The sequence below is a fragment of the Glycomyces paridis genome, assembly GCF_004912155.1.
Lineage (GTDB): Bacteria > Actinomycetota > Actinomycetes > Mycobacteriales > Micromonosporaceae > Glycomyces > Glycomyces paridis.
Map to the genome: position 1 here is coordinate 1 of NZ_STGX01000018.1, position 57,671 is coordinate 57,671.

Genomic DNA, 57,671 nt, shown 5'->3' on the forward strand with positions numbered 1-57,671 from the left:
AAGCAAGTGTCCCAAGGAAAAGACAGTCAAAAACAGTACCAACCAAAACCCGCGACACCTAGGCCACAGATCCCAGTCAGCCCACACGCTGACCATCCAAACACCCTGTTGAGTTCTCAAACAACACGCCTCAGTCAGATTGAAACCTCTTTGAGATTCCGTCTCCGACCGGAGCGGCTCCAGTAACTTACCAGACCGGTTTTCGGGCCGTTTTGGCCCCCCGATCGATTCGTTCGGAGTTTTACCCTTTTGGTTCTGGGCCAGGGCCTTTCGGCTTTCCTGTCCGTTTCCCCCTCGGGCAAAGACAAATTTACGCGACTGAAAAGCGGGGTTCGCAAGGGGGGTACGTGCTCGGCGCCACACCCCTGCGAACCCCGCGTTTTTGCTGGTCAGTCCGCAAACAGGGCTAGCCCTTGCGGCTTTTGCCCCGTGCTTCCTTCTCTTTCGCGACCCGTTCGAGCAGTTCGGCGCGGCGCTCCTTGCGCTCCGCGAGCCGCTCGTCGGCGCCCTTGCGGTCGCTGACTTCGAATCGGGCGTCGGTCCCTCGGGGCCCGACCGTCGCGATGATGTTCGGGTCGGTCGGCTGCCACTCGAACTCGTAGTCGGCGATGCGCACGAACGAGCCGGGGACCGCCCCCTCCTTCACGAGTGCGTCCTCGATGCCGATGGCGGCGAGCCGGTCGGCGAGGTAGCCGACGGCCTCTTCGTTCTCGAAGTTGGTCTGGCTGATCCAGCGCTCGGGCTTGGCGCCGGTCACGACGAACTCGACGTCGCCTTCGAAGGCCGGCTTCACCCTCTTGATCTCGAAGCCGGAGTCGTCGACGGCCAGCGGGCGGATCACCGCGCGGGTCGCCTCGATCGGCGGCTGGGCGGCGCGGTACTCCTCCACCTCCTTGGCGAAGGCGAAGTTCAGCTCCTTCAGCCCCTCGCGGCTGACGGCGCTCACGGCGTAGACGGGCCAGCCGAACTTCTCCAGGTCGCCGCTCACGTAGTCGGCCAGTTCGCGGCCGTCGGGGAGGTCGACCTTGTTGAGGACGATGACGCGGGGCCGGTCGGCGAGGCCGCCGTACTCGGCGAGCTCGTGTTCGAGGGCCTCGATGTCGGAGACCGGGTCGCGGTCGGATTCGAGATTGGCGGTGTCGACCACGTGCGCGAGGACCGCGCAGCGTTCGATGTGTCGCAGGAATTCGAGGCCGAGGCCCTTGCCGGCCGCGGCACCCGGGATGAGGCCCGGCACGTCGGCGATGGTGTAGGTCGTGGCGCCCGCGGACACGACCCCGAGGTTCGGGGTCAGCGTGGTGAACGGGTAGTCGGCGATCTTGGGCCGCGCGGCCGACATCGACGCGATGAGGGAGGACTTCCCCGCGGAGGGGAAGCCGACGAGGCCGACGTCCGCGACGCTCTTGAGTTCGAGCGTGACGGCGAACTCGTCGCCCGCTTCGCCGAGTTCGGCGAAGCCGGGGACCTTCCGCTTGGAGCTGACGAGAGCGCGGTTGCCGCGCCCGCCGCGTCCGCCTTCGGCGACGGTCACCTCGGAGCCGTTGCCGGTCAGGTCGGCCAGGATCTCGCCGCCGGAGTAGACGACGGTCCCGTTGGGCACGGGCACCCGCACGGACTCGCCGTTGGCGCCGTCGCGGTTGGAGCCCTGGCCGTGTCGGCCGTTGCCGCCCTGGAGCCGGGTCTGGAAGTGGAAGTCCAGCAGCGTGTGGACGTTGGGGTCCACGACGAAGACCACATCACCCCCGTGGCCGCCGTTGCCGCCGTCGGGGCCGCCGAGCGGCTTGAACTTCTCTCGGTGGACCGACACGCAGCCGTTGCCACCCTTACCGGCAATGACCTGGAGATTCACTCGGTCTACAAAACTTGTCACCGGACAAGCGTAGCCACCTCGGGGGACCCCCGGAGACGGTGCCCGCTCTACATGCTAAAGTTTCTCCTCGTGCGAGAGACACCGCCGAAAATCGACGGTGAAACTCAATCATCAAGCGCCGCTAGCTCAACTGGCAGAGCAGCTGACTCTTAATCAGCGGGTTCGGGGTTCGAGTCCCTGGCGGCGCACCACACAGAGGTCCTGGTCACAGGGCCTCTTTTGGTTTCCCCCGAAAGTGGGGTCGGGAGTGCGGAACGGGCCCGGCGATGCCGGACCCGTGCTGCTACTTGGCTGCTACTTGTACTCCGCAAAGAGCTGGTCGCACTGCCTGACGTAGTCCTCCAGGACCGTCAGCGCGGCCTCGTCGTCGATGGCGCCGTCGTACCAGGAGGCGTAGACGGTGAGCTCGATGCTGCCGAGCGCGACGTGGAGGTTCACGGTGCGGTAGGTGTCGTCGCCCGTGGAGTAGAGGGAGCCGGCGTCGCCGAGCGCGGTGTACTCACTGAACTCGTACCCATTCTCCTCGTTGTAGTAGTCCGCGTCGGACTCGATGTAGTAGAGGACGTCGTCAAGCGACTCGTAGTCGTAGAGCCGCATGGTGACCGAGTCGAAGTCCTCGTTGTAGAAGGTGCAGCTCAGCGAGGCGAGGCCGCCGGAGTTGGAGGCGGAGGTGTAGGTCTGGTCGGGGTCGTTCGGGCCGAGGGCCGCTTCGAACGCGGTCATGTCGAAGGCGCTGCACGCGTCGGCGTTGATCTCGACCCCGCCGAGACCCTCGTAGTCGGTATCCCCGCCGTCATCGCCACCGTCATCGCCGCCGCCGTCGTCACCGCCGTCGCCCGCGGTGGTGCCGTCCCCGGAGCCGCCGTCGCCGGAGTTCGACTCGGTGGTCTTCTGCACGACCAGGAGGATCACCGTCATGATGATGACGAGGATGACCAGGATCGCGCCGCCGACCAGCCACAGGTTGTTCTGCTGCTGACCGGGCGGTCGGGGCTGGCCGTACTGCGGCGTGGGGTAGCCCGGTTGCGAAGGGTAGGTCATCTGGGTCCGCTCCCTGGGGATCGATCGTGCTTGGCTCTCACTGTAACGCCGAAGGTCCAACGGGGTTCGCCCGGAGTTTCCCCGCTCGACCGGGGTGAGCGGCGGGGCCGCCCCTAGACTGGTCTCGCCCGGCACGCCGCGGGTCCTCGACCCTCCGAACCCCATGATTGGTCCGCCATGGTCAACGTCTTCCACCAGCACCTCGACGAGCTCAACGACCTCCTGGTCGACATGGCGCGGCGGGTCGGCGACGCGGTCGCCAAGGCCGGGGCGGCGCTCCTGGAGGTCGACACCGCCGCGGCCGAGGCCGTGGTGGCCGCCGACGACGAGGTCAACGCCCTCCAGTTCAAGGTCGACGACCGGATCGTGGAGCTGATGACGCAGTACGACCCGGTGGCGACCGACCTGCGGTTCGTCCTCGGCGCGGTGCGGATCTCGGTGGACCTGGAGCGGATGGGCGACCTCGCCAAGCACGTGGCGAAGTCGGTGCTGCTGCGCGCGCCGGCGCCGGTGGTGCCCGAGTCGCTGCGGGCCGACTTCGCGGCGATGGCCGACGCGGCGGTGCGGATCTCCGAGAAGCTCGTGGGCATCCTCGCCGAGCGCGACTACCTCCAGGCGAGCCAGACCGAGCTCGACGACGACGAGCTCGACGCGATCCAGCAGCGCATCCACGAGCAGTTGCCGAGCCTGGGCTACGGGCCGCAGACGGCGGTCGACGCGGCGCTCCTGGCCAGGTTCTTCGAGCGGTTCGGCGACCACGCCGTGCGGATCTCCCACCAGGTCGTCTACCTCGTGACCGGGGACGTCCACCTCGACCGTTCATAACGGTCTGGTCACAGCAGGACCGAGGCCGGGTTAAACCGCCTGTTCACAGGCTTGCCCCCGGAGGTCTCCGCCTCACTGTCGTGAATCGCGCTCAGGCGTTCACCTTGAGTTCAACTCCAAGTCAGCGGGTGAACACCGTGCCCGGATTTGATGGCTGCGGACAGTGAAGAAGCAGCCCGGCCGACCGCCGGGAGACGGAGTAGAGACCAGCTGTGAACATGAAACTGAACCGCAGAGCCATCTTCGGCGGCATCACCGCCGGCACCCTCGCCCTCGGCCTGGCGGCCTGCGGCGGCGGCAACGACGACAACGAAGGCGGGTCCGGCGACCTCGCGTCCGGCGAGATCAACGCCTCCGGCGCGAGCTTCCCCGACGCCTTCTACGCGGCCGCCATCGGCGCCTACGCCGAGGTGAACCCCGACCTCATCGTGAGCTACAACCCCACCGGCTCGGGCACGGGCAAGTCGGAGTTCGGCGAGCGCCTGAACGACTTCGCCGGCACCGACTCGCTGGTCAAGGACGACGACGGCGTCGAGGCCGGGTCCTTCCAGTACATCCCGACCGTGGCCGCCCCGATCACCGTGTCGTACAACGTGCCCGGTCTCGAAGGCCTGCAGATCGACCAGGAGACCCTGGCCGGCATCTTCCAGGGCGACATCTCCAACTGGAACGACGACGCGATCGCCGCGACGAACGACGGCGCGACCCTGCCGGACCTGGACATCACCCTCGCGGTGCGCTCCGACGGCTCGGGCACCACCACCAACTTCTCGAAGTTCCTCGAAGAGGCCACCGACACCTGGACCCTCGGTTCGGGCGACACCATCGAATGGCCGGGCAACTCGGTCGCCGGTGAGAAGAACACCGGCGTCGCCCAGATCATCCAGGACACCGAGGGCTCGATCGGCTACGTCGACCTCGCCGACGCCTCCGAGGTCGGCCTCGTCACCGCGGCCGTCGAGAACGCCGACGGCGCCTTCGTGGCCCCGTCGCTCGAAGGCGCGACCGCCGCGCTCGACGGCGCCGAGCTCGCCGACGACCTCTCGTACAACCCGCTGAACGCGGCCGGCGCCGAGTCCTACCCGATCACGGCCCCGACCTACCTCCTCATCCGCACCGAGTACGAGGACGCCGCGGTCGCCGCCGGCGTCAAGGAGTTCGTCACCTACCTGCTGACCGACGGTCAGGCCCTGGCCGCCGAGAACAACTTCGCGGCGCTGCCCACGGGTCTCCAGGAGCAGGCCCTCGACGCGCTCAACTCGACGATTGCCGACTAGGAACCCGGATCCGATCACCCCACCGGCGCCGGCGCCGCTGGGGTTTTCGGCCGTTCCGCTGACGAAACCGGAGTGAGAACTTGACCGCTACGGCAACCCCCGAATCCCCCGCCGAGGTCGACCTCGGCGGCGAGGCCCGCGCCCGCCAGGCCGACCGGGGCTTCCGGGCCCTGGTGACCCTTGCCGGACTGACCGTCCTCCTCGTGCTCGGGCTGATCCTCGTCACGACCTCGGTGCGCGGCTGGCCCGCCTTCGTCCACGAGGGCCCGCTCGGCTTCGTGTTCGGCACCCGCTGGGCGCCCAACGACGACGTCTTCGGCACCTTCCCGCTGCTCTACGGCACGCTCGTGACCTCGCTCATCGCGATGGTCATCGCCGTGCCGGTGTCGATCGGCATCGCGCTGTTCATCACCGAGGTCGCCCACCGCAGCACCCGCAAGTACATCGTCACCGTCATCGACCTGCTCGCCACCGTGCCCTCGGTGGTCTTCGGCCTGGTCGGCGTCCTGGTCGTGGTCCCGGCGATCACCCCGGCGTACCAGTGGTTCGCCGACCTGGTCGCCCCGGTGCCCGGCCTGAACGCGGTCTTCGACGAGACCAACACCGGCCGCAACTACATCACCGCGAGCCTGGTCCTGGCGATCATGGCGATCCCGATCATCACCTCGATCGCCCGCGAGGTCTTCGCGACGGTCCCCGAGACCGACAAGCAGGCCGCCTACGCGCTCGGCGCGACCCGCTGGGAGATGGTCAAGGGCGCGATCCTCCCCCACTCCTTCGGGGGCCTGGTCGGCGCCTCGATGCTGGGCCTGGGCCGGGCGATGGGCGAGACCATCGCGGTCGCCCTCGTCATCGGCGGCTCGGTGTCGATGTCCGCCAACCTGTTCGAACCCGGCAACACCATGGCCGCGCTCATCGCCCAGCAGTGGGGCGAGTCCAGCGGCCTGCACACGGACGCGCTCATCGCGATCGGCGTGGAGCTGTTCGCGATCACCGTCATCATCAACTTCCTCGCCCGCCTGGTGGTCCGCCGCGCGGAGATCAAGATGAAGGGGGCCCACTCATGACGAGCCTCAGCACCGCCACGCCCCCGGACCTGTCGGGGCGCAACCTGTCCAAGCGCCGCGCGTTCGCGAACCGGACCGCGACGATCCTCATCGGCCTGTGCGTCCTCATCGCGGCGCTGCCGCTGGTCCTGGTCGTGTGGGAGGTCCTCTCGCGCGGCAGCTCGGCGATGGGCCTGGACTTCCTCGTCGAGGAGATCCCCCGCAACTACCGCGAGGCCGGCCCGGGCATGGGCCCGGCGATCCTCGGCACCCTGACCATCACCGGCATGGCCGCGCTCATCGCGATCCCGATCGGCGTGCTCGGCGCGGTCTACCTCAACGAGTACGGGAAGAACCGGCCGCTCGCGAAGTTCATCCGGACGATGGCCGACGTCATGACCGGCGTGCCCTCGATCGTCATGGGCCTGTTCATCTACGTCTCGTACGTCATCGTGATCGGCGAGAAGAACGGCTTCGGCGGCGCCCTGGCGCTCGCGTGCCTCATGCTCCCGATCGTGATCCGCTCGGCCGAGGAGATGCTGCGGCTGGTCCCCGACGAGCTGCGGCAGGCCTCCGCGGGCCTGGGCGCGCGCAAGTGGCGGACCACGATGACCGTGGTCCTGCCGACCGCGTCCTCGGGCATCACCTCGGGCGCGCTGCTCGCGGTCGCCCGCGCGGCCGGCGAGACCGCGCCGATCATCGTCACCGTGGGACTGACGTACATGTTCAAGCCCGACCTGTTCTACGGCGAGAACACGACGCTGGCGGCGCAGATCTACCGCAACGCCACGCAGCCGTTCGACGCCTCGCAGGAGCGCGCGTGGGGCGCGGCGCTCACCTTGATCGCGCTCGTCTTCCTGTTCACGATCGTGTCGCGGGTCATCTCCTCGCGATTCGCGATCGACAAGCGCTAGCGGTCCGCCGCACCTGGTCTCCGAAACGGGAAGGGCCCCGCCGGTCGGCGGGGCCCTTCCTCGTGTCGCGGCGTCAGCCGAAGCGGCCGGTGACGTAGTTCTCGGTGCGCTCGTCGGAGGGGGTCGTGAAGATCCGCTGCGTGTCGTCGAACTCGACGAGGACGCCGGTGCGGGTGTCGCTGACCTCGTTGACCTCGGTCGAGAAGAACGCGGTCTTGTCCGAGACGCGCGCCGCCTGCTGCATGTTGTGCGTGACGATCACGATCGTGAACTGCTTGGCGAGGTCGACCATGAGCTCCTCGATGCGGGCCGTGGCGATCGGGTCGAGCGCCGAGCACGGCTCGTCCATGAGGACCACCTCGGGTGAGAGCGCGATCGTCCGCGCGATGCACAGGCGCTGCTGCTGGCCGCCGGAGAGCGCCAGCGCGCTCTGCTTGAGCTTGTCCTTGACCTCGTCCCAGAGGGCGGCCTTCTTGAGCGAGTCCTCGACGATGCCGTCGCGCTCGGAGCGGGGCACGCCGTGGATCTTGGGGCCGTAGGCGACGTTGTCGTAGATGGACTTGGGGAAGGGGTTGGCCTTCTGGAAGACCATGCCGATGCGGCGGCGGACCTCGACGGGGTCGACGCCGGGCGCGTAGACGTCCTTGCCGCGGTAGGCGACCGTCCCTTCGACGCGGGCGCCGGGGACGAGGTCGTTCATGCGGTTGAGGGAGCGCAGGAGGGTGGACTTGCCGCACCCGGAGGGGCCGATGAGGGCGGTGATCTCGTTCTTGGCGACGGGGAAGGTCACGCCTTTGACGGCGCGGAAGGAGCCGTAGTGGACGCTGACGTCCCTGATGTCGAAGACGGTGGCGGCGCCGAGGTTCGCGTTGACGCGGTGGGGCGCGGGCTGGGGGGCCGCGCCGATGCGCCTGGCGTCGACGGTGCGGCCGTATGCGGGCGTTGCCGGATCGCTCATGTTCTCTCCTGACTGCTGGGGCGGGAGTGGAGTCGCGGCGGGGCTGGGCCGAATATAAGCGCCGCGGGTGGCTGCGGGCCCGATCGCCGGTGAACGCGGGATGAATCCGGGGGCCCGGGTCGGTCTCGCCCGGACGGCGCGGTCTTGGCGGAAAGTGGACGGGGCGTGTGTCGGGCGGCGATACTGGCGCCATGAAGTTTCTGGTGCGGCTCATCGTCACGGCCTTGGCGCTGTGGCTCGCGACGGCGCTCGTGGGCGGAATCTGGTTGTACGGCGACTCGACGCTGGAGAAGTTCTTCTCCCTGGTGCTGGTCGCGTTGATCTTCACGGCGGTGAACACGTTCGTGAAGCCGCTGATCATGCTCATCGGCTGCGCGCTGTACGTGTTGACGCTGGGCCTGTTCGGGCTGGTGGTGAACGCGCTGATGTTCTGGCTGACCGGCTGGGTGTCGGAGAAGCTCTCGCTGGGGTTCTATGTGGACGGTTTCTGGCCGGCGTTCTGGGGCGCGATCATCGTGTGGCTGTCGATGTGGGTCTTCGACCTGCTGTCGCCGAAGCCGCAGGCGGCCGAGTTACGGCGGGCGCGATGAAGGGGGCGGCTCGGTCGAGTCGCCCCCTTCGTTCGTTCCGGTAAGAAGGGCAGTCCGGTGGACGGCCCGGTGGCGGCGTCGCGGACGTTGTCGTCGCGCTTGGACGCCTTGCCCGGTGTCGCGGTGTTGAACGGGATCGGGCCTTGCGGTCCGGGCGCCTTGCCGAGGCGTCGGCGCATGATGTTGAGGTTGTGCAGTCCTGCCAGCGCGTAGGTTCGGATTCGCGTGTACTGCTTGGTCTTTTTGGCGGTCTTGAGTTTCTCGACCGCGCCGTGGTGGAGTTTGCGGGCGCGGTCGAGTGCCGCGGCCGCTTCGGTGTCGCCTACCGAGAAGGGTGCTATGTGGAGCTGGTTGCCGAGCAGTTCCGTCCAGGCTTCCGCGTCCTTCTTCGCCCTGGCTTTTCGTCGGCGCTTGGTCTCGACCGCGGACAGGAGACCCAGTACCGCGGCGAAGACGAGGACGATCGCGACGATTGCGGCGAAGGCGATGGTAGAGGTTTCAATGGCGTCTTTCATCGTCACCCCCCGTGACCAGTGTTGATGATGCTCGTACGAATATTATTCCATTCCGGCACGCCAATTGTGAAAGTCCCCCTGGTCTGGGCAATTCCGTGAAGTTTCGGGGAAAGGCCGCGGAACGGGCGGCGGCGTGCAGTGGTTCTCATGGCCGCGGGGTACCCGTTCGGGGCCGGTCGGACCGCCCGCGGACCGGGCGGGTTCCGATGCGATTCTCCTCCGGGGGCGGGCGTCGCGGGGGCCTTGGGAACACCCGTTGGAGTGAAACGGGTTCACGAGTTCGGTCGGTGGACTGTGGCTTCGAATTCGGGGGCGGCGGGTTCGCGTTCGGGGCCGGTCTCGGGCGGGTGCGCGGTCATGCGCTTGCCGACGCGCGGCGGATCCTGGCCGAACGTCGCGGCGCAAGGGAGGCGACCGTCCTATTCGAGCCGGGGAGTGGGGGTCGGGGCTGCGCGGGAGGGGGCGTTCGGCGCGTGCGGGGCGTGTGTCCGGAACCTGATAGTGACGGATAGTCGACGTTCGGCTTGCCTTGCGCTCGTTAAGGTAAACACCGTCCTGGGGACTCGAATGCTCCTTGGAAGGAGGAGATCCATGTTGACCCACACATGGAGGAAGAGCAGCAGATCAGGCCCGAACGGGGCCTGTGTTGAGGCCAGGCTCGCGGAAGCGGCCGTGGAGATCAGGGACACCAAGCTGACGGTGAGCCCTGTCCTGCGCGCCAGCCGAGCCGACTGGCTCTCGCTGCTGCGGACATCCGGCAGGTAGAGGACGGGTGAGGGGGCCGCCGCGGCGATGCCGCGGCGGCCCCCTCGCGTCCGGGACCGGGGTGCTCCCGCACCGCTTACAGCGATTTGAGGTGCTGGGCCTGCTGTTCGATGAACTCCAGGCTGCGGCCGGGGTCGAGCGCGGCCGAGCGGAGGTAGCCGAAGATCTCGTGGAAGGGCTGGACGTCCTCGCCCTCTTCGTAGACGTCGCCGTTGTGGCCCTCGATGTAGACGACGTCGGGGTGGCGGTAGCCGGCGTCGACCACGCCTTCGAGCGGGCCGAAGCCGAGGATGGTGAACGAGGAGAGCATCCCCGGGTAGGCGCCGCCCTCGAAGGGCAGGACCTGGAGGTGCACGTTGGGCAGCGAGCCGAGTTCGAGCAGGTTCTGGAGCTGGTCGATCATGACCTTGGGGCCGCCGAGGACGCGGCGCACGGCCGCCTCGTCGATGACGTTCCAGATCTTGAGGTCGCCGCGGAGCCGCTGCTGGCGCTCCATGCGCAGGTCGATCCGCTCCTCCATGAACCGCTGCGACTGCTCGGGGACCATGCTGAAGGTCGCCTTGGCGTACTCGCGGGTCTGGAGGAGGCCGTTGATGATGAGCCCGTCGTACAGGTTGAGGCTGGCGGCGTCCTGCTCCAGGCCGATGTAGGTCGCGTACGGGGGCGAGATGGTGTCGGAGTACCTGGCCCACCAGCCGCGCTTGCGGCCGTCGCGGGCGAGGCGCACGAGCTCTTCGACGAGGTCGGCGTCCTCGACTCCGTAGACCTCGACGAGGGCCTGGACGTCGCGGGGCTTGATGCCGACGCGTCCGAGTTCCATGCGGTAGATGGTGGAGCTGGTGACCTCCAGGGCCGCGGCCGCGTCCTCGGCGGTCCTCCCTGATTCGTCGCGCAGTTCGCGGAGGATCCTCCCCGCGCGCCGGCGTCGGACGGTGGGGCTGCCGCTCGAAGGCATCGCCTTGCCTCCCAACTTCTTCGGCAGATCGCTGTCAGTGTTGTCGTTCGATGTTCCCATTTGACACCCTGATCTCTCCAGACTCGGTGAGGACGCTCCGCCAGCGGCGGACTTCCGTACGCTCGCCCGGTGGGGTCGACGGTGCTCGCCTACGACTGGCGGCATCACCTGGGGCGGGAATCGCCACCCGATCCGGTTATACCTCTTGCATCCAAAATCTGCATGTGCAATTCTACTCTACGGAGGGGCTACCCGCCTCCTCCGACTGTACCGATTCGACACCGCGACTCGGCATCGACCAGGTCCGACCCGGGCCGAAAGGCCCGATCACGTTGGGCCGCAGACGGTCCGAACCGATGTGAAGATCCCGAAAGGCAGCCCGCGTGCGCAGTCCGTACACACTCGACAATCCTCCGCCCAACGAGCCGCCCAGCGAGGTGCTGGTGCCGAGCCTCTGGCGCGTCCAGGTGCGCTGGTGGAATCGGCACACCCCCTCGCTCGACCAGCGCGGCGTCAAGCACCCCGTGTGCGGGCACTGCGCCCAGACCTGGCCGTGCCACTCGTGGGCGTGCTGGGACGGGCAGCTCGGCCAGGCGGTCGGCCCCCGCGCCGAGCAGGCCGCGCCGAAGGCGGCGCCCGCCGCGAACCTGCCCGCGCCCTCGCGCGCGCTGGCCCTGGGCTCCGCGCTCGCCGCCCACGCCGCCAAGGCGTAGCGCCGCGGCGCCCTTTCCCGTCGGGCCCAAGTTCGCCCGATCCAGCGCGTAGCCTCAGCGGCCGCCGTTCGTTAGACCCTGGAGATGATCCGACTCTAGGCGAACTTACGGCTCACCAGCTACGCCGCGAAGGGGAAAGCCGCGCGATGCTGAGCACTCGCAACCTCAAGGCAGGCGACGTCCTGGACGGGCGGTACCGGCTCGATCGCCGCGTCGGCGGCGGCGGCATGGGCGACGTCTGGGAGGGCACCGACACGATCCTGTGGCGCACCGTCGCCGTGAAGGTCCTGCTCGCCGATCTCGTCGACGACCGCGGCTTCCGCGAGCGCTTCCGCCGCGAGGCCCGCGCCATCGCCGTCATGCAGGGCCCCGGCGTCGTCGAGGTGTACGACTACGGCGAGATCGAGGACGAGGACGCGCAGCTCGCGTACCTGATCATGGAGTTCGTCGACGGCAAGCCGCTGTCGCGGCTCCTGGGCCTGTGGGGCAAGCTCGGCGCCGCCGACGCGATGCGCGTGGTCGGCGGCGTCGCCGAGGCCCTCCAGGTGGCGCACAGCGCCGGGATCGTGCACCGCGACATCAAGCCGGGGAACATCCTCGTGCGCGACGACGGCTCGGTCGTCCTGGTGGACTTCGGGATCGCCCACGCCAGCCACAACCTCACGCTGACCACGACCGGGGTCGTGCTCGGCACCGTCACCTACATGTCCCCCGAGCAGGCCGCCGGGGAGAACCTCACCGCGGCCTCCGACCTGTACTCGCTGGGCGTCGTCGCCCACCAGTGCCTCGCGGGGTCGCCGCCGTTCCGCGCCGACACCCCGCTCGGGGTGCTCTCGGCGCACCTGCGCAACGCGCCGCCGCCGCTGCCGCCGGAGGTACCCTACGAGGTCGCCGAGATCGTGCGGCGCTCGCTCCAGAAGTCGCCTTCGGCGCGGTGGCCCGACGCCGCCTCGCTCGCGGCCGCCTGCCGCGAGACGCGCGAGGCGATGCTGGCGCAGCGCCCGGTCTCCTCGCCGGTCAGGACCCAGGTCGAGCCGGCCTCGGTGTCGGGCCCGCGCACCGGCGCCCACCGGCGCCCGTCGGCCCGCATCGAGTATTCGACCGGACAGCACACGCTGCCGCCGCTCACCGGCTCGCACTCGCCCGTGCCGCCACCGCCGCCGCCCGCGCCTCCCGAGGAGGACCGGCCGCGGCGCCGCGGCCTGTGGCTGTCGCTGGCGGGGACGCTCGCGGCCCTGACGGCGCTCGGCGGGATCGTCATGTCGCTGCCGTGGGGCGAGGAGGATCGGCACGGGACCCTGCCCGCCAACGAGACCGACGCCGACGGCGCCGAACTCCAGGGCCAGGAGGGCGACGGCGGCCAGTGGGTCGGCGACGACGAGGAGGCGGGCGAGTCCGCGACGCCGGACCCGACCGCGAGCGTCACGGCCGAGGAGGCCACCTCGCCCGCGTCCGATCCGAGCGAGACCGCCGGCCCGTCGCTGAACCCGACCGGTTCGGCCACGCCGACCGAGAGCAGCACGCCCTCCCAGCCCGCGACGGCGACCGTGCCGAACGTGGTCGCGCAGTCCGAGGCCGACGCGCGCACCCGCATCGAGGAGTCGGGCCTGAGCCCCGCCGTCGACTACGAGGGCGAGGGCGAGGCGCGCTGCTCGGTCGTGCGCCAGTCCCCCACCGCCGGCAGCGAGGTCGACTCCGGGACGACCGTCCAGGTCACCGTCCGCCGCGCCGCCGACGCCGAGGCGTGCAAGCCCGAGTCGGAGGAGACCCCCGGACCCGGCGGGCCCTGAGCGCAGAACGCGAGACGCCCGGCGACCTTTCGGTCGCCGGGCGTCTCGCTTTACCGACTTACTGTCCCGCGGCGTCTCTGGCCGCGGCGAGGTCGTCCAGTGCGGAGAAGAGCGCGTCGAGCGCGGCGCCCTGCTCCTCGTTCGTGCCCGAGGCGCGCGCCTCCTCGTAGTTCGCCCGCGCCGTCTCCACGGCGTCGAGCGCGGCCTCGACCTCGGGCGGCTCCGTCGTCGCCGGTGCCTCGGTCGTGGGCGCCTCGGAAGGCGTCTCGGACGGGGTCTCCGTCGGCGTCTCCGACGGCTCCTCGCCCTCGCCCTCCTCGGCCTGCTCGGCGTCGGTCGGGGCGCCCTCGACGTACTTCTCCACGACCATCGCCACGGCCGCGTCGAAGGAGCTCGCGAAGCCGACGTAGCCGCCGTAGCTGATCGCCACGTTCGTCAGGGTCGGCAGCTCCTCGCCCTGGCCGCCGGCCTGGCGGCGCAGGTACATCGGTTCGAGGTAGAGGATGCCGTTCTCGACCGGGAGCGCGAGCAGGTTGCCCCACTCGACGGTGGTCCCGGCCTGCTGGGCGTCGCGGAGCGTCGTCACCACCTCGGGCGTGGAGGTGATGATCTGGTGGATCTGGCGCACCGACTGGTCGTCGCCGCCCACCACGTCGTAGACCTTGAGCTGCGGATCGCCGTGCTCGTCGTAGTAAGCCGACATCATGCTCGCCAGGGCGTTCTCCCGGTTCCTCGGGGTGAAGGTCCCGGTGAGCTGGAAGTAGGCCTGCTCGCCCTGGTCGGGGTAGGAGGCGTACACGTAGTACGGCGGCTGGCTCACGCTCGTCGGCTGCGAGGGGTCCTCGGGGATCGCCCAGGCCTCGCCGCCTTCGATGAAGGTCCGCGACTCGTTGACGTGGTAGCGCTGGAGCAGGCTCCGCTGCACCTTGAACAGGTCCTGCGGGTAGCGGAAGTGCGAGACGAGCTCGTCGTACTTCGGGTCTTCGAGCTCGGACTTGGGGACGACCAGGTCGCCGCCGTAGATCTCGTTCCAGGCCTTGAGGATCGGGTCCTCGTCATCCCACTCGTACAGGGTCACCGAGCCGTCGTAGGCGTTGACCACGGCCTTGACCGAGGAGCGGATGTAGTTGATCTCCTCGGCCTCCTGGTTGGCGACGCCCTTGCCCGAGTAGGTGTCGTTCGTCGCGTCCGCGACGTTGACCCGGTCGGAGTAGGGGAAGTCGTTGGTCGTGGTGTAGCCGTCGACGATCCACACGATCTCGCCGCCGACGACCGCGGGGTACGGGTCGGCCTCGACGGTCAGGAACGGGGCCACGGCCTGGACGCGGTCGCGGACGTTCCGGTTGTAGAGCAGCTGCGATTCCTCGTTGATCTGGTCGGACAGGAGGAAGCGCGGCTCCTGGAGCTCCCACGCGTACAGCAGGCGCCGGCTCAGGGAGCCGATGTCGACCCCGCCGTCGCCCTCGTAGGTCGTGTAGCGGTCGTCGCCGATCTCCTCGGCGTCCTCCTCGGCGTTGTCGGCGTCGCTCACCGCGACGTCGGTCGGCCGGTCGTACTCGCGGGGCGTCTCGCCGTCGGGGACGCCCACGATCGCGTACTCGTTGTTGAGCAGGCCGTAGTAGACCTGCGGCTGCTCGACCGGGATGATGTCGTTGCCGATGTCGCAGGTGCCCGGGTCGTCGGAGAGCACGCCCGAGGTGAAGCACGGCGAGCCGTTGTCGCTCTCGGTGGTCGAGGCGGACACGAAGCCCCAGCCGTGCGTGTACACGGTGTGCGTGACGGTCCAGTCCTGCTGCTCGTCGGTCAGCTGCGAGGGGTTGAGCTCGCGCAGGCCGACCACGAAGTCCTCGGTGACCTCGTTGCCGTTCGCGTCGGTGTACGTGTACCGGTCGATGTCGAGCTTCTCGTTGAAGTCGTAGAAGCTGCGCGGCTGCTGCGCCTGGGTGAAGGCGTCGGAGACGACGAACGGGTCGATGAGGCGGACGTTCTCGATGGTCGGGTTCGACTCCCCGGCCGCGATCTCCTCGTCGGTGAGCTGGATCTGGCCCGCGTCGGGCCGGGAGTCGACCTCGTAGGTCGAGACCTCCAGGTCCTCCATCCCGTACGCGTACCTCGTGCCGTCGATGGTGTGCTGGGCGTACTCGCCCTCGCGCTGGGGCCGGTTGGGCTCGACCTGGAAGTTGCGCACGACCGCCGGGTAGATCCCGCCGGCCGCGATCGCGGTGACCACGACCAGGCCCAGGGCCGCCGCGGGCAGCGCGAGCGACCTCGTGAAGCCCCACGAGAACACCAGGATGACCACGGCGGCGATCACCGAGACCCAGATGAGCGCGTTCTTGGCGTTCATCAGCGCGGTCATCTCGGTGTAGCCGCCGCCGACGATGTCGGTGACCTGGTTCTCCTGGGTCGTGAAGTTGAAGCGGTCGAAGTAGTAAGCGACGGCCTTGAGCCCCAGGAAGAGCGCCACGAGGACCGACAGGTGGATGCGCGCGACGTTCGTCATCCGCTCGCCGGAGCCGGAGAAGCGCAGCGCCCCGTACAGGTAGTAGGCGCTCAGCGAGGCGAGGATGCCGACGACGACCGCGGCGAAGCCGAAGCCGATGAGGAACTGCCAGAACGGGAGCCGGAAGACGTAGAAGCCCGCGTCCTCCTTGAGGACCGGGTCGGCCCAGCCGAAGTCGCCCCCGGCGCGGAACAGCAGCCAGGTCTCCCAGCGGCTCTGCGCGGACATGCCCGCGAAGACGCCGACGACGGCGGCCACGCCGCCGATCCACCAGCCGGCCTTCGGGGAGATGAGCTCGCGGTAGCGTTCCAGGCCCTCCTGCTCGCTCGTGGCGGGCCAGGTGTCGGGGCGGAAGCGGTAGGCGAGGTAGAGGTTGATGCCGCACCAGGCGGCCATGGCCAGGGCGAAGACCCCGAACATCCCCAGCCGGGTCCACATCATCGTCGAGAACACCGCGGTGTACCCGACCGAGTCGTACCACAGGTAGTCGGTGCGCAGGCTGACGAGCCAGCCGAGGACCGACAGCAGGACTATGGCGCCCACGAGGAGGATCAGGACGTAGCGTCCTCGTCTGCTCATCCGTGGGGGGGTGGGCGTCCGGTTCGCCACTGAAGCAACTCCTTCGGGTCTGGCGGTGCGGGCGGCCGCGGCCGCCCGTCGCTGCGGCCCGCTGCCTGCGGGCCGCGGAACGGCGGGGTCAGCAAGTCGTGACGTCCCCGCCGGCCGCGAGGGTCTCGAGCGCCGAGACGGCGTCTGCGAGCGTCTCGACTTTGACAATAGTCATGTCGTCCGGCGCCACGGTGACGGCGTCCGCACAGTTCGCAGCCGGAGCGAGGAAGACCTCGGCGCCCGCCTCGGCCGAGCCGGCGATCTTCTGCTGGATCCCGCCGATGGGCCCGACGTTCCCTTCAGGATCGATCTCGCCGGTGCCGGCGATGATCCTGCCGTCGGTCAGATCGCCCTCGGTGACCCGGTCGACGATGCCGAGCGCGAAGATCATGCCCGCCGAGGGACCGCCGATGTCGAGCGCCTCGGTGTCGATCTCGATGCCGTACGGGTCCTCGTGCGTGGAGGAGAGGTCGGCCTCCCCCAGGACGACGCCGGGCACCTCCACGGCCTCGCCGCCGCGCGTGACGGTCACCGTGGTTTCGCTCTCGGCGTAATCGGCCAGGGCCGACAGCGAGGTCACCTCGGTCCCGTCGACGGCCGTGACGACGTCGCCGGCGACCAGGCCCCCGGAGTCGGCGACGACCTCGATCGTCGCGGGCTCGCCGAGGTAGGCCAGCGCAGCCTGCTCGGCGTTGGACTGGGACTCGGCCCAGTCGGCCTCCTGCTCCTGGGCGATCTCCTCCTCGGACTCGTCCGGGGGGTAGACCAGGTCGCGCGGGATGATCGCGTACTCGTCGGACATCCAGTACTGGAGGGCCTGCACGAGCGTCACCGACTGCTTGACGCGGACGGTGGTCAGGCGCAGCTCACCCGCCGAGTCGAACTCGGTGTCGGCGCTGATGATCTGGTGGTCGACGCCCTCGACCTGCTCGGAGCCGAGGACGTTCTCGGTCGGGCCGGGGCTGAAGACCACGTAGGCGACGTCCATCGACAGGGACTGCCAGGTGAACAGCGCCACCAGCGCCGCGCCCAGCAGGACGGTGATTCCTCGTCGTCGCACCATTCACTATCCTCGCGAACCGTAGACCGGCACCGGCGGCGATGCCTCATCGTGCATTGGCGGACCCGGCGGCGCGGGCCGCCGGGAGGGGCGCCGCGGCGGCGGCCCGGGGGCCGTCGGCGGGCGGCTTCGGCGAAGCCCGCATGCCGTGGGTCGGCATGGCCGGAAGCCTACCTGTCGTAGCCCACAGCGGATTTCGGCCCGCAGCGAACGGGGGCACTCCAGTTCGGCGGGCCGTGGCCCGGGACCCCCTCGCTGACGTACGGTTGGCCCATGGGCTCTGATACACCTTTCGGCTTCGGCAACCTGGGCGGCGACATGCCGGACCCGAACGATCCGCGGGTGCAGCAGATGATGCAGCAGCTGCAGCAGATGATGGCGCAGTCGATGTCGACCGGTCCGGTCAACTGGCAGCTCGCCAAGCAGCTGGCCGAGTCCGAGCTGGAGGCCGAGAACGTCGTCGGCCCGGCCGATCAGGCGCAGGTCGCCGAGGCGCTGCGCCTGGCCGACCTGTGGCTGGACTCGGCGGTGAACTGGCCCTCGGGCGTGACGGCCACCGACGCGTGGACGCGCAAGCAGTGGATCGACCGCACCGAGAACTCCTGGAAGCAGCTCGCGGAGCCGCTGGCCGCCCAGATGGGCGAGGCCATGCAGACGCTGGTGCCCGAGGAGATGGCCGGGATGCTCGGCCCGATGGCCGACCTCATGAAGGGCGTCGGTTCGGCGCTGTTCGGGGCGCAGATGGGCCAGGCCCTCGCGAAGCTCGCCGGGGAGGTCCTCTCTTCGGCCGATGTCGGTCTGCCCCTGGGCAAGACGGGTGTCGCGGCCCTGCTGCCGGCGAACATCGCCGCGTACGCCGAGGGCCTGGAGCTGCCGGTCGAGGAGGTGCGGCTGTTCGTGGCGCTGCGCGAGGCGGCGGCGCACCGGCTGTTCACGCACGCGCCGTGGCTGCACGCGCACCTGCTGGGGGCGCTGGAGGCGTACGCGCGGGAGATCCGGATCGACGAGTCCGCGATCGAGGAGGCCATGTCGGACATCGATCCGAGCAACCCCGAGGCCGCGGCCACGCTCGACTTGAGCGAGGTGTTCAAGCCCGAGGACACCGAGCAGCAGAAGGCGGCGCTGGCGCGGCTGGCGACGACGCTGGCGCTCATCGCCGGCTGGATCAACGTGGTGGTGGCCGAGGCCGTGGGCGATCGGCTGCCGACGATGGACCGGCTCATGGAGTCGGCGCGGCGCCGCCGTGCGACCGGGGGGCCGGCGGAGCGGACCTTCGAGGCCCTGGTGGGCCTCCAGTTGGACCAGGCGAAGGTGCGGGCGGCGACGCTGCTGTGGCACTCGCTCGCGGAGGCGCGGGGCATCGAGGGGCGCGAGGCGGTCTGGGCGCACCCGGACCTCATGCCGAGCGCGGTCGACCTGGAGCACCCCGAAAGCTTCGCGACGGTCTCCGAGGCGCTCGAAGACCTCGACCTGTCGATGTTCGACCAGCTCGCGGTCAACGACCCGAAGGACGAGCCCGAGGACCCCGACGAGCGTTAGGACGCGGTCCCGCGGCGCGGTTCATGAGCGCGCGGTCGAAGGTTCAGCCGGGCGTCGCCGCCCGGCCCGATCGCTCGGTGCGGCGTCTCAGCGCCGTTCGCCGGCCTCGGCGTCGGCGATGCCTTCGAGGTAGCCGCGGGCGCGCTCGGCCTTTGAGTAGCGGCCGACCATCTCCCAGAACGGCCGCGAGTGGTCGTAGTGGACCAGGTGCGCGAGTTCGTGGAGCAGGACGTAGTCGATCACCCACGAGGGCATCATCAGCAGGCGGCGCGAGATGCGGATCGTGCCGTCCGAGGGGGTGCACGAGCCCCAGCGGTGGTGCTGGTTGTCGACCCAGCGGACGCTCTTGGGGGTGGCGCACTCGGGGTGGTCGGGGTAGTGGCGGGTGGCGAGCCTGACGGCTCGGTCACGCAGGGCGGCGTCGGAGGCGCGGCCGTCTCTGGCCTCGCGCTGACGCAGCCTCGCGAGCATGTGGTCGATCCACTCGCGCTCCTCGGACTCCGAGAAGGCGTCGGGGATCATCACGACCACGCGGCCTCGTTCTTCGTAGGCCGCCACGGTAGCCCGGCGTCTGGGGGAGCGCCGCACTTCTACGGGGGGATGCACTTTGCGCGCCATGAAGGCACACTAAACCGAAGGTGTGACAATCGCATAACGCCGATGTCGCGAATGCGGCGTGAGTAGCCGTATGCCAAGAAAATCCCCCCGCCGATCTCCCGAATCGTGGGATCAAGCGAGGGGCGGGCTCAGCGGGCGTCGCCCGCGGGCCGGTGCCGACCGTGCGGCAGGGGTCACGAGGCCTTGCCGAGAATCCGGTTCATCTTGGTGCCGCAGGTCGGGCACGTCCCCTTCGCCATCCGCCGACCCGAGTCGGAGACCACCACGTGGCCTTCGAAGTCGCGCTTCTCGCGGCACTTGACGCAGTAGCCGTTGTATGTCTCCGTAGCTTGAGCCACTGGATTCCCCCCGTTGTGTCCGGCATTGCTGCGACGGTCACGCTGTGCGACCGCCTCGCCTCAGAATGCCACAGATCCCACGCGTGTAAGCCTCGCCGCGCCACATCACCCGATCGGTGGGAGGAGCCTCGCCTGGGCGGGTGACCGCCAGGCGTGCGCCAGGCGTGGACGGCACCCCGGAACGAGGGTCTCCGGAGCCGGTCCTTAGAAGTAGAGGCGGAAGCGGGGTCAAAGGTGGAGTCGGGTGCGCTCGGGCTCCGCATTCGGGCTCCGCCGTGAGAGCATTGGGAACGTGAGCGACAGGCATGGACCAGCCCATTCGGGCGACGACCTCCCGCGCCGGGCGATCGTACGGGGTATGAAACTCGCTTCGCTCCCCTTGGGGCTGGCGGGCCGGGCGACGGTGGGCCTCGGCAAGCGCGTGACCGGGATGGCGGACGAGATCCTCGGCGAGCAGGCGCAGCGGCGCACCGCCGAGCACGTCTTCAGCGTGCTAGGGCAGCTCAAGGGCGGTGCGATGAAGCTCGGCCAGGCGCTGTCGATCTTCGAGGCGGCCCTGCCCGAGCATCTGGCCGCGCCCTACCGGCAGGCCCTGACGAAGCTTCAGAACGCCGCTCCCCCGCTGCCGGTGGCGAGCGTCCACGGCGTCCTGGAGCGGCAGATGGGCGCCGACTGGCGCGAGCGGTTCGAGTCCTTCGACGACGCGCCCGCCGCCGCCGCGAGCATCGGCCAGGTGCACCGGGCCGTGTGGAAGGACGGGCGGCCGGTCGCCGTCAAGATCCAGTACCCCGGCGCCGGCGACGCCCTCCGCTCCGACCTGCGCCACCTCTCGCGCATCGCGCCCATGTTCAAGGTGCTGCAACCGAACTTCGACGTCAAGCGGATCACCGTGGAGCTGCGCGAGCGGCTGCTGGAGGAGCTCGACTACGAGCTGGAGGCCGCGACGCAGCGGCAGTTCGCCGATGCCTTCCGCGGCGACCCGCTCATCGTGGTCCCCGAGGTCGTCCACGCCTCCGGCGAAGTGCTCGTGACCGAGTGGATCGCCGGGCGCCCCCTGGCCGAGGTGATCACCGACGGCACCCAGGAGGAGCGCGACGCGGCCGGACTGCGTCTGGCGACCCTCCACTTCTCGGCGCCCCGGCGCGCCGGTCTGCTTCACGCCGACCCGCACCCGGGGAACTTCGCGATCGGCGAGGACGGGCGCCTCGTCGTCTACGACTTCGGCGCCGCCGCGCGGATGCCCGGCGGGATGCCGGTCCAGGTGGGGCGCCTGACGCGCCTGACGCTCGACGGGAAGGCCGACGAGGTCGTCGCGGGCCTGCGCAGCGAGGGCTTCGTGCCCCCGGGACTGAAGATCGACGCGAAGGCGATGCACGAACTGCTCGCGCCGATGCTGGAGCCGATCGCCGGCGAGGAGTTCCAGTTCTCGCGCGAATGGCTGCGCAAGGAGAGCACCCGCCTGACCGGGCAGGGCTCGGAGGCCGCGCGGCTGAACAAGCAGTTGAGCTTCCCGCCCGCGTACCTGCTCATCCACCGCGTGACGATGGGCTCGATCGGGGTGCTGTGCCAGCTCGGCGCGACCGCGCGCTGGCGGGAGATCCTGGAGGCCTGGCTGCCGGGCTTCGCCGACCCCGAGGGCACCGACCCGAACCGGGCCGCCTGACCGGCCCCGGACACAACAGAAGGGGCTCTTCCCCTCTCAGGGAAGAACCCCTTCAGCCAACGCGGTTAGCGCGTCGTCAAAGTCGGCCCCGTCGGCGGTGGCGGCCGAGGTGGCGGGTCGGCCGGGTGTAACCGGCGTCCTTCCACAGGCTCCACATGCGCAGACGTCCTATCGTGCCGAAGGCCGCGGGCCTGGTCGGCAGCGGTCGGGCCGCTTCGATCTCCTCGTCGAGGAGGAGTTCGAGTTCGTTCGCGCCGACATCGCGCTTGAGATGGCGGCTCAGGTGATCGACGGTCATGACACCGCCACCCCCGCGAGGGCCAGTTCCCGGGTCCGCTCGGCGAGCTCCGCCTGGGCGGCCTGCTCGATGAGCGCGGCGTCCTTGCGGGGCCGGCCGCGGGGCCGCTTGCGGGCCACGACGTTCCCCTTCTCGAAGATCTCGCCGCCCCACACGCCCCAGGGCTCGTGGCGGTCCAGGGCGCCGGTCAGGCACTCCAGCCGGACGGGGCAGTCGCCGCACAGGGACTTGGCGAACTCCAGTTCGGTGGGCTGCTCCGAGAACCACAGGTCGGCGTCGTACTCGCGGCAGGCCAGGTCGCCGCCGGTGGAGCGGGCCTGGTCGCGCAGCTCAGGTCCGATAAGGGTGTCGGTCATGCGCTCGGTCTCCTCTCTCTTCTCGATGTCGGTGTTGCAGTGCGGTCGCATCAGTGCTGTCTGAGGACTCAATTGCTTCGCAATCTGTCTCGTCTGTCGTCTACTGGTGGGCCGCGACCTGGTGTTCAACCAAACAAAAAGGCCGCGATCCCTGGTGCGGGATTCGCGGCCTCGAGAGTTCCGAGTCGGGCTTCGTCTGTAAGCCCAACCGGTGGTGATCTCGAGGCGGTCTCCCGCGGGTGACGCCGTGACGCTTCTTAGAGCCGGAAACCGGCTGCCAACCGAGGCCGGCGACTGCCGTGCCACGTCCACGAAGGGTCAGGGCGCCCATATCGGTGGTGTTGTCAATCGAATTGACGGTGCTCGGAGCCGTGGTGCTGAGGACGGCAACGGGCAGAGTGGTGCCACGGAACTGGGCGAAGACGGGCGCGATGTTCCGATAAACGGCAACGGCCGACTCATACGCGTTCGCGCCGAGTTCGGTCAGCTTGGGCTCATTGAGCAGCAACATCGTCTACCCCTCCTTTCCGGGTTCCATGGTTGACATCGGTCTTCATCTCCTACATGCCGGGGGCGAGGCGCACACCTCTCCCGGCTTGAGCAACGCTACGCCCGTCGTCCTCGGGAGCGCAACGTATTTTTCCGGGGTTTCGAAAGAAAGTTTTTGCGGTCCCTTCGAGAAGTCACGAGTCCTCCGTCGACAGGGCCACGGCGTCCTCCACCGCACCCCCGTTGACCAGGTGAAGCACCGCCGGACCGTACTTGTCGAGCTTCGACTTCCCGATGCCGTGGAGGGCCGCCAGTTCGCTGTCGGATGCCGGACAGCGCTCGGCGATGGCGATCAAGGTCACATCCGTGAAGACGGTGAAGGCGGGCTTCCCGTCGGCCTTGGCCACGGTGACCCGCCACTCGCGCAGCCGCTCGAACAGCGCTTCATCCATAGTGGCCGGACAGTCGGAGCAATGGCCCAGCTTGCGGTCCCGCGCGTCCGTCAGCGGCTTGCCGCAACCGGAGCAGTCGAGGACCTTCGCCTTCTTCGGCCCGCGCTGCTTCGACGCGGCGGCGCTCGGCTCGGGCGTCCGCGGGAAACCGCCCAGGCCCAGCGGCGCGAGGAAACGGCACAGGCGCCGCTCGCGACCGCCCGAATTGCGCGCGAGCCCGTAGGAGAGCTGAAGTCGCTCGCGGGCGCGCGTGATGCCCACGTACAAGAGGCGCCGCTCCTCTTCGAGCGCCGTCTCCGTGCGGGCGAACGTGGTCGGCAGCGTGCCGTCGGCCAGGCCGACCAGGAACACCGCGTCCCATTCGAGGCCCTTCGCCGCGTGCAGGCTCGCGAGCGTCACGCCCTCCACGGCCGGGGCGTGCTGCTCGGAGGCCCGCCGGGAGAGCTCGGCGCAGAACGCGTCGAGGTCCGGCTCCGGGCCCTCCTCGTCCGGGTTCGCGCGGTGGTGCTCCAGGAACTGCTCGGCGAGGTTCGCCAGCGCCGTGACGGCCTCGTAGGCCTCGCGCTGCGCTCCGCCCGCCGGCGCGGCGTCGGGGCGCCAGCCGACCGCTTCGAGCGCGGTCGGGACGGCCTCGGCGAGCGGCATGGCGCCGATCTCGGTCTTGGCGGCCGAGCGGAGGGCGACCACGGCCTGGCGGACCTCGGCGCGCTCGAAGAAGCGGGCGGCGCCGGTGACGACGGTGGGGACCCCGTAGGAGGCGAGCGCCTCCTCGTAGGCCTGGGACTGGGCGTTGGTGCGGTAGAGGACGGCGATCTCGGAGGCGCTGGCGCCGTCGGCGATGAGCTGGGAGCAGCGCCGGGCGATCATGTCGGCCTCTTCGGCCTCGTCGGCGAAGACCTCGGCGGTGACGGCCGGGCCGTCCGGGCGCTGGCCGACCAGTTCGAGGCGCATCTTGGCCTCTCGCCCTTTGGATTCGCCGATGATCTGGTTGGCGAGGCCCACGACCTGGGGGGTGGAGCGGTAGTCGCGGACGAGGCGCACGAGCGCGGCGCCCTGGTGGCGGCGGGTGAAGTCGAGGAGGTTCCTGGAGGTCGCGCCGGTGAAGGAGTAGATGGTCTGGCTGGCGTCGCCGACGACGGTGATGTCGTCCCTGTCGCCGAGCCAGGCGTCGAGGAGGCGCTGCTGGAGGGGGGTGACGTCCTGGTACTCGTCGACCACGAAGAAGCGGTACTGGCTGCGGATCTGGTCGGCGGCGGCCTCGACGTCGCCGATGAGATCGGCGGTGTAGGCGAGGACGTCGGCGAAGTCCATGACGCCGGCGCGGCGCTTGGCCTCGATGTAGGCGGCGTAGACCTTGGCGACGTCCTCGGGGGCGGCGGGGGCGTCGCGGCCTAGGGCGGCGATGGTGCCGACGTAGTCGTCGGGGCCGATGAGCGAGGAGGCGGCCCATTCGATCTCGGTGGTGAGGTCGTAGTTCTTGGCGCGGGAGGTCTGGAGTCCGGCTCGGGCCGCGGCGATGGCGGTGAACTTGAGCGTGGAGTCGACGAGTTCGGGCAGCTGGCCGCCGAAGCGGCGGGTGCCGAAGTAGCGGAGCTGGCGCAGCGCGGCGGAGTGGAAGGTGCGGGCGTTGACGCCGGCGACGCCGAGGCCGCGGAGGCGGTCGCGCATCTCGCCGGCGGCGCGGGCGGTGAAGGTGACGGCGGTGACATGCTGGCCGCGCATGTCGCCGCGCAGGACCCGCCAGGCGATGCGGTGGGTGACGGCGCGGGTCTTGCCGGTCCCGGCGCCGGCGAGCACGCAGACCGGTCCCGGTTCGGCGGTCACCGCCTCGCGCTGTTCAGGGTCGAGTCCGGAGAGGAGTCGTTCGATGGCCCGGTCGCGTGCGGTCATCCCGCCAGTCTCCCAGAGGGCCCCGACAGGAATCGGCGGGCCGTTCACCCGATCGTGTCGGACATGACGGTCGCCACCGAACCGCCGTGTCGCCACCGGCCGCGGCCCGTCGCGGAGCGGTGTGCAGGCCGACCGTCCCTATCCCCCACCCACCCAGAGGGGAAGTATGCGGCCAGCTTCGCGCGCGGGTCCGACAGAAACCGCCCCCGGCAGGGTGCCGTTCGCTCTCGGCGGAATGCCCCCGGGCGGTACCGCGTTAAGGTCGATGGAGAAGGAGGTCCGATGATCACCATGTACAGCACCACCTGGTGCGGCTACTGCAAGCGTCTCAAGATGGCGCTCGACCGCGAAGGTGTCCTCTACAAAGAGGTCAACATCGAGGACGACCCGGCTTCGGCCGAGTGGGTCATGGGGGTCAACGGGGGGAACCAGACCGTCCCGACGGTCCGGTTCGAGGACGGTTCCGCCCTCACGAATCCCTCTCTCGCGCAGGTGAAGGCGAAACTCTCCGCTTGACCTGTGCCATATACCGAGACTATGGTCACGTTTAGGACACAAAGCCGGTACGATGCCCTATAGTTGACTCGTCAAGCTTGCTTAGCGACTTCGAGGGGTGGTCGCTAAGCATTCAGGCCCGGGATGGATCCGTCCCGGGCCTTTTCTTCACCCTCGAAACGGGGTACGGTTCGCCCCGCCCCTCAATCGATCCCGCGCGTCGGTCTCGGCCCAGACCCCAGGTCACGGGCCGTTTCGCTGCTCGGCGCGCCCACCGACGATCGACTTGTGGAGCCCTCATGTCGTCACCCCGCGCCCTCCTCGGCGTCACGCTCGTCCTCGCCGCCTCCGTGTTCTTCGGCGTCTGCGGCCCCTTCGGCAAGGTCGTGATCCAGGCCGGGCTCTCCCCGATCCAGGTCACATGGCTGCGCATCTGCGGCGTCGGGGTCATCGCGGTCGTCGCGGCGGCCGTGCCGCTCGTCCGGGTCCTGCGCGAGGGCCGGCAGCTCCCCTGGGGCGCCCTGATCCTCTTCGGCCTCACCGCGGTCTCGGCGGTCCAGGCCTTCTACTTCATCGCGGTCGAGCGCCTGCCCGTCGGCATCGCGCTCCTGCTGGAGTTCATGGGCCCGATCGTCGTGGTCGCCTGGGTCAGGTTCGTGCGCCGCACCGTCCTGCCCCGCGCGGCCGTCGTCGGGGTGCTGCTCAGCCTCGCCGGGCTGTGCATCGTCGTCGAGGTCTGGCTGGGCCTGCGCCTGGACGCGATCGGCCTCGTCGCCGGCTCGGCCGCCGCGGCCTGCCAGGCCACTTACTTCCTCTCCGGCGAGAAGCTCACCGCGAAGGTGGACGTGCGGATCCTCCTCGCCGTGGGCTTCACCACCGGCGCGATCAGCCTGCTGCCGCTCGCGGCGCCCTGGGCGATGGACTGGGCCGTCCTGTCCGGCCGGGTGACCCTCGGCGGGGTCGAGACGACCGCGCTGGCGAGCATCGCGGCACTCGTCGCCTGCACCGCGGTCGCCTACGGGCTGGGTCTGAGCGGCCTGCGGTTCGTGTCGGCGCCCGTGGCCGGGGGCCTGGGCTACACCGAGGTCGTCGTGGCCTCGCTCGCCGCCTGGGCGCTGCTCGGCGAGGCGCTGACGGTGCCGCAGATCATCGGCGGGCTCGTCGTCATCGCGGGGGTCTTCACGGCCCAACGCGCCGTCTCCGCGAAGACCGGCGTCGAGACCGCGGCCGAGGAGGCCGCGGTCACCAAGGTCTGAGCGCTAGCGCTCCTCCTCGAGCCAGCGCTCGATGAGGAAGCGGGCCACCGAGATCCGGACGGCGCTCGGCGTGGCGTCGGCGGTCTCGACCCACATCTCGCGCACTTCCTCGCGGGTGAACCAGCGCGCGTCGGCGATCTCCTCGGCCTGGAGCACGAGCTCCTGCGAGGGGTCGGCGGTGGCGCGATAGGCGAGCATGAGCGAGCGCGGGTAGGGCCATGGCTGGCTGGAGACGTAGTCGAGGCGGTCGATCTTCATGCCGACCTCTTCGGCGACCTCGCGGTGGACGGCGGCCTCGGCGGACTCGCCGGGCTCGACGAACCCGGCGATGCACGCGTACCGGCCGGTGCGGGTGCTCTGCGGGGGCGCGATGGTGTTCTGCGCGATCGAGGGCCTCGGCTGGTCGCCGTAGCGGCGGTGCTTGGCGAGGAGGACGCGGTCGGCGCCGTCGTCGATGAGGACGATCACGGCCGGGTCGGTGCGCGGGAAGACCGCGCGGCCCTCCCCGGGCGCGAGCTCCCAGCCGGCCATGCGCGGCTGGAGCGGGCGGCCGGTGGTCGGGTGGAAGCGGTAGGTCGCGTGCCAGTGGCCGATGCCGATGGCCTCCACGGCGATCGCGAGGTCGCGGTGGTCCCAGGTGGGCCTGATGGAGCGCCCGGGGAGGCCGTCGGGCAGGTCGGTGAAGACGGCGAACACGGGCGGGTCCTCACCGCCGAGGTAGACGCGGCGGCCTTCGGGCGCGGTGTCGGCGTCGCGGTAGTGGAGGCCGTCCTCGTCGGCGTCGATGCGTTCGCGCATCGAGTCGCAGGCGACGATCTGGGCGCGGTTCCAGGCCGCTTCGAGCCATTCGGGGTCGTCGCGGTGATGCGCGCAGCGGTCGAGGACGTCGACTGCCAGCGGCGGGTGCATCATGGCGCGACGACCTCTCCGAAGGCGGCGAGCGGTTCGCGGATCTCGGCCCCGTCGCCGAGGACGACGGTGACGGCCCGGTCGGGGTCGAGCCGTTCGGCGGCGACCCTGCGGATGTCGGCGGGGGTGACCTCGCGCAGCCGCTCGGAGTGCTCGGTGAGCCACGACAGCGGGAGTCCGGACGCGGCGAGGACCGACATGTAGTTGGCGACGCCGGACTGGGTGGCGGTGGCGAGTTTGACCGAGCCGAGCGCGTAGCGGCGGGCGAGGTCGAGCTCTTCGGCGTCCGGCGGGTTGTCGGCCATGCCGCGCAGTTCGGCGCGGACTTCGGCGAGGGCCGGGCCGGTGACCTCGGTGGCGACGTCGACGGCCGCGAGCTGGAGCGAGCCGGCCGGGGCGTGGTCGACGCGCGAGCGCGGCGAGTAGCCGTAGCCCTTGGTCTCGCGCAGGTTCATGACCAGGCGCGAGGAGAAGTAGCCGCCGAAGATGAGGTTGGCCAGGTGCTGGGCGGCGTTGTCGGGGTGGGTGCGGGCGACGGCCGGGTAGGCGACGCGGATCGCGGACTGGACCGAGCCGGCCCGGTCGACCAGCACGAGCGGGCCGGGGGCCATGTCGGGCAGGGGTTCCATGCGGCGCGGCTCGCCTGTGCCGCTCTCACCCATGCCGTTCCAGTCGCCGAGGGCCTTCTCGACGGCGGCCGCGGTCGCGTCGGGGTCGATGTCGCCGACGATGATGAGCCGGGCGCCGGCCGGGTGGAGGCGGGCGGCGTGGAGGGCGAGGACGGCCGCGCGTTCGACCGCGGCGACCTCGTCGGCGGTGGGCTGCTGGTGGCCGTACGGGTGGTCGCCCCACAGGCGGGCGTCGAGGACGCGGCCGACCTGGAAGTCGGGCTGCTGCTCGGCGACGGAGAGGCCGTCGATGATGCGGGAGCGTTCGACCTCGAGCGGCCCGTCGGGGTATTCGGCGGCCTTGAGGAGGTCGCCGAGGACTTCGAGGAGTTCGGGCAGGCCGGTGGCGAGGCTGTTGCCGGACACGGCGATCCGGTCGGGGTCGGCCCCGGCGCCGAGCGCGCCGCCGACGCCCTGGAGGCGCCGGGCGATCTCGCTCATGGAGGCCGTCTCGGTCCCGGAGAAGATCGCGGCGGTGAGCAGGTCGGCGACGGCGAGGTCGGCGTGCGCGGCCGGGATCGACAGGCGCACCTCGGCGAGCGGGACGCCCGGCCGGCGGGTGAGCAGGACCCGGAGCCCGTTGGGCAGGGTCCGCTCGACGGGGACGGGGAGGGTCAGCGGGACTTCCGGTGCGAGACCTGGGACGACGTTGTTCACTGCACTCCTCCGGGAATCACTTCGAGAACGGCGCGGCGGTTCGGCGTCATGGCGGCGGCGGCCCGCGCGACGGCCTCGGGCGTCACCTCGCCGAGCAGGGACGCGAAGCGGGTGGTCATGGCAGCGTCGCCGTGGAAGATCTCGGCGGTCGCCAGGCGCCTGGAGCGCCCCATCACCGAGTCGTCGCCGCGCAGCAGCTGGGCGGCGACGCGGGCCTTGACGCGGTCGAGTTCGGCCTCTTCGACGCCTTCGGCGACGCGGGCGAGCTCTTCGTCGACGGTGCCGAGCACGGCGTCGACGGCGGTGCCGGGCGGCAGGAACGCCTGGACGAGCATCGCGGTCGGGCCGCGGGAGGCGAAGGGCTCGGACATGAACGTGGTGTGGGCGGCGACGGCGGTGGCGGTGCGGTCGGTGTGGATGAGCCGCTCGACCAGGCGCGAGGCGTCGCCGTCGGTGAGGAGTTCGCCGAGGACCACGTACGGCAGGAACGCGTCGAGGTCGGTGACCGGGTCGGGGACGCGCCAGGCGACGGCGACGGCCGGCAGCGTGGCCCGCTCGTCCACGTAGGACTCGCGGCGCTCGCCGTCCAGGTCGGGCTCGTCGAAGGAGGGGTGGACGGGCGCCGGGCGGGCCTCGACGTCGCCGAAGTGGCGCTCGACGAGTTCGCGGGCCTGCTCCAGGTCGAAGTCCCCCGCGACGGACAGGACGGCGTTGGAGGCCGGGTAGTAGGCGTCGAAGAACGACTGCGCGTCGGCGACGGTGGCCGCATCGAGGTCCACGAAGGAGCCGTAGCCGTCGTGCGCGTTCGGGAACGTGTCGAACATCACCGGCGGGAGCTTGATCCAGGGGAAGCCGCCGTACGGGCGGTTGAGGACGTTGACCCGGATCTCCTCCTTCACCACGCTGACCTGGTTGGCGAGGTTCTCATCGGTGATCGCCGGGCCCCGCATCCGGTCGGCCTCCAGGAACAGCGCGAGTTCGAGGCCGTTGGAGGGCAGCAGGTTGAAGTAGTCGGTGTAGTCGATGTGGGTCGAGCCGTTGAAGGTGCCGCCCGCGGACTGGACGTGGCGCATGTGCTCGGCCTTGCCGACGTTGTGGGAGCCCTGGAACATCATGTGCTCGAACAGGTGGGCGAAGCCGGTGCGCCCTTCGGGCTCCGATCGCATCCCCACGTCGTACACCACGGCGACCCCGACGACCGGCGCTCCGGGGTCCGGCGCGAGGACCACCCGCAACCCGTTGGCGAGCCGGAACCGCTCGATCGCGAACGCCGGGGCGGGAATCGTCGCAACAGTCATGGCCGAACCCTATCTCAGCTCAGTGACCGCGCAGGTGCGCGGCGTTCGTCACAACTCCTTGGAATCGGCATGAATTCCTGCTTGACTCCTAGGCTATGAACTCGCAGCACTTCGAACGCCTCACCGACGCCCGCCGCGTCGCGGCCTCGTGCTGCCGAATGTGCGCCAGCTGAGGGCTCCTGCACCGCCGCGCCCCGAAGCGGCGATCACCCACAGCGAAAGCGACGTTCCTTCCTCATGGGATCTGCACCCAGCATCAGCCTGTCCGGCGTCACCAAACGCTTCGGCGACCTGACCGCGCTCGACGCGGTCGACCTCGACGTCGCCCCCGGCGAGATCTTCGGCATCCTCGGCCGCTCCGGCGCCGGGAAGTCCACGCTGCTGCGCACCGCCAACCTCCTCACCAGGCCCGACTCGGGCACCGTGACCGTCGACGGTGCCGAACTGACGGCCCTGCACGGCCGCGAGCTGCGCCGCGCCCGCGCCAAGACCGCGATGATCTTCCAGCACTTCAACCTGCTGTCGAACCGCAACGCCGCCTCGAACGTGGCGCTGCCGCTGCGGTTCGGACGCGTCCCGCGCGCCGCACGCCGCGCACGCGCCCTCGAACTGCTCGACCTCGTCGGCCTCGCCGACAAGGCCAAGGCCTACCCCGGACAGCTCTCCGGCGGCCAGCGCCAGCGCCTGGCGATCTCCAGGGCGCTCGCGGCCGATCCGGCCGTGCTGCTCTCCGACGAGGCCACGAGCGCGCTCGACACCGACACCACCGACGAGATCCTCGACCTGCTCGCGCGGCTCAACCGCGAGTTGGGGCTGACGATCCTGCTCATCACGCATGAGCTCGAGGTGATCACCCGCATCTGCCACCGCGCCGCGGTGATGGACTCGGGCCGGTTCGTGGAGACCGGGCCGGTGCCCGAACTGCTCGCCGACCCCGGCTCGCGTCTGGGCTCGCAGGCCCGGCGCCTCGCCGCCCGCCTGCTCGGTGAGGGGGCGGCGCTGTGAACGACGACCGACTCGTCGAGCTGCTGACCGAGGCGTTCTGGGAGACCCTGCACATCGTCTCGGTGGCGGGGCTGTGGACGCTGCTGGGCGGGCTGCTGGTCGGCACCGTCCTCTACATCACCTCGAAGTCCGGGCCGCGGCCGATCGCGGTGGTGAACGCGCCGCTCGGTCTCCTGGTCAACGTCGGCCGCAGTGCGCCGTTCGTACTGCTCATGGTCGCTGTCGTGCCGCTGACGCGCCTCATCACGGGGACGAGCATCGGCACGGAGGCGGCGATCGTGCCGCTGACGGTGGCCTCGATCCCGTTCTTCGCTCGGCTCGTCGAAGGCGCGCTGCTCGAAGTCCAGCCGGGCCTGGTCGAAGCGGCCCGGTCGATGGGGGCCTCGACGCCGGCGCTGGTGTGGCGCGTGGTGCTGCCCGAGTCGACGCCGGGTCTCATCCGCGGGTTCACTGTGACGCTCGTGGCGATCGTCTCGTACTCGGCGATGGCCGGGATCGTCGGCGGCGGGGGCCTGGGCGACCTGGCGTACCGCTACGGCTACCAGCGCTTCGAGACCGAGTACATGATCTGGCCGCTGGTCATCCTCATCGTGCTCGTCCAGCTCTTCCAGATCCTCGGCGACCGGTGCGCCCGCACCCTCGACCGTCGCTAACGCAATTTCCCTACCTAGGAGAACACCATGTTCAATCGCCGTGCCCTGATCGGCGGCTCAGTCGCCGCCGCGACCGCTCTAGCCCTTGCCGCCTGCGGTTCCGACGAGCCGTCGGAGCCGACCGAGACGAACGGGACCGTCACGGTCGCCGCGACCTCGGTGCCGCACGCGCAGATCCTCCAGTTCGTCCAGGACGAGCTGGCCGAGGACGCGGGGCTGACCATCGAGATCGAGGAGTTCAGCGACTACCTCCAGATCAACCCGTCGACCGACGACGGCTCGACGGACGCGAACTTCTTCCAGCACCTGCCGTACCTGGAGACCTACAACGCCGACAACGGCACCGACCTGGTCGAGGTGGCCCCGGTCCACATCGAGCCGCTCGCGCTGTACACGAACGGCACCGCGTCGGTCGAGGACCTTCCCGAAGGCGCGCAGATCGCGATCCCGGCCGACCCCTCCAACGGCGGCCGCGCCCTCGCCCTGCTGGCCGACGCGGGCCTGATCACCCTCGCCGACGGGGTCGACCTGACCTCCGCCACCGAGGCCGACATCGCCGACAACCCGCTCGGCCTGGAGTTCGTGGCCGTCGAGGCCGCGCAGCTCCCCCGCACCCTCCAGGACGTCGACGCCGCCGTCATCAACGGCAACTACGCCCTCGAAGCCGACCTCAGCCCCGCCGAGGACGCCATCGCCAGCGAGTCCGCCGACGGCAACCCCTACGCGAACTACCTGGTCACGACCTCCGCCAATGCCGACAACGAGGACATCCAGAAGCTCGGCGAGCTCCTCCAGTCCAACGAGGTCAAGCAGTTCATCCTCGACACCTGGTCCGACGGCTCGGTCGTCCCGGCCTCCTAACCAGGCCTTACATCACCGCCAACCCGCTTGCACCGGCTGAACCGCGACACGTAAGATAGTTGCGGCCAGCCTGGCAACGGGCTGGCGAAGGAGTGTGGCGCAATTGGTAGCGCATCGGTCTCCAAAACCGAGGGTTGCAGGTTCGAGTCCTGTCACTCCTGCAAGTCCAGCATCACCCGAACACCGGGCCGTGATAAACGGCCCGGTGTTCGTGATTTCAGCTGCGTTGCTCAGGCAGCAGCGGCGTGAACGGCGACCGGATTTCATCGGCGCTGATCTTCGCCTCGCCGGTCACCATCGCCTCCAGGAGTCGCGGCACGCTGATTTCCCTGATTCTCGCTTCGCGGGTCGCGGAGGCGTGATAATGGGGTGATGGACGGGATGCAATCGAACTCCCGACCGGCAATGGACGCCCAACCACAGAGCAGACCACTCCCTGACGATCAGGCGCCCGTTCAATGGCCGAGGGCACCGCAACACCAGGCAGAACGCCAGGCTAAAAGTGGAATTTCAAGTGGACTACTGGCAGCACTTGCGACGGCATTCTCCGTTGTCTCACTGACACTTGGGGTGGTCTTCGGGTCGATACTGTTCATGCCGGTACCTGAGTCCACCACTGGGGGACCGCAGCAGGACACAGTGCCGGATGAAGGGGTCGAGGACGGCCCTTCTTCGCCTGGGGATCGGTTTGAATCCGTACCGGACTCCGCAGATCTGGAAGAAGTCGTCGAGATCTGTGCACCGAACTCCGAGCATGTGCGGGTCGCCGACGAAGGGAACACGATCATCATCTCTGGCGTGGCCGCAGAAGGCGGACCTGAGGAACCGGTGGAAGAACTCGCCTGTGTCCTTGTACTTCTGGACGCGCCGGACTCATTGTGGGATCACATCATCACGACCAGGGCAATCGATGGACAGCAGGAGGAGGAGCTCGGCGCCTACACAGTGCGCTGGTCGTATCATCCCGACGACGGGCTGAATCTCACAATTGTCACAAACTTACGGTTGATCGCGAAACGCCGTTCACGAAGAATAAGTCAAATCCGTGCACGTTTCGGCCGTGCCTGCGGGCGTATCATGAGGCCAGACCTGATAGCGAAAGGCCCGCTTGTGATCGACCCCTCGACGGACCAAGTTCTCATCCCCGCCCGCAATGACACCACCATTCGCGCAGTCGGCCGCTCTTACATAGATGTCGGCTTCGACAGAGGGGAGTCGTTGTTCGTTCCAGGCCGACCGGTATGGAACGACAAAACGGTCAGGGAGCTCTACTACCACTACAACCTTCAGACCGACGACAGCAATGACCGCTTTCATGAAAAGCTGGAGCGCCAGCTCGCAAGCGCTTCAGACGACGCCAAGCTCCTCATGGCCGAACTCATGGCACTGCAGGCGATGCCGCTGACCCGGAACAGCCTCAAGCCGAGTAGCAAGGCCGACCGGGTTGAACCGGTGCTCCGCTGGATGGACGAAAACGTCGCGCTTCCCGAGGAGATCAAGGAGGCGTTCCTCGAGGGAACCTGGAACGGTGGCACCGGCGCACACACCATGCTTTGGAAGTGGCTCTTTGACGCAGTTGAACTTTTGCGAGCCTGGTTCCGCCTTCTGCCGCCGGAGCGGTCGCACATCATCGCTGATCCTTGGGAATGGCGCGACTGGATCCGAGGGACCGGAGGCATGCCTTCGCTGACCGAGGCACTGCTCTATCTCGGTTTCCCCGAGCACTTCCTCCCGATCATTAACGTCGAGCACAAGCGCAAGATCCGAGGAGCCTTCAGTCACCTGCTCCCCGAGCAGATCGCAGGGGTCGACCTCGACCGGGACCTCTTCGAAATCACATTGCGACTGCAGCGACAGTACGGGGACCGGATCGATTTCTATAGGCCCCCTTTCAGGGACGAATGGCAGACTACGGTTCGCCCCTCCGGTGAGCGGCGCGCCTGGTACGTCCCTCCTCCCCATGACGACGCTGAGCTCGAATACTGGATCGATCAAGGCATCATCACGATCTCCGCCGGGCGTCTCGGCCCGCTCACCTCGGCCACTGACCGGACGACGATCAGAAGCATGGTCGAGAGCGCCTACGGCCATCTCGACTACGCGGACCGCGCTGCATTGACCATGGAGTTCCACTCGTTCTGGTCGCTGATGCAGCGGGACGACCTGGTGGCAACCGTCCAGGACGATCAGCTCTGGATCGGTGTACTCAAGCATGGTGCTGCATACGGGCCGGGAGGAGAGCTGTCTCGCAACGTCGACTGGTACAGCAAGCAGCCGATCGCCTTGACCGGTCTCTCCCAGTCCCTGCGGATAGAACTCCAGCGCTCCGTCGCAGTTGCCGACATCTCCGTCAAACTCACTGAACTGTCACAGATCCTGGGCGTCGAGACCGACACCTCCGAAGAGGACCAAGAGGAATCCCCACCTCCACTCGACCCCCTCAATCCCGCACTGTTGCAAGGACTCTCCGAACGCCTCCACCTGGACGAGGCATGGCTGCGGGAACTGGTATCGCTGGTCCAAGACCGCAAGCAAGTGGTGCTGTACGGACCACCAGGCACCGGTAAGACCTACCTCGCCCAGGAACTGGCCGAACACCTCACCGACCGCGACGCGGTGACGCTGGTCCAATTCCACCCCTCCTACGCCTACGAGGACTTCATCGAAGGGTTCCGCCCCGCTCCCGCCGGCGAGGGGTCGGTGGGGTTCGTCCTGACCGCTGGACCACTGCGCGACCTCGTCCGCAAGGCCCGCAACGACTCACGCCCGCATGTCCTCATCATCGACGAGATGAACCGAGCGCACCTGGCCAAGGTGTTCGGCGAGCTCTACTTCCTCCTTGAGTACCGGAACCGCTCGGTGCGGCTGCAGTACTCTCCCGAGGAGTCCTTCTCGCTTCCGGAGAACGTCTACATCATCGCCACAATGAACACCGCAGACCGGTCGATCGCCCTGCTCGATGCCGCGATCCGGCGACGGTTCGCGTTCGAGGAGATGCACCCCGAGGAGGCGCCCGTACGCGACCTGCTCTCCAATTGGCTCGGCCAGAACGCCTCGGGCGACCCCCGCCCCGCGCTCCTGCGGGCTCTGAACGAGGCCATCCCAGAGTCGGACCACGACTTCAAGATCGGGCCCTCATACCTCATGCGCGCCGACGCCGGAAGCGATGAGGGCATCGCGAGGATCTGGCGGCACGACCTCCTACCCCTCCTGGAAGAGCACTTCCACGGCAGAATGAGCCGCTCAGAGGTCCATGAGACTTTCGGACTGGGAGCCATCCGGCTGGCCGCTGGTACTTCCCTGCGGGCCGCGACCGAAGAGCAGACCTCAACGTGATCGAACCTGTCGTGCTCCAGGAGTTCCAGCATGGCTCCGAAGTGCGCGCCATCGACCAGAAGACGGCCGCGGCGCTCGCCAAGACGGAGCTCGTCAAGGTCACACCGGTCTCCGGCGGGAGGTGGCGGCTGCAGACCGCAGGCAAGGTCGGCTCCGTTCGCATCGGTGGCCTGGACGTCCACGTCAAACCAAAGATGGGCATCTCGCGGTTGCTGTTCCTGCTCGGGTACGCAAAGAACCCGAACTTCCTCCCAGAGGACTCTCCCGGCACCGCTGAGGACGATCTCTGGCCGGCGCTCGCCGAGTCTCTGGTGCGGTACTGCGAGCGCGCGCTGGCTCGCGGCCCAATCCGTGGGTACGCGTCAGTCGAGGCCACACTGCCGCTGATCCGGGGTCGCATCCTGGTGGCCGATCAGATCGCCGCCCGCCCCGGACAGTCGTTCCCTCTCGAAGTGCGGCACGACGATTACACCGCGGACATCCCCGAAAACCGGCTGCTCCGAACCGCGCTGCGGATCATGTCCGAAGTACCGCGGCTTCCCGACGGGATACCCGGGCGGATCGCTCGACTCGAGGCGCACCTCCGCGAGGCCCACTTTCTCACCGGAACCTCGTCGAACGCGGCTTGGCCGCTCACGCGCCTCAATTCGCATTACGGCGACGCGCTCCAAATCGCCGAGATTGTGCTGCGCCACCAGTCCGCGGAGACGGGTCCGGGCGGCTTGAAGGTCGCCTCGTTCGTCATCCCCGTTCACCGTGTCTTCGAGGACTTCGTGGCCAAGGCGCTTCGGGAGGCGTTCGCCCGCTTCAGAGTCCGCGTCGACGACCAAGTGAGTAGCTACCTCGACGAGCAGCGGACCGTCCGGATCAGACCAGATGTGGTCACCATGCTCGACGGCGTCCCGAACACGGTGGTCGACGCCAAGTACAAGTTCCAGGACAAAGCGGGAACGAACGGGGACGTATTCCAGGTCGTCTCGTACTGCACCGCGCTCGGTACGACGACGGGCTGCCTGGTGTACGCCCACGGGGTGAAGGAAGCCGAGTGGCAGAGCATCCGCAACTCCCCTATCCGCGTCCTCCAGTACCCGCTCGACCTCACCGCGCCACCCGCATCGATCCTTCGATCCATCGCCGAACTCGTCGAGCGGCTGCTCGCTCGCACCTGACTAGCTGTCTGGCTGTCGCTGAGGGCGTGCGAGTTCGGCGCGTCAGAACCTACTCCTCATACCGTCACGTGAACATCACTCAAGGTATCATCTTGAATGTTCCACGCGCCCAACGTCGCCTCTGGAGGAACCCCTTGGCAGATCGTTTCACCACCAAACTCTCCAACGCCCTCAAGAGCGAGTTCCTCGACAAGTTCCACCCCGATGACGTACCGCAAGGGGATCCGGACCAGCGCGAATTCCATACCGGGGCCTTGTCCGCGATGATGGTCCGCCTCCTGGTCGACTGTCCTTCCGAACGCGCCGTGGACTTTGTCACCAAAGGAACCGACGACCATGGCATTCACGCGGTCGCCTATGACGAGCGCCAGAACCGGCTTTGGCTCATCCACAGCATCTGGCCCGACAACGGGGATGCAAACGACGAAAAAGGGTTCCGAGACTTTGCCACCGGAGTCGAGCACATCCTCAATGCACGACACGAGAAGTTCAACAACCGCTATCGTCGCCACGAGGTAGCAATCGAGTCGCTCATGAACAAAGACCCCCATATCACGTTCGTGGTCGCGCTCGCTGGATCCACCTACAACCACCCTGTGCACTGGCAGGCGTTGGAGAAGTGCGCCGATGAGATTCGCCGCTGGTACTCGCACCGTCCCTTCATCGAAGTGTTCACGCTCGACAAGCTCGTCCAAATCGCCCGTGCCGGCATGAGCGAGCCGCCGATCAGCCTCAAGGTGAACTTCGCAGCGCTGGCGACGGACACCGAGGACCTGCCCCATGAGATCTACTTCGGCACAGTGACTGCCGCCGAGGTGGCCCGCTGGTACGACCTGCACCGGGAGCAGCTCTTCCGTCGCAACATCCGTGGTGCGCTCGGCCGGACCACGGTCAACCAGTCCATCCGCACCACCCTCATTGAACGTCCCGAGCACTTCTGGGACTTCAATAACGGCATCACGATGATCGCCCAGTCGGGATCGATCGACGCGGGCGGCAGTGGCGAACTGAACGGCGTGGCCATCGTCAACGGTGCGCAGACCGTCTCCTCCATCGCCGAAACCGTCAAGGAGCACACGCAGGCGGGCACGGCCAAGGTCCTCATGAAGGTCTCGATCATCGGAGCAACGAAGCAAGACAACGATGAGCGTGGGGTCGATCTGCCGCGCGAGATCACTCGTGCCGCGAACACCCAGAACCAGGTAGACATCCGCGACCTTGCCTCGTTGTACGAGCAGCAGGACGACCTCAAGCAGGAGTTCTACACCGTTCTGGGTTTGGAGTACACCACCCGGCACACCGAGGCCGCCCCCGCTGATGACGACGGCTGCACTAGCGAAGAGGCGCTCATCTCCCTCGCGTGCGGTCACGCCGACCACCGCTATGCCGTGCAGGCCAAGACGCTGTCGGACGTGCTGTGGGATCGCAACGGCGGAGGCGCGTATCGAAACCTGTTTCGCTCCGGCATCACCGCCGAGGAAGTCTGGCGCCAAGTCCGGCTGATGCGGATCGTCCAAAGCACGATCAGCACGGCGCGGAAGAAGTACACAGGCAGAGCCGCGCAGGTCGCCGACCACGGCGACCTGCTCACTGCGCATCTGGTGGCTCGGCAATTCGCGGACCGGATCCACGACGACGACTGGGAGGAGACCGTGCTCGACAGAGTAGCCTCGACTGCGGGAGAAACCCTCAAGCGAGTCATCACGCTGTTCCCGAACGGACATCCATCCTCGGTCGTCAAGGACGAGCAGAAGGCCAGAGATCTGGTCAACCAGGTCTTCAACGAGATCGCCTCGGGATCAGCGGTCCCCGAAGTTCCCAGCGAATTCGTGAAGGGACGGTCAAGCGGCAAGAGACGTACCCCGGATCTCGCGCCCCTGATCGCCAAGCACAGAGCGATCAAGGAGGGCACCATGCTCGAATTCCGGCCGATCACCAGAGAACACCGACAGCTCTTCCAGCGGTGGATCACCGCAGATCCCCGCCGGTCCCGAGCGACTTGGATCAACGACAACAAGGCCCAGCTTCGCTGGGAGGTTGACGGCAAGATCTACGCCGCAAGTCGCCTGGCGCTCGACTTGATCAACAGCCTGGGAGAGAAACGCTACAAGTCGATCCGTGGTCCTGAATGCTGGTACGTCCCGGGACTCGGCTCGCTGAAGGACATCGGGCTACGCCTCCATGACGAGATAAATGGCGTGGACGAGGTTGACGTCGAGGACAACGGCCTGTTCTGAATCCCATGGTCAACCGTCATATCCTTCAGTTCTCTCAGAATCTGGAAGTTCTTCAGAGCCAAGGGCTTCGGCGATGGCGGCGAATTCGGCGAGGGCGGCTTGGAGGTCCTCGACGATCTCTCGGGCGATCTGCGCCGGGGGCAGGAGGCTGTCGGCGTCTTCGAGCGACGGGTCCTTCATCCAGGTGATGTCGAGGTTGACCTTGTCGCGGGCGATCAGGTCCTCGTAGTCGAAGCATTTGAAGCGCTCGGTCTCGGTGCGGGCCGAGAGCGGCTTGCCGGCTCCATAGCATTCGACGAAGTCCTGAAGGTTCGAACGCCGCAGCGGTCGCGTCTTGAGGGTGAAGCGCTGACCGGTGCGGAAGTCGTAGATCCAGACCTTGCTCGTGTTCGGCTTGCCGTCGAGCTGGTACGGGTGCTTCTCGAAGAAGAGCACGTTCGCCTTGACCCCGCCGGCGTAGAAGATGCCGGTGGGCAGGCGCAGGATCGTGTGGAGTTTGAACTCCTTGAGCAGTCGAGTGCGGATCTTCTCCCCCGCGCCGCCCTCGAAGAGCACGTTATCGGGGAGGACAACGGCGGCACGGCCGCCCATGTCGAGCGAGGCCATGATGTGCTGCAGGAAGTTGAGCTGCTTGTTTGTGGTGGTGACCCGGAAGTCCTCCCGGTCGTAGCTCATGTCCTGGGCCTCGGTCTTGCCGTCGGTGCCGATGACGGTGATCGAGGACTTCTTGCCGAACGGCGGGTTCGCAAGGATGAGCGAGGCGTGCTGGCTCGGCTTCGCGGCGAGTGCATCGGCGACGTCGATGAGACTCGGGCCGTCAGGGTCGCCCATGCCGTGCAGGAGCATGTTCATCGCGGCGAGACGGGCGGTGCCGGGGACAAGCTCGGTACCCCAGATGCGGCGCTTGCTGGTGTTGAGGCGGAGGTGCGGCGGCAGGTTCCGGTGGCGCTCGCGGATGTAGGAGCGTGCTGCGATGAGAAATCCGCCGGTCCCGCAGGCCGGGTCCATGATCGTGTCCTCAGGGCGGGGCTGCATGACCTCGACCATGGCGTCAATGAGGGGGCGGGGCGTGAAGTACTGGCCCGCACCGGTCTTGGTGTCCTCGGCCCCTTTGGCGAGCAGGCCTTCATACGCGTCGCCCTTGAGGTCCGTGCCGTGGATGGTCCAGTCCTCCTTGCCAATCAGGTCGACGACGAGCTTTTCGAGCAGAGCCGGTTCGGTGATCTTGTTCTGCGCCTTGGCGAAGATGACCCCGAGGGTGGTGCCGGACTCCTTGCCGAGCTCGGTGAGCACGGCCCGGTAGTGCTCCTCGAGCGCGGCGCCCTTCTTGGTGGAGAGGGATTTCCAGTTGTACTCGTCCGGGACGACAGGCCGGGACTCTTCTTGAGTGAGGCCGTCTTCGGCCTGCTCATGGACCATCTTGAGGAAGAGAAGAAACGAGAGCTGCTCGACGTAGTCGATGGTCGAGAGGCCGTTGTCGCGCAGGACATCGCGATAGTTGACAAGCTTGCGGACCAGGGCATCGGTCTGCGCGGCCTCTTGCGGGTGCTCGATGTTCACAGTCCCAACTCCTCTTGAACGAACGTACCGGCGGCCTCCGACGAAACGGAGGGAGCGGTGCGGGTACTGACGGCCACGGTCTTCTTCGGCGCTCGCCCGCGCCTGAGTTTCGGCTGGGCCGCCCGCTCGGCCCTGATGCGGTCCAAAACGGCGGAGGCTGGCTCATCGGCTGGGTCTTGCGGCACCAGATCCCCAGCGAACGCCGACTCCAGCAAACCCTTCCGCAAGCGATCGGCCTGCCTCATCGCTTGTTCCGCAGTATTAAACGCATGGGCAACTGTTGTCTCCCACTCCGAGACGGCATCCAAGATCCGCAGTTGTTCCTCATGAGCAGGCACAGGTACAGGGAAGTTCGCCAGCTTCGTGCCGTTGACGTTTGCTTGACCAACCTGTTGGGATACGACCGAGTCGATGTACCGGCGGCCAGCCGGACTATTGATGAAGAGGTTCACCCACTCAGGTTCGATACCATCAACGAGTCTGCATCGAATGAGGTACGAGGCGAAGGTCATCGGCCCAAGGTCCGAGCGATATACCGCCGATTTTCCAACAAGCTCAGCGCTGTTGGTTCTGTTGAACAAGAGGTCTCCGTCTTCAAGGAGGAGCTTCCCTACGTCCGGATGATTGCCCGGGAGGTACTTGAGCACGGAGGCATCGATTCGGCCACTTTGAATGTTTCCCATGCGCAAAACCGGTGTGCTACCCGATTCACCGTCACCGGTCTTCGCAGAGGTGCCGTACTCGATCAGGGTACACAGCGAACCAAGAGATCTCACTGCCCAATGTTTTGGGCAAAGGGAATCTCCGATCGATGATTCACCCTCCCTTACCTTTCGACGTTTGAAGCTAGTACCGGCCAGTACACGGTCGACCTCGTCCAACAGCTCCTGAACTGGCTGATCCGTGTCCATACGACCAGAAAGCTGACCTGAGATTCCCTGATGTTCCATTGACTTGCGCAGCCGAATCGCGCGACACCTGGCCGATTGTAGGTCGCCAATGGCGGAATCAAGGCGGGAGAGGTGGCCATCGAGGACATCGACTATGCGCTCCTGCTCTGCTAGCGGCGGCACAGGAACGGTTTCTTCTTCAAACTTGGAACGAGTGAGATGGACCATCCCGGAACCGTGTGCTCGCTCTTGAAGCGCCTTGAGTTTGTAGTTAATGAGGTAATAAAGGAACTTCCTGTTGATCTTGGAATCAACCTTGAATATGTGTTGATTAAGCGCGGCGTCCGATCCTCTCCAAATGTGCGCCCCCAACGTGGCAGCCCATGAGATAAGCAGATCACCATCCTTTACAAGATGCTTGTCGTCAAGTTCGCCGGAAAAGTAATTGAAGGCAGCGCCCGAACCGGTCAGATTTTGAATTCGAATGATTGGCAATCCTTGAGTTGACCATTCGGATTTCTTGAATCCTCTGCCGTTGAAATACTCGCCGACTTCGCCCAGGGTTGACCAGGCCCAGCCGGGGGGTAGTTCCTTGTCGCTCAAGCTAGCTCCCTGTTCAGCTCGGTCAGTAGGTCGAGGGGTTCTCGGTCGGGGTAGGCCTGCCTCATCGCCTTCTTGAAGCCTCGGCCTCCTCCTCGTTCACGGAACGGTTCCTCGTTCATGAGCTTGGCCTCGATGCCGATGTCACTTGCTACGACCTCGCAGATTCGTTCCAGCCACCACATCTGGTCTTCGGTGAAGGTCACCTTCGCCTGCTCCTGGCGGAGCAGCCAGCCCGCGAAGCGTTCCCGCACCACTTCTTGGTACGGCTTCAGTTCTGTGTCCTCGCCGAGTTCGTACCTGATCAGCGTGATCAAGTCCGGGATTCCTGCGCCCCGCCCCGGGTGCTCGGCGGCCTTGCCGAGTCGCTCGTAGCAGAGCCACAGGTGCTCGGGGGTCCATGCCCGCTGCGGCCGACCGATCATAGCGGCCAGCGCCTCAAGCTCCGCATACACCTCACTGGGTGTCATGCGGCCCGGGTGGTTCATGGCAATCTCGATGGCGGTGATCTGGTCGCGGTTGTCTTCGAGGAACTGGTGCCAGCTCGCGACGATCTCCTGCGATCGCTCTTCGGCGGTCAGGGTCTCGATGCCCAGGACTTCGACGTCTGTCAGGTCGTCGACCACGTAGTCCTTGTCGCGGCGGATGTCGATGATCTCGCGGCGCAGTTTCGGGTTGGTGGTCAGCGGTTCGATGGCCTTGACGATGAGTTCGCGGGCGGCGCGTTCGGCTGCCTTTTCGTCTCCGCCCTCGAACCGGACGGCCTCCTTGGCCCGCTCCTGGGCGTCGGCGTCGGTCGCGGCCACGATGCCGCTCGCGATGCGGTTGAGGCTCCATCCTCCCGAGGTGTGTTCAAGGAGGCGGCGCTCGTCGTCGGTAAGCTGCTGTTCGAGGCGCGCGAGGCGTCCGGCGAGCATTTCAGCCTGGTCGAGGTCAATGGACTTCGTGGCGGTGCGTTCAAGGAGCTTCTTCAGCGAGACCTGCTTGGGTCCCGCGGGGACGAGTGGTTTGGCGTCGTTGAGCGGGTGGTCGGTGACGCCGACGGCGTCGATGAGGAGGAACTTGCTCTTGCGCACGGTGTCGTCAGCGCCGGGCGTGACCTCTTGGAGCTCGACGGGGTTGATGGTGCGGGCACCGCGGCCCTTCATCTGCTCGAACTGCACGGCGCTGGCGGTGGTGCGCATGAAGATCACGCATTCGAGGGCCCGGATGTCGGTGCCAGTGGCGATCATGTCCACGGTGCAGGCGATGCGGAGCGTCGGCGAGGTCCGGAAATCGCGGATGAGCTGGTTCGGGTCCTCCCCCGCCTGCCGGGTCTTGTAAGTGATCTTCTTCGCGAAGTCGTCGCCGCGCTCGAACACCTCCTTGGCCTGGGCGATGACGGAGTCGGCGTGCGGGTCGCTGACGGCGAAGATCAGGGTCTTGGGCACCTCGGCGCGGCCGGGGAACCATTCGCGCCAGTGGTCGCGGTAGTAGGTGAGGACCTGCCGGATCTCGTCGACGCTCTCGGCTTTGCGTCCCACCTGGTTCGTCGTGTAGGTGTAGTCGTCTTCGAGCTGCTCGTACCGGCGGTGCCTGGTGGCGCGGTCGCGCACTTCGACGGTCTCGCCGGCGTCGATGGTGGCCTGGCCGTCGCGGCGGAGGCTGGTGCGCAGTTTGAGGATGTCGAAGTCGACGTTCACGCCGTCGGCCACGGACTGAGGGTAGGTGTACTCGCTGACGAGGTTCTTGGAGAAGAAACCGAGGGTCTGCATTGTCGGGGTGGCGGTGAGGCCGACGAGGTGGGCGTCGAAGTATTCGAGCACGCCGCGCCACAGACCGTAGATCGAGCGGTGGCACTCGTCGACGATGATCAGGTCGAACGACTCGATCGGCACGGCAGGGTTGTATCCGATCTCGACCGGCTTGTCCCGCTCGTAGGCGTCTTCGCGCTCGTCGGCGTCGAGGCTGTCTTCGAGGTGCTCGCCGCGCAGGAGCGCGTACATGCGCTGGATCGTGCAAATGACCACCGAGGAGGTCTCCTGCAATCCGGCCGGCCCGAGCCGGTCGATGCCGTAAAGGTCTTCGAGCCTGCGCCCGTCGTCGGGCGCGATGTAGTGGTTGAACTCGAACTCGGCTTGACGCCCGAGGTTGTTGCGGTCCACGAGGAACAGCACGCGGCGGGCGCGGGCGAATTTGAGCAGCCGGTACGTCTCCGCCGCCCCCATGTAGGTCTTGCCGGCGCCGGTCGCCATCTGGATGAGCGCCTTGGGCTTGTCGGCGGCGAGGGAGCGTTCGAGGCCGTGGATCGCGTCGATCTGGGCTGGCCGGAAACCGCCTTCGTCGAGGCCGGGCAGGGCGCGGAGCGCGGCCCGGAAGGTCGGCGCCTCGGGATGCTCGCCGGCCTCGCGCATCCAGCGCGCGACGGTCTCGGGCTTGTGGAACGCGAACACCTCGCGGGAGCGAGGGTCCGGGTCGAGGTGATTGACGAACAAGGTTTCGGCGCCTGTGGTCGCGTACCGGAAGGTGAAGGGCTCGTCGCGGTTCCAGGCGGCGAGCGAGTAATCGCGATGGACGCCGCGCGCGTAGCGGTCGTTCTGCGCCACGGCCGCCGTCAGCGACTCGCCTTCGCGCTTGGCCTCGATGACACCGACGATCGAGCCGTTCACGTAGAGCACATAATCGGCGCGGCCGTTGGCGAGCGGGAACTCGCGGACCGCGACCCCTGTGCCCGCGTCCGGGTTGAGGTCGGCGAAGTCCTGGAGCACCCAGCCGGCGGCCTTCAGGAACTTGTCGATCTCGCGTCGGGACTCGACCTCGTTGCGGGGGCGCTCCCGTCGCAGCCGGTGGACGATGTTGTCTCGGGCGCGCACGTCGGGCTTGGCCGGGTTCGCCTTGGCCTGGGCGTAGGCGTGCTCGTGCTGAGTGCTCAGCCGGGCGACCTGTTCGCTCAGGGCTTCGAGCTGCCGCCGCATCTCGTCCTGGACCTGGACGGCGGAGGCCATGCGGTTCTCGGCCCGTTCCCGGGCGAGTCGCTCGGCTTCGATGCGGTCGGCGGACTCGCCGAGCCGGGTCTCCGCCTCGGTGAGGGTGTCGCGGAAGCTCAGGATCATCTCGGCGACCTCGTCGGAGGCCGAGGAGGGTTCGCGGACGAAGGGGCTGTGCGGCGAGGGCGGGACGAACGCCTCGGCGGTCCGCTTGTTCTGGATCGCATCGTGGTACCAGAGGCCGAGCTTGTGGCAGACCTGGACCGCTTGGAGGGCGCGTTTCACCTCGAAGACGTGCTCGTGCACGACTTCGTTCCGTTCGACGCGGAGGAAGTGGAAGTCGCGTTCGATCTCGGGGAGGAGCGCCCCGAACCTGGCGAGTTCGCGGATGCGGTCGATCTGGTGGCCACCGGGGACGCGCAGGCCGAACCGCATGACCAGGATCTCGGCCAGGGTGTCGCCGAACTTGCCCGACTGGGTGAGGGACACGTTGGGGTGCTCATAGACCGTCGCTTCGGCCTGTGCCCCATAGAGGGCGAGGAGTTCGGACAGCGGGAAGAGGCGGCCGAAGTTCGGTGAGCGGCGGGCCAGATCGGCGAGCTTGGCGTCCACGTTCGTCCTTTCCACTTTGAGGAGTGCAGCCGATCAGGATAACCGATCTGGCGCGGGTTCGGGGTACTGAATTTCTCGCGCCGGGAACCCGATCAAGTGGCAGTCATCACCACGAGCGGGCCTTCGTATCTCCAACCAGTGCAAGCGATCTCGATCCAAGTCGGATATCCGACACATTCCGACACGCGTACGGCGCCATGGGCGATCTTGTAACGACCTTCTCACCCTATCTACAATTCCTCCACATGACGGAAAGCGACGAAGAGACTCCCGGTCCGCCCCCGCTCATGGAACTGGCCCGTCAACTCATCTCAGAGCGGACCCGGCCGAGGGAGTACCACCCTCGCGGCTACGACAAGACCGAGATCCCGCGCGACATCTGCTCGGCGAAGACCCTGGGTCGCTTGGAGTCCGGTCGGTATCGTGGAGTCAAGCTCGGTACGGTGCTCGCGCTGGCGAACTTCTACCGGACTCCTCCCCCACTCACGGACCACATGGCGAACCTCGTGAAGGCGGCCAGAGCGAATGACTGGTGCCGCGAGTACGCGAGCGCTCTGGACGACAACGGCTGGTTCTACCAGCAGTGCGAGGACAATGCCTCCTACCTGGCGTTCCACTCGTTCTCTCTGATTCCCTCTCTTATCCAGGGCCCCGCCTACTATCGGCTGATCAGAGGCACTACGAAGGTCAATATCGGAGAGGATCCCGACTGGGATGGGCGTCTTGAGTTCCGCATGGAGCGGCGTGAGCGCTGGATTGAATCGGAACGTCCGGCACTCGTCATCATGGGCGAAGCCACACTGACCCTCGATCTCGGCCCAGAGAAGGCCGAGATCATCGCCGACCTCCGCAAGATCGCTGCCATGCCGTTCGCCGACGTCCGCGTGATCCCTTTCTCAGCCGGACTCTATGAATTGCAGCGGTGGGGCCTCAATTTGATGGAGTACGACGGCGGCGAGGAGACCGTGATCCATGTTGAGTCTCCACGGGGTTCGGGGTTCGTCTCTGCGGACTCGACGCGAGGTAAGTTCTTCACCGGTGGCCTCAAGGTGGCTTCAGGCCACTCGATCGAACTGGAGGACTTCCTGAAATGACCGGAATCGGGCCGTGGCGCAAGTCCAGCCGCAGCGGCAACAACCAGGACAACCAATGCGTTGAAGTCCGCCTCAACGGCGAGACCCCGCAGGTGTCCGACAGCAAACTGGCCGATGATCGCCCCATCCTCACGATCAGCGCAGGCAGCTACCGCGGCCTATTGGCGTGGGTGAAGGACGCCCCGGAACAGTAGTGACCGAGACGGCCCTGCGTGGAGGCAAGAGCGCCGTCGTTCACCAAGAACCAGCACCATCGAGCGATTCGGCGGCGGGGACCACTGTCCGCCGCCGATCGCATCCCCGACAGAAAACAGAAGGACCTATATGAGCGAGCAGATTCGAGAGCATCTCCTCAAGGGGCGGTTCGACATCGACGCCGCCCGCTGGGTCCAGCCCGACTCCGATGACGGCACCCCCGGCGAGCTTGAGATCGGCTTCGCCGCAGACGGCCTCGTGGCCATGCGCCGCGCCGACGCCCCTGGCGGCACGATCCTGATCTACACCCCCGAGGAGTGGGAGGCGTTCGTCGGCGGCGTCCGGGACGGCGAGCTCGACCTCAGCGTGCTCGTCGAAGATGCCCAGCGCGCCGGGCCCGGCCAGGAATAATCGCTCCACTCGACCGATTCCCACGCGTTCGTCGGGACATTCTTTGCGGACAAAACAGCCGGTCCGTTCTGTCCACCCCATTTGTGAATCCGGCAAGTCCGACGAACTCGCTCGCCAGAATCAATCCTTGTCCGTGTGTTTGCGCTGCTCTTAAGCTTGTCGCATTGGAACACCACAAATGGTGTCCATCCATTAGCGACTAATCGTCGGCTTCGAGGAGCGTGCGGGATGACACGAAGCGAGCGGCCACCGCTTGAGCCCGGACGCGTGTACGGCGAGATCCTGAACGCCGCGGGCACGACCTTCGTCCTCCGCGCCAGCGCCGGCGGCCACCGTGTCGCCGTTCGCCTGCATCACGACGAGGGCCCGGAGATCGCGGTGGTCTGCTGGCCGCTGGAACCGTCTCGGCGGCTCATCCGGTGGCAAGGGCGCCTCTGGTCGTCGAACCCGGCCGAGTGGAAGCATGAGATCAAAGTTCTGGTCTTCGCGGCGATCGATGAGCGGTTTGAAGTCGCTCGCGACCGGGACGGGTTCCGCGGCGAGAGGGTCTGGCCGTGAGCGAGTTCGCCGATCTCCTGTCGCGCAGCGCATTCGCGCTTCGACTTCCGCAACTCATGGGCTCCGCCGTCGATGGTGGCGACAGCGGATCCGGGGACGGCGGCCACGGCGCGCCGTCCGCTCCCCCTGACGCGGCCGCGGCGGCCGAGGTGACGGTTCCCATCGCCGCCGCGGCCGCGTCGAACCAGCCAAACGTCGGGTATCGGGCCGTCGTCTTCGAGAAGCCTCACTCCGACACCGTCGACGGCCCGGACTTGGTGGGGTCCCGGCGTCGCGTCACGGTGTCCTGCCGCCTCTGCCCGAGCGTCGTCCGTCTCCTCGCCTCCGGGTACGGGGAGATGGCGCGCCGGGCAGAGGCGGCAGGGTGGCAGTACACGCCGGGCCGTCACCTCCACGACCGCGCCTGGTGTCCCCGCTGCCGCCCGAACGCCGAAAAGGCCGTCGATTGAACGCTCGACACGATCGCCTTCCGGCGGGGCCGGCCGCCGCCGCCAGCACTGCTGACCCGCAGCGGCGGCCGGTCCGTTCCTCTTGCATGGTGACGCTGGGGTGCATCGATGTCGACGGTCTGGCTGTCGACCTGGTCTGGTCGAGGCTCTCCGATACGGTCCTCGCGGATTTCCGCGAGGTCGAGCCGCGGCGGATCGGCACCGCGGTCTTCGGGCGAGCCGAGCCGGCGTTCATAGCGCAGCCCGATCACCTGGACTGGCTCGGGTACGAGAACCGGGCCGATCGGATTCTCGATGCGGCGATCGGGTTGTTCGAGGCGCGATCCGAGTTGTAGGCCGTGTCAGGAGTTGTCGAGGTCCTTGCGGATCTGGTCGGCGATGTCGACGAGGGAACCCCGTTCGGCGACGAACCAGTAGAGAGTGCCCTGCACCGCGGACCGCTTCTTGCCGGTCGCCTCGAACCAGATCTTGTCGACCAGGCCGGTGGCGGCGTAGGTCTGGCCGTCGTACTCCCATTTGAGCGCCTTGGACTTCGCGTGTTCCCAGGTGGCGAAGCGTCGGGTCGGGTCGGCGCTGAGCCAGTGGTTCAACAGCTTTGCCTCGCGGTCGCTGCGGGCCCGGAAGTCGAGCCTCGTACCCGGTTCGATGGCTTCGTAGCTGTAGATGGTACGGACGGCGTTCTCGTTCTTCGGCTTCGCGACATTGCCGAGGTATTCGGCGGGGAGGACGGGGGCGGGCGCATCGGTGGAGAGGTACGCGGAGGCGGCTCGGGCCAGGTCGCGGCATTTCTGGTAGTTGTTGGCGAGCGAGGCCGGGAAGTAGTTGCCGTATTCGCGGTCGGCCTCGTCGATCATGAAGTCCAGGGCGCGGTCGGTGGTGTCGCGGACTCGCGGCAGGACGTCGCGCTCCCAGTTCTTGTCGGGGTTCTCAATGCGTTCGTCGAGGAGCGCCCGCAGCGCAACGTGGATCACCAGGTATCCGAGGTTCGTCGCGAAACCCCGACCCCGCTTCTCCAGGTTGGCCTTGCGCTCCTCGATCCTGCGGCTCGCCAGCCGGTAGAGGCGAACGGTGCGCCAGATTCGGATCTCCTTGATGCGCGAGGGGAAGAGTTGGTTGTACCGGCCGCCGTCCTCGCGCTGCCAGAGCTTGTTCGGGTCCAGGTGAGCGTCGACGACGATGTCGGTGTCGCGGGCACCGGCGGCGAGGGCGATCGTGGCGTCCTCGATGGTGAAGCCCTTCTCGGGGTCGAGGTCGCGGTGGTCGCCTCGTTTGATGATGTAGTTGAGTTCCAGGGACTTGAAGTCGTCGCGGAGGCGGCGCTGCGTCTGGTCCTGGGCGGCGAAGTCGCGGAGGTCGACGGCGTTCTGGGTGTTGTTGGTCTCGGTGACGCGCTCGGCGAAGCGGTCGTCTTCGAGCTGGATCGCGCGGATCCAGACCATGGCGGTGCCGGCGTTCTCCGGGTTCGCCTGGACGGCTTTCCAGATGGTCGAGACGGTCTGGGCGCCGTTGACGACGGAGGCGCCTTCGAGCAGGAGGTCGGCGGGGCCGGAGTTGCGGAGAGCACCGTGCCCGGAGCGTTCGATCTTGTTGCACAGCACGGTGATGCCGTTGTTGAAGTACCAGAAGTTCTCCGGCTCGGAGTCGAGGGTGCGCTGGATGCCGGCATTGACGGCGCTCCCCGGGAGGGCGTCACGAAGGTTCTTGTCGAACAGCCGGTCCCCGTGCTCTCCGTACCAAGTCGCAATCTCGTCGGCGGAAGCGCAGCCGTAGTAGGCGAGGTGGGGGTGGTCGACGCGGGCGCTGTTCTCCATGCGGATCTTGAGGTCGACGGGGCGGCTGTGGATGCCGTCGACGACGAGACGGTGGATGTCGGGCAGGCGGAGGAAGGAGATTCGGGCGCAGTCGTGGACGGCGTTGAGTTCGGCGACGGTGTCGGCGATCGGGCGGGCTGCCTTGGCGTCGATGTTCGAATCGCCCATGAGGACGAACGCCACGGTGACCTTGAAGCGCGGTTCATTGACCACGGACTCGACGAATTCACGTAGTTCCTGGTAGCGGGAGTTGAAGACCTCGTGGCGGTGCTCAGTGATGAGCCGGAGTCCCTCGTTGAGCTTCGCGGCGGCGTCGAGCGTGAGGCTGGCCTTCCCCTGCTCACTCCATTTTGCTTGGACGAGGTAGAGGTGGGCAGCATCGATGTCGAAGGCAATGGCGTCGATGCCGTTGTCGTCCTGGCCGTCGATGACGCTCATGGCGGCGTCAGTCTCCGAGCACTCGGTGAGGTACTGGACGGCGAGGGCGGCGAGGGACCGGCTACGGCGGGATTCGTCGCGGCGCGGTTCGGGGAAGTGCGCGACGTCGTCGAGGCCGATGTGGGGGCCGAGTTTCGCATCGAGATAACGACGGATGTGGTCGACGTGGATCTGGTTGACCGCCATGGGAGTCCTCCAGGGACGAGGGGTGCGGGATCTCGTATCGTAGCAACTCCGTGACGATCCGCAATCCCCCGAATGAGGCGGTCAGGTCACTGGCGAGCTGAGCCGGGATCACCGGTTCGCAGGTCGTTCAGCAGCGCCGGGAGGAGGCTTTCTTCCATGACCGCTGTGCCCTGGGTTTCCATGGCGGGGCTCAGGGCGGGGTCCCACGGAGCTTCGGTGGGGTTGCCGCGCAGCGCGATGCCCGGGGTGCCGGTGCGGTAGTCGGTGGTGAACATTCGCCAGGGTTCGGCGTTCGGGAAGCGCTCCAGGCCGCGGCGGACGATGCGCAGGCCGGTCCAATCGAAGTCGGCCCGCCAGCGGATACGAGCGCCTGGTGCGGCTCCGAGGAGGCGGTAGAGCGCCGCGGACGGGACACCTTCGGAACACACCAGGGGCGGACAGTCAGCGCCGAGGGCATCGGTGGCGGCGCGGACGATGGAGGGGTTCTCGACGACGTGGATGACCGGGGCGGCCACAGTGACGGGTTCTCGCCGCAGTTGCTGAAGCGTGAGGCGGAACGGGATGCCGCGGGCCGCGCGCATCCAGTCGCCCACGGGACCGCCTTCGATCGGCAGGTTGAGCACCAGGACCTGACTGGCGATGTCGTCAGAGACGATCCCTGTCCATTCGAGTAGTTCGCGCTCGGACTCGGAGTCCACCGGGTACTCGACCTCGCGCCAGGCGGCCAGTGCGCGCAGCAGCATGGTGCGCGCCCGGCCAGAGGCGAGGGCTTTCGTGTCGCCGAGAAGCCGCTCGCTGATGACGGGCAGGGGCTCGTCGGCGGCGGGAAGCGCTTCAAGAACGGCGATCAAAGCGCCGAGGCCCGTACTCGAGTCGGCGAGTTCAGCCAGGACGCCATTCGCACGAAGCGCGGTGAGCCAGGCGTGGAACCACTCGAACTCGGCGAGACGCGAACCAGTGGCATCGGCAGTGATCCGGTCAATCGCCGCGGCTCGTTCGGCGCGTCGGCGGCGGGCCGCTCCGATCTCGATGCCGAGCTCGCTGAGGATCAAGGCGGTGAGGTTCTTCGCGAAGGCGAGCTGGACGTAGGAGTCGAGGTCAGCGATGGGGAGCCGGATCGTCTTGGCTGCTGCCAGGCGATGCTTGCCGGTGATGCCGCTGATGAGATGCCGTTCGGCGGTGCCGGGTTCCGAGATCGAGAACGTCGCGCTCTCGCGTTCCATTGCGGCGGCCGCGGCTTTCAGGATTCGCTGCCACTCGGGGCCGAGTTCACTCATGCGCGGGCACCTGCCGAGTACCGGGAGAACCAAGTGCCTCGGCGAGGGACCCGTCGAAGTCGTAGACCTCGGACTGCTCGGCACCGTTCCACACCATGAGGAGCGAGGAGACGACAGCGGTCGCGTCGTCGTGGCCGAGCGTGTAGTGGGCGGCACCGCGCACATCGGGATAGGTCGCCCACAGGTCGTAGCCGGTCATGACCAGGTGCAGGTCGAACTCGGCAGCAAGGCTCATCAGCTCGCCGCAGCCCTTGTCGTCCACGCCGGCGAACGCTTCGTCGAGGCCGATCAGGCGCGGCGCATGAGCCGCGGCGGAGCCGAAAACGGCGTTCGCGGCGGCGAACAGCGGCAGGTGCAGCGCGACCGACTGCTCCCCGCCGGAGAGGCCCGAGTGCGCCTTCTTCGTCAGTTCCTGGCGCGCGCCTCCGGCACGCAGGAGCGTGAACTTGAACTTGCGCCAATTGCGGTAGTCGAGGACGTCGGCGAGGAGTTCGCGATAGGTCGTCTCGGCCTTTGATCGGGCGCGCTCCTGCTTGATCTTGTCGGCGAAGTACTTGCGGATCTCCCCCATCTGGGTTGACAGGCGGGCGGGGGCGCCGTCGAAGAGCGCGTAGAGGGCGCGCTCGGCCTGCGGGAGGTTCTCGTCGAGCCGCCATGAAACGGTCAGGCGCAGGCCGGAGGAGGTCTTGCGGGTGCGCATCGCGTCGTCCATCTTCTCGACGAGGTCTTTGGATTCGAGGTTGCGGTGGTGGATCTGGCCGGTAAGGGAGGTGAGGAGCGCGTCTTCGAGGACGTGCTGCTCCCGCTCGGTCAGCAGTTGCGCCTGCTCCAGGTGCTGTTCGTGCAGCCAGGACGCGTAGCGGCCGATGGGACGGCGGCCCTCGTCGGTGTCGACTTCGACGGTGATGACGCCGAGCGGGGAGTCCCAGCGGACGTGATGGTCGAGCCCGGTCGCCGGGAGCTGCGCCATGATCTCCTGGAGGGCGTTGTTGACGCGGGTGGTGGTCCCCTTGGCGCTGTTCTCGCTGGCCTGGACGGGCTGCGTGGCGCGGCGCAGGTCGTCCAGGAGTTCGGTGACGGCGGCAGGCAGTACCGCAGCGCCGGGGTCCTCGTCCGTGGCGGGCCAGCGGTGTCCGGCGCATTCGAGAATGCCGAGCAGGTCGTCTTCGCAGAACGGGCGCAGGGCGTAGCTCGCCGCGCGAGCTTCGCCGATCGCGGTGCGGCTCTTCTCTTCGGCGCCCTCCGCCTTCTGCTCGGCGCGGCCTTCAGCCTTGGCTGCCTCCTCCTGGCGCTTGGCTGCGCCCTTGACGGCCTTTTCGGCGTGCTCGATCTTGCGGTTGGTGTCCTCGATCCGATCGAAGATGTCCGAAGCTTCAGCGTCGAGATTCTGCTGGATGGATTGCAAGCGCGCGTTCTCGGCCTTCCACTTTTCTTGCGCTCCGGCGGCTTTGGAGGCGACCTCAGCCGCCGACTGCATGATTCGGGTTGCTCTGCCACGCTGCGTGCCGAGTCGGCCATCGAGGCCGGTCCGGGCCTTGAGGGCGGTGTTCAGGTTGTTGACTTCGATCATGAAGTCGGACAACGCGTTGCTCACCTTCTCGATGTCCGAGCGGACGAGTGCGCAGGTGCGCTCGGCCTCCGCCAGGCGCTGAACAGCGGCGAGCTGGGCCGATACGGCTTCGTCGAGCTCGGTCTGGGCGCGGTCGAGGTCTCCCCTGCGCTCGGCTACGACCACCTCTCGGGAGGCGACATCACCGAAGGCCTTGACCAGGTCCCTCACCGCGGGCATCGACCTGAGCGCCTGGTCGAGTGCGCTGAGCGCGGTGTCGCAGTCGCCGATCTGGTCTCGCAGCACGTCGGCCTTGCCGTTCAACTCGCCGATCTCGATTTCGAGTTCGCGGAGCCGCTGCTCCCTGCGCCGCTGCCGGAACGTCGCGCCGATGTACTCGGGGGAGGCCTTGCGGGCCCTGCCCGCCAAGGAGCCGTGCGTGAACCGCCCGTTCACCCCCACAACGGAGTAGGCGGCAGCATCGGAGGTCGGACGGACGGCGATGGAGTCGAGCATGGGACCGACCGCGGCTGCCGCGGTCTCGTCTTCGCATTCGAGGTAGTCGGCGAGCACCGGTGCGGCGGGCCGCTGCGACACGGGCAGTGCCCGCACGGCCGAATCCGAGGCGTCGGCCATGTCGCCGATCCAGGCGTCCAGGAAGCCGGCGGCCTCCAGCGCGGCTTCGATCGCCGCGGCCTCGGCATCGTCCACGCCTTCCTTGAAGCGGACCGACTGCCACAGTGGCGCACCGGCACGGCCAGGACGCGAGCGGTCTCTCCATTCGGGCGGTTTCGGCGCGTCGTCATGCTCGTTCCGGACCGCTTCGGCCTCGGTCTGCTTCTTCTCGATCACCTGCCGGATGCCGGCGAGTTCGACCGAGGCGTGGTGCTTGCGGTCCTCGATGGTCTTGCGGTGCCGACGGGTGCGGTCGACCGCCAGGTCCCGTAGCTTCGGCGCGGATTCGACGTCGGCATCGGCGACCCAGTCGGGGACTTCGGCTCGCAGGTCGACGCCGAGCGCCTCAGCGGAGTCCCGCGCCCACTCGTGTACGCGTTCCTCCAGGGCCTCCCGTTCGACGTTCACGGCCGTATGGGCGGCCCTGAGCGTCATGACCGCGGTGTCGAGCGCTTCGGCGGCACTGCCCATCTGTGTCTCGGCGCGGCCCCTTCTCGCGTCGGCCGCGTCGCTGTCAGCAGCGGCCGATGCGACCTTCTGGGTGTCGGAGCGGCGCTGGGCGATGGCCGCGCCCGCGCGCTGCCGGAGCCGGTCGAGGTCGTGCTCGGCCTCCCAAGGCATCCCGGCCCGTTCGGCGCAGGCTGCCACGGCCGTGTCCTGGCGCGCGACTTCAGCGGCTGCGCGCTCGACTTCCTCCTCCAGGCCTTCGACTTCGGCCTGCGCCTCCTCTGCGTCGACTCGTCTGTCGGCGGCTTGGCCGACGAGCGTCTCAGCCTGGTCCCGCAGGCCGTCCACCGTCTTTCGCAGGTCCTCCAGTTCGAGCCGGTCCCGATAGGCGTCGGAATCCTTGAGTCCTTCGAGCGCCCCTTTGAGTTCGCTCAGCTGGTCGTCGGCGGTCTCGACTTCCGCTTCGCGTTCGGCCAGCTCCCTCGCAGCGTCCCTGACCTCCTGTGCGGCCTCGGTCTCCTCGCGAAGTGCATCGTCGACGGCGCTGAGTCGGGCGTCCACCGCCACTACCGCGAGCTTGGCGTGCGCCCTGACGTAGGTGCCGTAGAGCGTGAGGAACCGGTCGATCTGCTCGTCGGCGGAGCGGAGGCTCGCGAGGGTGCGGGCGACTTCCTCCATGTCTTCGAAGGACTTCGCCGCCTCGGCGATGAGCTTCTCGTCGATCGGGCGCAGCCCCGCCGAAAGGGTGTCGGACAGGGTCTCGGGGTCGAGCTCCTTGGCGAGCTGAGGCCTGCGGAGCGTCAGGATGAGCTCGATCATCTGCTCGTAGCGTTCGGGGTCGAGACTGAACAGGGCGGTGTTGACGCGGTCGCGGTAGTCGCGGACCTGGTCGGTCACCGCCCCTTCGGGGAGCTGGGCGATGAGCTCCTTGCGGTTGCAGACCCGGTCGTCGGTCGTGATGAGGCCGAAGTCGACGCCGACGCGGCCTTCGACCACGAAATGCCAGCGCTTGACGGCGTCCTGGAACTTGTTGGCGCGCAGACCGATCCCTATGGTGAGATGCCGCTCGCCGTCGGAGAACTCCATCCACACGTAGCCGAGCCCGTTCTCCTTGCCGCGGAAGAGGAGGTTCGACTTCATGGTGCGGTCGACGGACGCGAACGGGTTGAGCCGCCGGGGCGAGATGTTCCCGTCGAACAGGAACGGGAAGAGGGATTCGAGGGCCTTGGTCTTGCCCGACCCGTTGGGGCCGCGCCAGACCAGCCAGCCGTCGGCGAACACGAACTCCTCGTCGGCGTAATCCCAGAGCCCGATGATGCCGGCCCTCGTGGGTGCGAAGCGTGTCATGTCCGGGCCTTTCATTGATCGCGAGAGCGCTTGCGGAAGACGGTGTCCCGGTAGCGGCCCGCCAGCGGCTCCAGCACGATGCCGCCCTCGACGCGGCGGACGAGGCGGAACCGCTCCAGAAGGTCGAGGGCTTCGGTCAGGAGCCGCATCGGGGCCGCGTGGTGGTCGCGGCCGAAGTTCTTGGGGTAGCGCTGCATGATGTCGATGAACTCGTCGTGGAGTTGCCGGTCGTCCAGATAAGGGCGCGTGACGATGGTGTCGGGTTCCGCCGGCGGTGCCGGGTCGGGAGCCGCGTCGGAGCCGGCGGCGAACCGGGTCTCGATCGGGATCGCCTCGTCCATAGCGCGTTCCAGCGCTTCACCGCGCCAAGCGGGCAGGTCGCGCTCGGCCGTGTCGCGGTCGGGGTCGATGTGGAGGTCGCAGGCGGCGACGAGGACGAGCAGGGCGGCGTTCGCGACCGCGCCTTCCCGGGGAAACGCTTCAACGCTGAGTCTGGCGTTGTCGACCAGGAGGACGCCTTCACGGCGGCGTTCGAAGACCAGGCCGGTCAGGCGTTCGAGGTCGTCGGCGATCGGGCGGCCGCGCAGGAAGTTGACGACGGGTTCGGGGTGCTCGGCGAAATAGGCCACGGGCGACTCGACGAGGGCGCGCCTGGCCGCCTGCCCGGCTCGTTCGCGGAGTACCGACTCCGAATCGGAGGCGACCCGTTCGCCAAGGAGTTCGCGCACGCCGCTGACGGTCTGGAGCATGACGCGCGAGCGCCACAGCGCGAAGAGGGCGTCGCGGTCGACGTCGTAGAGGGCGTCGTGCGAATCGGGGTCGGACAGCCACGCGTCGGAGGAGCCGTCAGCGGTGTGGAGGACGCCGCGCTCCTCCAGCCACGACACCGTGTCGACGAACGCGCGCCGCTGCTCGTGGTCGTCGTCGTCGAAGCCGAGGCCCGCGATGCGGTTGGCGTCGGCTTTGAGCAGGCCGGCGAGGTCGCGGA

At 67.9% G+C, this 57,671-nt stretch carries 46 protein-coding genes, 2 tRNA genes and 1 pseudogene (1 of these 49 running past the window's edge); 26 read left to right on the forward strand and 23 right to left on the reverse strand.

The features are described from left to right. Nucleotides 1–406: 406 nt before the first annotated feature. Nucleotides 407–1,870, reverse strand: a complete 1,464-nt coding sequence (gene obgE / locus E9998_RS20730) for a GTPase ObgE (protein WP_136531607.1) — start codon at nt 1,868–1,870, stop codon at nt 407–409. A 115-nt stretch (nt 1,871–1,985) separates the two neighbouring features. On the opposite strand from obgE, the gene E9998_RS20735 reads away from it, so the two are divergent. Beyond that, nucleotides 1,986–2,061: transfer RNA gene (locus E9998_RS20735), tRNA-Lys, on the forward strand. A gap of 103 nt (nt 2,062–2,164) precedes the next feature. On the opposite strand, the gene E9998_RS20740 is transcribed toward E9998_RS20735, so the two are convergent. Next, a complete protein-coding gene (locus E9998_RS20740) occupies nt 2,165–2,911 on the reverse strand; it encodes a hypothetical protein (RefSeq protein ID WP_136531608.1) in 747 nt (248 codons plus the stop codon). A 177-nt stretch (nt 2,912–3,088) separates the two neighbouring features. Between E9998_RS20740 and phoU the strand changes: the two genes are divergently transcribed. From phoU to pstA, 4 genes are all read left to right on the forward strand, one after another. Beyond that, nucleotides 3,089–3,736 carry a phosphate signaling complex protein PhoU gene (gene phoU, locus E9998_RS20745; RefSeq protein WP_136531609.1) on the forward strand — a complete coding sequence of 216 codons (648 nt, stop codon included), beginning with the start codon at nt 3,089–3,091 and terminating at the stop codon, nt 3,734–3,736. Nucleotides 3,737–3,954: 218 nt separating this feature from the next. Continuing rightward, on the forward strand, nt 3,955–5,013 hold the full coding sequence (gene pstS / locus E9998_RS20750; RefSeq protein ID WP_136531697.1) for a phosphate ABC transporter substrate-binding protein PstS: 1,059 nt from the start codon (nt 3,955–3,957) through the stop codon (nt 5,011–5,013). Between the two features lie 80 nt (nt 5,014–5,093). Then, complete coding sequence (pstC, locus tag E9998_RS20755) at nt 5,094–6,080, forward strand: phosphate ABC transporter permease subunit PstC (RefSeq protein ID WP_136531610.1); 987 nt, start codon at nt 5,094–5,096, stop codon at nt 6,078–6,080. Beyond that, nucleotides 6,077–6,973, forward strand: a complete 897-nt coding sequence (gene pstA / locus E9998_RS20760) for a phosphate ABC transporter permease PstA (protein ID WP_136531611.1) — start codon at nt 6,077–6,079, stop codon at nt 6,971–6,973. The genes pstC and pstA overlap by 4 nt, the downstream gene beginning before the upstream one ends. 73 nt (nt 6,974–7,046) lie before the next feature. On the opposite strand, the gene pstB is transcribed toward pstA, so the two are convergent. Next, a complete protein-coding gene (gene pstB / locus E9998_RS20765; RefSeq protein WP_136531612.1) occupies nt 7,047–7,931 on the reverse strand; it encodes a phosphate ABC transporter ATP-binding protein PstB in 885 nt (294 codons plus the stop codon). Between the two features lie 191 nt (nt 7,932–8,122). On the opposite strand from pstB, the gene E9998_RS20770 reads away from it, so the two are divergent. Then, complete coding sequence (locus E9998_RS20770; protein ID WP_136531613.1) at nt 8,123–8,521, forward strand: phage holin family protein; 399 nt, start codon at nt 8,123–8,125, stop codon at nt 8,519–8,521. Here the strand turns inward: E9998_RS20770 and E9998_RS20775 are convergent. Beyond that, complete coding sequence (locus E9998_RS20775; RefSeq protein WP_136531614.1) at nt 8,404–9,042, reverse strand: hypothetical protein; 639 nt, start codon at nt 9,040–9,042, stop codon at nt 8,404–8,406. The genes E9998_RS20770 and E9998_RS20775 overlap by 118 nt on opposite strands. Nucleotides 9,043–9,627: 585 nt before the next feature. Here E9998_RS20775 and E9998_RS20780 point away from each other — a divergent pair. After that, nucleotides 9,628–9,801 (forward strand): DUF397 domain-containing protein, encoded by a 174-nt coding sequence (locus E9998_RS20780; RefSeq protein ID WP_204745576.1) that lies wholly within the window; start codon nt 9,628–9,630, stop codon nt 9,799–9,801. 76 nt (nt 9,802–9,877) lie between these two features. Here the strand turns inward: E9998_RS20780 and E9998_RS20785 are convergent, their stop codons facing one another. Further along, nucleotides 9,878–10,816: a helix-turn-helix domain-containing protein gene (locus E9998_RS20785; protein WP_158299912.1), complete on the reverse strand. Its 939-nt coding sequence runs from the start codon at nt 10,814–10,816 to the stop codon at nt 9,878–9,880. A 323-nt stretch (nt 10,817–11,139) separates the two neighbouring features. Between E9998_RS20785 and E9998_RS20790 the strand changes: the two genes are divergently transcribed. Both E9998_RS20790 and E9998_RS20795 read left to right on the forward strand, forming a co-directional pair. Then, nucleotides 11,140–11,469, forward strand: coding sequence for a hypothetical protein (locus E9998_RS20790; protein WP_136531617.1), 330 nt, complete (start codon nt 11,140–11,142; stop codon nt 11,467–11,469). A gap of 146 nt (nt 11,470–11,615) precedes the next feature. After that, nucleotides 11,616–13,259, forward strand: coding sequence for a serine/threonine-protein kinase (locus E9998_RS20795; protein ID WP_136531618.1), 1,644 nt, complete (start codon nt 11,616–11,618; stop codon nt 13,257–13,259). 58 nt (nt 13,260–13,317) lie between these two features. On the opposite strand, the gene E9998_RS20800 is transcribed toward E9998_RS20795, so the two are convergent. Then, nucleotides 13,318–16,341, reverse strand: a complete 3,024-nt coding sequence (locus E9998_RS20800) for a UPF0182 family membrane protein (protein ID WP_136531619.1) — start codon at nt 16,339–16,341, stop codon at nt 13,318–13,320. Between the two features lie 118 nt (nt 16,342–16,459). Continuing rightward, on the reverse strand, nt 16,460–17,434 hold the full coding sequence (locus E9998_RS20805; RefSeq protein WP_204745577.1) for a YlbL family protein: 975 nt from the start codon (nt 17,432–17,434) through the stop codon (nt 16,460–16,462). Between the two features lie 270 nt (nt 17,435–17,704). Here E9998_RS20805 and E9998_RS20810 point away from each other — a divergent pair, with 270 nt between their 5' ends. Next, nucleotides 17,705–18,970, forward strand: a complete 1,266-nt coding sequence (locus tag E9998_RS20810) for a zinc-dependent metalloprotease (RefSeq protein ID WP_240037701.1) — start codon at nt 17,705–17,707, stop codon at nt 18,968–18,970. A gap of 87 nt (nt 18,971–19,057) precedes the next feature. Here the strand turns inward: E9998_RS20810 and E9998_RS20815 are convergent, their stop codons facing one another. Together E9998_RS20815 and E9998_RS25745 are read right to left on the reverse strand one after the other, a co-directional pair. After that, nucleotides 19,058–19,588: a M48 family metallopeptidase gene (locus tag E9998_RS20815; RefSeq protein ID WP_136531620.1), complete on the reverse strand. Its 531-nt coding sequence runs from the start codon at nt 19,586–19,588 to the stop codon at nt 19,058–19,060. Nucleotides 19,589–19,761: 173 nt separating this feature from the next. Further along, complete coding sequence (locus E9998_RS25745) at nt 19,762–19,926, reverse strand: DUF5679 domain-containing protein (protein WP_166659568.1); 165 nt, start codon at nt 19,924–19,926, stop codon at nt 19,762–19,764. Nucleotides 19,927–20,284: 358 nt separating this feature from the next. On the opposite strand from E9998_RS25745, the gene E9998_RS20820 reads away from it, so the two are divergent. After that, nucleotides 20,285–21,589, forward strand: coding sequence for an ABC1 kinase family protein (locus E9998_RS20820; protein ID WP_136531621.1), 1,305 nt, complete (start codon nt 20,285–20,287; stop codon nt 21,587–21,589). 76 nt (nt 21,590–21,665) lie between these two features. On the opposite strand, the gene E9998_RS20825 is transcribed toward E9998_RS20820, so the two are convergent. The 4 genes from E9998_RS20825 to E9998_RS20840 form a co-directional block, all read right to left on the reverse strand. Beyond that, on the reverse strand, nt 21,666–21,887 hold the full coding sequence (locus E9998_RS20825) for a hypothetical protein (protein ID WP_136531622.1): 222 nt from the start codon (nt 21,885–21,887) through the stop codon (nt 21,666–21,668). Beyond that, on the reverse strand, nt 21,884–22,243 hold the full coding sequence (locus tag E9998_RS20830; RefSeq protein WP_136531623.1) for a WhiB family transcriptional regulator: 360 nt from the start codon (nt 22,241–22,243) through the stop codon (nt 21,884–21,886). Before E9998_RS20830 ends, E9998_RS20825 begins: the two co-directional genes overlap by 4 nt. A gap of 100 nt (nt 22,244–22,343) precedes the next feature. After that, a complete protein-coding gene (locus tag E9998_RS20835) occupies nt 22,344–22,754 on the reverse strand; it encodes a hypothetical protein (RefSeq protein ID WP_136531624.1) in 411 nt (136 codons plus the stop codon). Nucleotides 22,755–22,926: 172 nt separating this feature from the next. Continuing rightward, complete coding sequence (locus tag E9998_RS20840; protein WP_136531625.1) at nt 22,927–25,074, reverse strand: ATP-dependent DNA helicase UvrD2; 2,148 nt, start codon at nt 25,072–25,074, stop codon at nt 22,927–22,929. A 282-nt stretch (nt 25,075–25,356) separates the two neighbouring features. Here E9998_RS20840 and E9998_RS20845 point away from each other — a divergent pair, with 282 nt between their 5' ends. After that, entirely contained in the window at nt 25,357–25,590 is a 234-nt protein-coding gene (locus E9998_RS20845) for a mycoredoxin (RefSeq protein ID WP_136531626.1), read from the forward strand. A 278-nt stretch (nt 25,591–25,868) separates the two neighbouring features. After that, the gene (locus E9998_RS20850) at nt 25,869–26,825 is read left to right on the forward strand and encodes an EamA family transporter (RefSeq protein WP_136531627.1); all 957 of its coding nucleotides are present in this window, start codon (nt 25,869–25,871) and stop codon (nt 26,823–26,825) included. Nucleotides 26,826–26,828: 3 nt separating this feature from the next. Here E9998_RS20850 and nudC read toward each other — a convergent pair whose 3' ends face one another. Genes nudC through E9998_RS20865 form a run of 3 tightly spaced genes read right to left on the reverse strand, consistent with a single transcriptional unit; the run spans nt 26,829 to nt 30,357 of the window. Further along, nucleotides 26,829–27,737: an NAD(+) diphosphatase gene (gene nudC, locus E9998_RS20855; RefSeq protein ID WP_136531628.1), complete on the reverse strand. Its 909-nt coding sequence runs from the start codon at nt 27,735–27,737 to the stop codon at nt 26,829–26,831. Then, the gene (locus E9998_RS20860; RefSeq protein WP_136531629.1) at nt 27,734–29,059 is read right to left on the reverse strand and encodes a M16 family metallopeptidase; all 1,326 of its coding nucleotides are present in this window, start codon (nt 29,057–29,059) and stop codon (nt 27,734–27,736) included. Before E9998_RS20860 ends, nudC begins: the two co-directional genes overlap by 4 nt. Further along, entirely contained in the window at nt 29,056–30,357 is a 1,302-nt protein-coding gene (locus tag E9998_RS20865; protein ID WP_136531630.1) for a M16 family metallopeptidase, read from the reverse strand. The genes E9998_RS20860 and E9998_RS20865 overlap by 4 nt, the downstream gene beginning before the upstream one ends. A 237-nt stretch (nt 30,358–30,594) precedes the next feature. Between E9998_RS20865 and E9998_RS20870 the strand changes: the two are divergent. From E9998_RS20870 to E9998_RS20900, 7 genes and pseudogenes are all read left to right on the forward strand, one after another. Continuing rightward, nucleotides 30,595–31,314: pseudogene (locus E9998_RS20870) on the forward strand (methionine ABC transporter ATP-binding protein); the annotation flags it as partial. A gap of 44 nt (nt 31,315–31,358) precedes the next feature. Continuing rightward, nucleotides 31,359–32,015 carry a methionine ABC transporter permease gene (locus E9998_RS20875; RefSeq protein WP_136531632.1) on the forward strand — a complete coding sequence of 219 codons (657 nt, stop codon included), beginning with the start codon at nt 31,359–31,361 and terminating at the stop codon, nt 32,013–32,015. A gap of 27 nt (nt 32,016–32,042) precedes the next feature. Next, a complete protein-coding gene (locus E9998_RS20880) occupies nt 32,043–32,876 on the forward strand; it encodes a MetQ/NlpA family ABC transporter substrate-binding protein (protein ID WP_136531633.1) in 834 nt (277 codons plus the stop codon). 88 nt (nt 32,877–32,964) lie between these two features. Further along, nucleotides 32,965–33,037, forward strand: a tRNA-Trp gene (locus E9998_RS20885). 409 nt (nt 33,038–33,446) lie between these two features. Beyond that, on the forward strand, nt 33,447–36,212 hold the full coding sequence (locus E9998_RS20890) for an McrB family protein (protein WP_158299913.1): 2,766 nt from the start codon (nt 33,447–33,449) through the stop codon (nt 36,210–36,212). Then, entirely contained in the window at nt 36,209–37,381 is a 1,173-nt protein-coding gene (locus E9998_RS20895; RefSeq protein ID WP_136531635.1) for an McrC family protein, read from the forward strand. Before E9998_RS20890 ends, E9998_RS20895 begins: the two co-directional genes overlap by 4 nt. A 134-nt stretch (nt 37,382–37,515) precedes the next feature. Next, entirely contained in the window at nt 37,516–39,618 is a 2,103-nt protein-coding gene (locus tag E9998_RS20900) for an AIPR family protein (protein ID WP_136531636.1), read from the forward strand. Between the two features lie 9 nt (nt 39,619–39,627). On the opposite strand, the gene E9998_RS20905 is transcribed toward E9998_RS20900, so the two are convergent. Genes E9998_RS20905 through E9998_RS20915 form a run of 3 tightly spaced genes read right to left on the reverse strand, consistent with a single transcriptional unit; the run spans nt 39,628 to nt 46,246 of the window. Next, nucleotides 39,628–41,178: a class I SAM-dependent DNA methyltransferase gene (locus E9998_RS20905; protein ID WP_136531637.1), complete on the reverse strand. Its 1,551-nt coding sequence runs from the start codon at nt 41,176–41,178 to the stop codon at nt 39,628–39,630. After that, nucleotides 41,175–42,671, reverse strand: a complete 1,497-nt coding sequence (locus E9998_RS20910) for a restriction endonuclease subunit S (protein ID WP_136531638.1) — start codon at nt 42,669–42,671, stop codon at nt 41,175–41,177. Before E9998_RS20910 ends, E9998_RS20905 begins: the two co-directional genes overlap by 4 nt. Next, on the reverse strand, nt 42,668–46,246 hold the full coding sequence (locus tag E9998_RS20915) for a type I restriction endonuclease subunit R (protein ID WP_136531639.1): 3,579 nt from the start codon (nt 46,244–46,246) through the stop codon (nt 42,668–42,670). Before E9998_RS20915 ends, E9998_RS20910 begins: the two co-directional genes overlap by 4 nt. 245 nt (nt 46,247–46,491) lie before the next feature. Between E9998_RS20915 and E9998_RS20920 the strand changes: the two genes are divergently transcribed. The 6 genes from E9998_RS20920 (at nt 46,492) to E9998_RS20945 (ending at nt 49,288) form a co-directional block, all read left to right on the forward strand. Then, a complete protein-coding gene (locus E9998_RS20920) occupies nt 46,492–47,340 on the forward strand; it encodes a Scr1 family TA system antitoxin-like transcriptional regulator (RefSeq protein WP_136531640.1) in 849 nt (282 codons plus the stop codon). Next, nucleotides 47,337–47,534: a DUF397 domain-containing protein gene (locus E9998_RS20925; RefSeq protein ID WP_136531641.1), complete on the forward strand. Its 198-nt coding sequence runs from the start codon at nt 47,337–47,339 to the stop codon at nt 47,532–47,534. The genes E9998_RS20920 and E9998_RS20925 overlap by 4 nt, the downstream gene beginning before the upstream one ends. 130 nt (nt 47,535–47,664) lie before the next feature. Further along, nucleotides 47,665–47,946: a DUF397 domain-containing protein gene (locus E9998_RS20930; RefSeq protein WP_136531642.1), complete on the forward strand. Its 282-nt coding sequence runs from the start codon at nt 47,665–47,667 to the stop codon at nt 47,944–47,946. Between the two features lie 228 nt (nt 47,947–48,174). After that, on the forward strand, nt 48,175–48,504 hold the full coding sequence (locus tag E9998_RS20935; RefSeq protein ID WP_136531643.1) for a hypothetical protein: 330 nt from the start codon (nt 48,175–48,177) through the stop codon (nt 48,502–48,504). Next, entirely contained in the window at nt 48,501–48,953 is a 453-nt protein-coding gene (locus E9998_RS20940; protein WP_136531644.1) for a hypothetical protein, read from the forward strand. Before E9998_RS20935 ends, E9998_RS20940 begins: the two co-directional genes overlap by 4 nt. Before the next feature lie 86 nt (nt 48,954–49,039). Beyond that, nucleotides 49,040–49,288 (forward strand): hypothetical protein, encoded by a 249-nt coding sequence (locus E9998_RS20945; RefSeq protein ID WP_136531645.1) that lies wholly within the window; start codon nt 49,040–49,042, stop codon nt 49,286–49,288. A gap of 6 nt (nt 49,289–49,294) precedes the next feature. Here the strand turns inward: E9998_RS20945 and E9998_RS20950 are convergent, their stop codons facing one another. The 4 genes from E9998_RS20950 to E9998_RS20965 all read right to left on the reverse strand — a co-directional run. After that, the gene (locus E9998_RS20950; protein WP_136531646.1) at nt 49,295–51,388 is read right to left on the reverse strand and encodes an AIPR family protein; all 2,094 of its coding nucleotides are present in this window, start codon (nt 51,386–51,388) and stop codon (nt 49,295–49,297) included. An 86-nt stretch (nt 51,389–51,474) separates the two neighbouring features. After that, nucleotides 51,475–52,665 carry a TIGR02679 family protein gene (locus E9998_RS20955; protein WP_158299914.1) on the reverse strand — a complete coding sequence of 397 codons (1,191 nt, stop codon included), beginning with the start codon at nt 52,663–52,665 and terminating at the stop codon, nt 51,475–51,477. Next, the gene (locus tag E9998_RS20960) at nt 52,658–56,683 is read right to left on the reverse strand and encodes a TIGR02680 family protein (RefSeq protein WP_158299915.1); all 4,026 of its coding nucleotides are present in this window, start codon (nt 56,681–56,683) and stop codon (nt 52,658–52,660) included. Before E9998_RS20960 ends, E9998_RS20955 begins: the two co-directional genes overlap by 8 nt. 11 nt (nt 56,684–56,694) lie before the next feature. Beyond that, nucleotides 56,695–57,671, reverse strand: partial view of a DUF2398 family protein gene (locus tag E9998_RS20965; RefSeq protein WP_136531649.1) — the 3' portion only. 343 nt of this gene lie beyond the right edge of the window; only the last 977 of its 1,320 coding nucleotides appear in the window; its start codon lies off the right edge, out of view — the gene reads right to left on this strand; its stop codon occupies nt 56,695–56,697.

Coding starts and splice junctions, on each gene's coding strand:
- E9998_RS20740 (WP_136531608.1), bottom strand. CDS start 2,911: ATGACCTACCCTTCGCAACCGGGCTACCCCACGCCGCAGTACGGCCAG.
- phoU (WP_136531609.1), top strand. CDS start 3,089: ATGGTCAACGTCTTCCACCAGCACCTCGACGAGCTCAACGACCTCCTG.
- pstS (WP_136531697.1), top strand. CDS start 3,955: ATGAAACTGAACCGCAGAGCCATCTTCGGCGGCATCACCGCCGGCACC.
- pstA (WP_136531611.1), top strand. CDS start 6,077: ATGACGAGCCTCAGCACCGCCACGCCCCCGGACCTGTCGGGGCGCAAC.
- pstB (WP_136531612.1), bottom strand. CDS start 7,931: ATGAGCGATCCGGCAACGCCCGCATACGGCCGCACCGTCGACGCCAGG.
- E9998_RS20770 (WP_136531613.1), top strand. CDS start 8,123: ATGAAGTTTCTGGTGCGGCTCATCGTCACGGCCTTGGCGCTGTGGCTC.
- E9998_RS20780 (WP_204745576.1), top strand. CDS start 9,628: ATGTTGACCCACACATGGAGGAAGAGCAGCAGATCAGGCCCGAACGGG.
- E9998_RS20785 (WP_158299912.1), bottom strand. CDS start 10,816: ATGGGAACATCGAACGACAACACTGACAGCGATCTGCCGAAGAAGTTG.
- E9998_RS20795 (WP_136531618.1), top strand. CDS start 11,616: ATGCTGAGCACTCGCAACCTCAAGGCAGGCGACGTCCTGGACGGGCGG.
- E9998_RS20800 (WP_136531619.1), bottom strand. CDS start 16,341: ATGAGCAGACGAGGACGCTACGTCCTGATCCTCCTCGTGGGCGCCATA.
- E9998_RS20805 (WP_204745577.1), bottom strand. CDS start 17,434: ATGGTGCGACGACGAGGAATCACCGTCCTGCTGGGCGCGGCGCTGGTG.
- E9998_RS20810 (WP_240037701.1), top strand. CDS start 17,705: ATGGGCTCTGATACACCTTTCGGCTTCGGCAACCTGGGCGGCGACATG.
- E9998_RS20815 (WP_136531620.1), bottom strand. CDS start 19,588: ATGGCGCGCAAAGTGCATCCCCCCGTAGAAGTGCGGCGCTCCCCCAGA.
- E9998_RS20820 (WP_136531621.1), top strand. CDS start 20,285: ATGAAACTCGCTTCGCTCCCCTTGGGGCTGGCGGGCCGGGCGACGGTG.
- E9998_RS20825 (WP_136531622.1), bottom strand. CDS start 21,887: ATGACCGTCGATCACCTGAGCCGCCATCTCAAGCGCGATGTCGGCGCG.
- E9998_RS20830 (WP_136531623.1), bottom strand. CDS start 22,243: ATGACCGACACCCTTATCGGACCTGAGCTGCGCGACCAGGCCCGCTCC.
- E9998_RS20835 (WP_136531624.1), bottom strand. CDS start 22,754: ATGTTGCTGCTCAATGAGCCCAAGCTGACCGAACTCGGCGCGAACGCG.
- E9998_RS20840 (WP_136531625.1), bottom strand. CDS start 25,074: ATGACCGCACGCGACCGGGCCATCGAACGACTCCTCTCCGGACTCGAC.
- E9998_RS20845 (WP_136531626.1), top strand. CDS start 25,357: ATGATCACCATGTACAGCACCACCTGGTGCGGCTACTGCAAGCGTCTC.
- E9998_RS20850 (WP_136531627.1), top strand. CDS start 25,869: ATGTCGTCACCCCGCGCCCTCCTCGGCGTCACGCTCGTCCTCGCCGCC.
- nudC (WP_136531628.1), bottom strand. CDS start 27,737: ATGATGCACCCGCCGCTGGCAGTCGACGTCCTCGACCGCTGCGCGCAT.
- E9998_RS20865 (WP_136531630.1), bottom strand. CDS start 30,357: ATGACTGTTGCGACGATTCCCGCCCCGGCGTTCGCGATCGAGCGGTTC.
- E9998_RS20880 (WP_136531633.1), top strand. CDS start 32,043: ATGTTCAATCGCCGTGCCCTGATCGGCGGCTCAGTCGCCGCCGCGACC.
- E9998_RS20920 (WP_136531640.1), top strand. CDS start 46,492: ATGACGGAAAGCGACGAAGAGACTCCCGGTCCGCCCCCGCTCATGGAA.
- E9998_RS20925 (WP_136531641.1), top strand. CDS start 47,337: ATGACCGGAATCGGGCCGTGGCGCAAGTCCAGCCGCAGCGGCAACAAC.
- E9998_RS20930 (WP_136531642.1), top strand. CDS start 47,665: ATGAGCGAGCAGATTCGAGAGCATCTCCTCAAGGGGCGGTTCGACATC.
- E9998_RS20935 (WP_136531643.1), top strand. CDS start 48,175: ATGACACGAAGCGAGCGGCCACCGCTTGAGCCCGGACGCGTGTACGGC.
- E9998_RS20945 (WP_136531645.1), top strand. CDS start 49,040: ATGGTGACGCTGGGGTGCATCGATGTCGACGGTCTGGCTGTCGACCTG.
- E9998_RS20950 (WP_136531646.1), bottom strand. CDS start 51,388: ATGGCGGTCAACCAGATCCACGTCGACCACATCCGTCGTTATCTCGAT.
- E9998_RS20955 (WP_158299914.1), bottom strand. CDS start 52,665: ATGAGTGAACTCGGCCCCGAGTGGCAGCGAATCCTGAAAGCCGCGGCC.
- E9998_RS20960 (WP_158299915.1), bottom strand. CDS start 56,683: ATGACACGCTTCGCACCCACGAGGGCCGGCATCATCGGGCTCTGGGAT.